51 protein-coding genes and 1 pseudogene are annotated in these 51,946 nt (G+C 62.9%); 21 read left to right on the top strand and 31 right to left on the bottom strand.

The annotated features are described in order from the left end of the window. Positions 1 to 178: 178 nt before the first annotated feature. From M2400_RS28405 to M2400_RS28380, 6 genes are all read right to left on the bottom strand, one after another. A complete protein-coding gene (locus tag M2400_RS28405) occupies positions 179 to 1,519 on the bottom strand; it encodes a sorbosone dehydrogenase family protein (RefSeq protein ID WP_259199468.1) in 1,341 nt (446 codons plus the stop codon). Between the two features lie 134 nt (positions 1,520 to 1,653). Then, complete coding sequence (locus M2400_RS28400; RefSeq protein WP_259199473.1) at positions 1,654 to 2,619, bottom strand: pyridoxamine 5'-phosphate oxidase family protein; 966 nt, start codon at positions 2,617 to 2,619, stop codon at positions 1,654 to 1,656. A gap of 2 nt (positions 2,620 to 2,621) precedes the next feature. Then, positions 2,622 to 3,521 carry a LysR family transcriptional regulator gene (locus M2400_RS28395; RefSeq protein WP_259199474.1) on the bottom strand — a complete coding sequence of 300 codons (900 nt, stop codon included), beginning with the start codon at positions 3,519 to 3,521 and terminating at the stop codon, positions 2,622 to 2,624. Continuing rightward, positions 3,521 to 4,441, bottom strand: coding sequence for a LysR family transcriptional regulator (locus M2400_RS28390; RefSeq protein WP_177115486.1), 921 nt, complete (start codon positions 4,439 to 4,441; stop codon positions 3,521 to 3,523). The genes M2400_RS28395 and M2400_RS28390 overlap by 1 nt, the downstream gene beginning before the upstream one ends. A 186-nt stretch (positions 4,442 to 4,627) precedes the next feature. After that, positions 4,628 to 5,248, bottom strand: a complete 621-nt coding sequence (locus M2400_RS28385; protein WP_259199476.1) for a glutathione S-transferase family protein — start codon at positions 5,246 to 5,248, stop codon at positions 4,628 to 4,630. Between the two features lie 125 nt (positions 5,249 to 5,373). Next, positions 5,374 to 6,246 carry a LysR family transcriptional regulator gene (locus tag M2400_RS28380; RefSeq protein ID WP_259199477.1) on the bottom strand — a complete coding sequence of 291 codons (873 nt, stop codon included), beginning with the start codon at positions 6,244 to 6,246 and terminating at the stop codon, positions 5,374 to 5,376. A 179-nt stretch (positions 6,247 to 6,425) separates the two neighbouring features. Here M2400_RS28380 and M2400_RS28375 point away from each other — a divergent pair, with 179 nt between their 5' ends. Further along, positions 6,426 to 7,199: a glucose 1-dehydrogenase gene (locus M2400_RS28375; protein WP_177047905.1), complete on the top strand. Its 774-nt coding sequence runs from the start codon at positions 6,426 to 6,428 to the stop codon at positions 7,197 to 7,199. A gap of 13 nt (positions 7,200 to 7,212) precedes the next feature. After that, positions 7,213 to 8,259: an L-idonate 5-dehydrogenase gene (locus M2400_RS28370; RefSeq protein WP_259199479.1), complete on the top strand. Its 1,047-nt coding sequence runs from the start codon at positions 7,213 to 7,215 to the stop codon at positions 8,257 to 8,259. Positions 8,260 to 8,933: 674 nt separating this feature from the next. On the opposite strand, the gene M2400_RS28365 is transcribed toward M2400_RS28370, so the two are convergent. The 3 genes from M2400_RS28365 to M2400_RS28355 form a co-directional block, all read right to left on the bottom strand. Further along, a complete protein-coding gene (locus tag M2400_RS28365) occupies positions 8,934 to 9,728 on the bottom strand; it encodes an ABC transporter permease (protein ID WP_259199482.1) in 795 nt (264 codons plus the stop codon). Then, a complete protein-coding gene (locus M2400_RS28360) occupies positions 9,725 to 10,402 on the bottom strand; it encodes an ATP-binding cassette domain-containing protein (protein WP_259199484.1) in 678 nt (225 codons plus the stop codon). The genes M2400_RS28365 and M2400_RS28360 overlap by 4 nt, the downstream gene beginning before the upstream one ends. A gap of 238 nt (positions 10,403 to 10,640) precedes the next feature. Continuing rightward, positions 10,641 to 11,105, bottom strand: a complete 465-nt coding sequence (locus M2400_RS28355) for a metallophosphoesterase family protein (RefSeq protein WP_177048849.1) — start codon at positions 11,103 to 11,105, stop codon at positions 10,641 to 10,643. A gap of 193 nt (positions 11,106 to 11,298) precedes the next feature. On the opposite strand from M2400_RS28355, the gene M2400_RS28350 reads away from it, so the two are divergent. The 12 genes from M2400_RS28350 (at position 11,299) to pnuC (ending at position 24,209) form a co-directional block, all read left to right on the top strand. Next, positions 11,299 to 12,504 (top strand): DUF1835 domain-containing protein, encoded by a 1,206-nt coding sequence (locus M2400_RS28350; RefSeq protein ID WP_259199488.1) that lies wholly within the window; start codon positions 11,299 to 11,301, stop codon positions 12,502 to 12,504. Positions 12,505 to 12,564: 60 nt separating this feature from the next. Next, positions 12,565 to 13,491 (top strand): LysR family transcriptional regulator, encoded by a 927-nt coding sequence (locus M2400_RS28345; RefSeq protein ID WP_177115511.1) that lies wholly within the window; start codon positions 12,565 to 12,567, stop codon positions 13,489 to 13,491. Positions 13,492 to 13,603: 112 nt separating this feature from the next. Beyond that, on the top strand, positions 13,604 to 14,887 hold the full coding sequence (locus tag M2400_RS28340) for an NAD(P)/FAD-dependent oxidoreductase (protein ID WP_259199500.1): 1,284 nt from the start codon (positions 13,604 to 13,606) through the stop codon (positions 14,885 to 14,887). Positions 14,888 to 14,900: 13 nt separating this feature from the next. Beyond that, a complete protein-coding gene (locus M2400_RS28335; RefSeq protein WP_177115513.1) occupies positions 14,901 to 15,614 on the top strand; it encodes an SDR family NAD(P)-dependent oxidoreductase in 714 nt (237 codons plus the stop codon). Positions 15,615 to 15,705: 91 nt separating this feature from the next. Continuing rightward, complete coding sequence (locus M2400_RS28330; protein WP_177115514.1) at positions 15,706 to 17,055, top strand: MFS transporter; 1,350 nt, start codon at positions 15,706 to 15,708, stop codon at positions 17,053 to 17,055. An 8-nt stretch (positions 17,056 to 17,063) separates the two neighbouring features. Then, positions 17,064 to 17,456: a Rid family hydrolase gene (locus tag M2400_RS28325; protein ID WP_177115515.1), complete on the top strand. Its 393-nt coding sequence runs from the start codon at positions 17,064 to 17,066 to the stop codon at positions 17,454 to 17,456. 147 nt (positions 17,457 to 17,603) lie between these two features. Beyond that, positions 17,604 to 18,524, top strand: a complete 921-nt coding sequence (locus M2400_RS28320; protein ID WP_259199526.1) for an ABC transporter substrate-binding protein — start codon at positions 17,604 to 17,606, stop codon at positions 18,522 to 18,524. Further along, positions 18,521 to 19,639 (top strand): phosphotransferase, encoded by a 1,119-nt coding sequence (locus M2400_RS28315; RefSeq protein WP_259199529.1) that lies wholly within the window; start codon positions 18,521 to 18,523, stop codon positions 19,637 to 19,639. The genes M2400_RS28320 and M2400_RS28315 overlap by 4 nt, the downstream gene beginning before the upstream one ends. Continuing rightward, positions 19,636 to 20,508, top strand: a complete 873-nt coding sequence (locus M2400_RS28310; RefSeq protein ID WP_259199531.1) for a sulfurtransferase — start codon at positions 19,636 to 19,638, stop codon at positions 20,506 to 20,508. The genes M2400_RS28315 and M2400_RS28310 overlap by 4 nt, the downstream gene beginning before the upstream one ends. A gap of 125 nt (positions 20,509 to 20,633) precedes the next feature. Next, positions 20,634 to 22,781 (top strand): TonB-dependent siderophore receptor, encoded by a 2,148-nt coding sequence (locus tag M2400_RS28305; RefSeq protein ID WP_259199535.1) that lies wholly within the window; start codon positions 20,634 to 20,636, stop codon positions 22,779 to 22,781. 12 nt (positions 22,782 to 22,793) lie between these two features. After that, complete coding sequence (locus M2400_RS28300; protein ID WP_259199538.1) at positions 22,794 to 23,627, top strand: 5'-nucleotidase, lipoprotein e(P4) family; 834 nt, start codon at positions 22,794 to 22,796, stop codon at positions 23,625 to 23,627. A 15-nt stretch (positions 23,628 to 23,642) separates the two neighbouring features. Then, on the top strand, positions 23,643 to 24,209 hold the full coding sequence (gene pnuC, locus M2400_RS28295) for a nicotinamide riboside transporter PnuC (RefSeq protein WP_259199552.1): 567 nt from the start codon (positions 23,643 to 23,645) through the stop codon (positions 24,207 to 24,209). A gap of 27 nt (positions 24,210 to 24,236) precedes the next feature. On the opposite strand, the pseudogene M2400_RS28290 reads toward pnuC, so the two are convergent. Further along, positions 24,237 to 24,359 (bottom strand): annotated as a pseudogene (locus M2400_RS28290) (type VI secretion system tube protein Hcp); the annotation flags it as partial. Between the two features lie 139 nt (positions 24,360 to 24,498). On the opposite strand from M2400_RS28290, the gene M2400_RS28285 reads away from it, so the two are divergent. From M2400_RS28285 to M2400_RS28270, 4 genes are all read left to right on the top strand, one after another. Then, on the top strand, positions 24,499 to 25,413 hold the full coding sequence (locus tag M2400_RS28285; protein ID WP_259199576.1) for an NAD synthetase: 915 nt from the start codon (positions 24,499 to 24,501) through the stop codon (positions 25,411 to 25,413). Between the two features lie 2 nt (positions 25,414 to 25,415). Beyond that, a complete protein-coding gene (locus M2400_RS28280; protein ID WP_218174967.1) occupies positions 25,416 to 25,970 on the top strand; it encodes a hypothetical protein in 555 nt (184 codons plus the stop codon). 59 nt (positions 25,971 to 26,029) lie between these two features. Next, on the top strand, positions 26,030 to 26,761 hold the full coding sequence (locus M2400_RS28275) for a UTRA domain-containing protein (RefSeq protein ID WP_177048837.1): 732 nt from the start codon (positions 26,030 to 26,032) through the stop codon (positions 26,759 to 26,761). 106 nt (positions 26,762 to 26,867) lie between these two features. Further along, entirely contained in the window at positions 26,868 to 30,338 is a 3,471-nt protein-coding gene (locus M2400_RS28270) for a hypothetical protein (RefSeq protein ID WP_259199590.1), read from the top strand. Between the two features lie 654 nt (positions 30,339 to 30,992). Here M2400_RS28270 and M2400_RS28265 read toward each other — a convergent pair. From M2400_RS28265 to M2400_RS28200, 14 genes are read right to left on the bottom strand one after another with little or no spacing between them, the layout of a single operon-like run. Then, entirely contained in the window at positions 30,993 to 32,039 is a 1,047-nt protein-coding gene (locus M2400_RS28265) for an EscU/YscU/HrcU family type III secretion system export apparatus switch protein (RefSeq protein WP_177049019.1), read from the bottom strand. A gap of 3 nt (positions 32,040 to 32,042) precedes the next feature. After that, positions 32,043 to 32,855 carry a type III secretion system export apparatus subunit SctT gene (sctT, locus tag M2400_RS28260; protein WP_003208312.1) on the bottom strand — a complete coding sequence of 271 codons (813 nt, stop codon included), beginning with the start codon at positions 32,853 to 32,855 and terminating at the stop codon, positions 32,043 to 32,045. A 6-nt stretch (positions 32,856 to 32,861) separates the two neighbouring features. After that, the gene (gene sctS, locus M2400_RS28255; RefSeq protein WP_003208314.1) at positions 32,862 to 33,131 is read right to left on the bottom strand and encodes a type III secretion system export apparatus subunit SctS; all 270 of its coding nucleotides are present in this window, start codon (positions 33,129 to 33,131) and stop codon (positions 32,862 to 32,864) included. 10 nt (positions 33,132 to 33,141) lie between these two features. After that, complete coding sequence (sctR, locus tag M2400_RS28250; protein ID WP_003208316.1) at positions 33,142 to 33,795, bottom strand: type III secretion system export apparatus subunit SctR; 654 nt, start codon at positions 33,793 to 33,795, stop codon at positions 33,142 to 33,144. Next, the gene (gene sctQ / locus M2400_RS28245) at positions 33,792 to 34,793 is read right to left on the bottom strand and encodes a type III secretion system cytoplasmic ring protein SctQ (protein ID WP_259199636.1); all 1,002 of its coding nucleotides are present in this window, start codon (positions 34,791 to 34,793) and stop codon (positions 33,792 to 33,794) included. The genes sctR and sctQ overlap by 4 nt, the downstream gene beginning before the upstream one ends. Continuing rightward, positions 34,790 to 35,239, bottom strand: a complete 450-nt coding sequence (locus M2400_RS28240; protein ID WP_177135184.1) for a hypothetical protein — start codon at positions 35,237 to 35,239, stop codon at positions 34,790 to 34,792. The genes sctQ and M2400_RS28240 overlap by 4 nt, the downstream gene beginning before the upstream one ends. Further along, entirely contained in the window at positions 35,236 to 35,946 is a 711-nt protein-coding gene (locus M2400_RS28235; RefSeq protein ID WP_259199653.1) for a hypothetical protein, read from the bottom strand. Before M2400_RS28235 ends, M2400_RS28240 begins: the two co-directional genes overlap by 4 nt. Beyond that, entirely contained in the window at positions 35,943 to 37,265 is a 1,323-nt protein-coding gene (locus tag M2400_RS28230; protein WP_259199654.1) for a FliI/YscN family ATPase, read from the bottom strand. Before M2400_RS28230 ends, M2400_RS28235 begins: the two co-directional genes overlap by 4 nt. After that, positions 37,262 to 37,840 carry a FliH/SctL family protein gene (locus tag M2400_RS28225; RefSeq protein WP_177116249.1) on the bottom strand — a complete coding sequence of 193 codons (579 nt, stop codon included), beginning with the start codon at positions 37,838 to 37,840 and terminating at the stop codon, positions 37,262 to 37,264. Before M2400_RS28225 ends, M2400_RS28230 begins: the two co-directional genes overlap by 4 nt. Then, positions 37,833 to 38,450, bottom strand: coding sequence for a type III secretion protein (locus tag M2400_RS28220; RefSeq protein ID WP_177048577.1), 618 nt, complete (start codon positions 38,448 to 38,450; stop codon positions 37,833 to 37,835). Before M2400_RS28220 ends, M2400_RS28225 begins: the two co-directional genes overlap by 8 nt. Beyond that, positions 38,447 to 39,229 carry a type III secretion system inner membrane ring lipoprotein SctJ gene (sctJ, locus tag M2400_RS28215; RefSeq protein ID WP_259199679.1) on the bottom strand — a complete coding sequence of 261 codons (783 nt, stop codon included), beginning with the start codon at positions 39,227 to 39,229 and terminating at the stop codon, positions 38,447 to 38,449. Before sctJ ends, M2400_RS28220 begins: the two co-directional genes overlap by 4 nt. 4 nt (positions 39,230 to 39,233) lie before the next feature. Then, positions 39,234 to 39,671 (bottom strand): hypothetical protein, encoded by a 438-nt coding sequence (locus M2400_RS28210; protein WP_177048581.1) that lies wholly within the window; start codon positions 39,669 to 39,671, stop codon positions 39,234 to 39,236. 9 nt (positions 39,672 to 39,680) lie between these two features. Continuing rightward, positions 39,681 to 39,911 (bottom strand): hypothetical protein, encoded by a 231-nt coding sequence (locus tag M2400_RS28205; RefSeq protein ID WP_177048583.1) that lies wholly within the window; start codon positions 39,909 to 39,911, stop codon positions 39,681 to 39,683. Between the two features lie 31 nt (positions 39,912 to 39,942). Further along, positions 39,943 to 40,509: a type III secretion protein gene (locus M2400_RS28200; RefSeq protein WP_177135075.1), complete on the bottom strand. Its 567-nt coding sequence runs from the start codon at positions 40,507 to 40,509 to the stop codon at positions 39,943 to 39,945. A 48-nt stretch (positions 40,510 to 40,557) separates the two neighbouring features. On the opposite strand from M2400_RS28200, the gene M2400_RS28195 reads away from it, so the two are divergent. Continuing rightward, positions 40,558 to 41,322: a tetratricopeptide repeat protein gene (locus tag M2400_RS28195; protein ID WP_259199684.1), complete on the top strand. Its 765-nt coding sequence runs from the start codon at positions 40,558 to 40,560 to the stop codon at positions 41,320 to 41,322. A gap of 473 nt (positions 41,323 to 41,795) precedes the next feature. Here M2400_RS28195 and M2400_RS28190 read toward each other — a convergent pair whose 3' ends face one another. From M2400_RS28190 to M2400_RS28160, 7 genes are all read right to left on the bottom strand, one after another. Then, positions 41,796 to 42,176, bottom strand: coding sequence for a hypothetical protein (locus M2400_RS28190; RefSeq protein ID WP_177134826.1), 381 nt, complete (start codon positions 42,174 to 42,176; stop codon positions 41,796 to 41,798). A 14-nt stretch (positions 42,177 to 42,190) separates the two neighbouring features. Continuing rightward, entirely contained in the window at positions 42,191 to 43,471 is a 1,281-nt protein-coding gene (locus tag M2400_RS28185; protein ID WP_259199697.1) for a type II and III secretion system protein family protein, read from the bottom strand. Further along, the gene (sctV, locus tag M2400_RS28180) at positions 43,468 to 45,606 is read right to left on the bottom strand and encodes a type III secretion system export apparatus subunit SctV (protein WP_259199699.1); all 2,139 of its coding nucleotides are present in this window, start codon (positions 45,604 to 45,606) and stop codon (positions 43,468 to 43,470) included. The genes M2400_RS28185 and sctV overlap by 4 nt, the downstream gene beginning before the upstream one ends. After that, on the bottom strand, positions 45,603 to 45,938 hold the full coding sequence (locus M2400_RS28175) for a tetratricopeptide repeat protein (RefSeq protein WP_371132102.1): 336 nt from the start codon (positions 45,936 to 45,938) through the stop codon (positions 45,603 to 45,605). The genes sctV and M2400_RS28175 overlap by 4 nt, the downstream gene beginning before the upstream one ends. Continuing rightward, entirely contained in the window at positions 45,938 to 46,294 is a 357-nt protein-coding gene (locus M2400_RS28170) for a hypothetical protein (protein ID WP_177080035.1), read from the bottom strand. The genes M2400_RS28175 and M2400_RS28170 overlap by 1 nt, the downstream gene beginning before the upstream one ends. Before the next feature lie 28 nt (positions 46,295 to 46,322). Then, positions 46,323 to 47,216 (bottom strand): FHA domain-containing protein, encoded by an 894-nt coding sequence (locus M2400_RS28165; RefSeq protein ID WP_259199702.1) that lies wholly within the window; start codon positions 47,214 to 47,216, stop codon positions 46,323 to 46,325. A gap of 115 nt (positions 47,217 to 47,331) precedes the next feature. After that, entirely contained in the window at positions 47,332 to 47,493 is a 162-nt protein-coding gene (locus M2400_RS28160) for a hypothetical protein (protein ID WP_003207273.1), read from the bottom strand. 563 nt (positions 47,494 to 48,056) lie between these two features. Here M2400_RS28160 and M2400_RS28155 point away from each other — a divergent pair. Continuing rightward, entirely contained in the window at positions 48,057 to 51,275 is a 3,219-nt protein-coding gene (locus M2400_RS28155) for a type III effector HrpK domain-containing protein (RefSeq protein ID WP_259199706.1), read from the top strand. 71 nt (positions 51,276 to 51,346) lie between these two features. After that, positions 51,347 to 51,802, top strand: coding sequence for a winged helix-turn-helix domain-containing protein (locus M2400_RS28150; RefSeq protein ID WP_177048598.1), 456 nt, complete (start codon positions 51,347 to 51,349; stop codon positions 51,800 to 51,802). The last annotated feature ends 144 nt before the right edge of the window (positions 51,803 to 51,946 follow it).

Genomic DNA, 51,946 nt, shown 5'->3' with positions numbered 1-51,946 from the left:
GCGGCGGCCCGCTTCGTGCTGCCTGCGTTCGGGCACACCGAGCCTAAGCGAGGTGCCGAGTGGTGGGGCAAGAGCGTTTTGCTTACTTTTGCGCTCTTCAAAAGTGAGCCGCTGTAAGAGCGGAACCATAGGCAGCCGTTACCTAAATAACGGATATACCCCCAACATCAGCAAAACCTCAAGGCCTCACCCGCGCCACCCGCCACACCTTGTTCCCCACATCATCCGCCACCAGCAAAGCCCCCTGCCCGTCCAGCGCAACGCCCACCGGACGCCCCTGAGCCTCCCCATCCCGATTCAAAAACCCGGTAAGAAAGTCAACCGGCGCCCCCGAAGGCTTGCCATCCTTGAAGGGAACAAACACCACCTTATACCCCGCCTGCGGATTACGATTCCACGACCCATGCTCCCCCACAAACACCCCATCAGCGAACGCAGCAGGCATCCCCCGAGCATCAGAAAAGGCCAACCCCAACGGCGCAACATGCGTCCCCAGCGCATAGTCCGGCGCAATCGCCCGGGCAACCTTGTCCGGCCGCGGCGGCTGCACCCGGCTATCAACGTGAGCCCCGTAATAACTCCAAGGCCAACCATAGAACGCGCCATCCTGCACCGACGTCAGATAATCCGGCACCAGGTCACTGCCAATCTCATCCCGCTCGTTGACCACCGTCCACAATTGCGTAGAGCCAGGCTTCCACGCCAGACCATTGGGGTTACGCAACCCACTGGCAAACAGCCGCTTCTGGCCACTGCCCAGGTCCACCTCCCAGATCGCCGCACGCCCGTCCTCGGCTTCCAGCCCGTTCTCCCCCACATTGCTATTGGACCCCACGGTCACGTAAAGCTGGGTGCCCTGAGGATTGGCGAGCACGTTTTTGGTCCAGTGATGATTGATCCCGGCCGGCAGATCGGTGACCTTCACCGGGACCGCGTCAATGTGAGTCTGCCCCCGCACATAAGGCACCTTGACCACCGCATCGGCATTCCCGATGTACAACTCATCCCCCACCAACGCCATGCCGAACGGCGAGGTCAGGCCATCGAGAAAGACACTCTTCACCTCGGCATGCCCATCTCCATCGGCGTCCCGCAGCAGCGTAATACGATCGGCACTCGGCGCGTCGGCACCCACCCGGCCCATCACAAACCCCATCGCGGTACGACGCGCCCAGGCGAGCAAACCCGTGCCGCCGTCGGTGGCGCCTTCAGGCATGGGCGGATGGTTACTCTCGGCCACCAGCACGTCACCGTTGGGCAAGGTGTACACCCAACGCGGATGATCAAGGTTTTCGGCCAACGCCGTTACCGTGAACCCTTCGGGTGCCGTGGGCTGGGCATTGCCGGGCCAACCGACGGCCTTGGACACCTTGAGCGTCGGGATCAGCGAGGTGGTGGGCTCGGGCAATTGCGGGCTTGGCCCAACACCGGCCTGAAACGGCAGTTTGGAAGACTCACCACAGGCGCTGAGAACAGCCGTGGTGGTGATCAGCAGCGCAAGGCGGCTTGGTACATTCATCGGAAAACCTCGGGACAGCCCAGCAGTGGGCAAACAAAATCCCGACGGAGTATTGCGTCATTCCCCGGCACCAAACACCGCCTTCCACGCAATTGAGTTTTAACCCTGTCGCACGAGTGGCCCTGCCGCATTCCTCAGGCGCGCCAAGGCCCCAACGCCAGGCTATAGGGAGAAAACCCCTCGAACTGCCAACGCAACGCCAGCGCCGCCTCCCGCCGAACCACATGCTCCACAGTCACGCGCCACAACCGCTCCGCCCCTTCGAACGTGGCCAACTCAGCCCCACCCAGAATCACCTCCGCCCGCCCGGCCACCTGCAACACATCACCGGACGCAAAATCCACAAACAACAACCCCGCAATCGGGTTGAGCTGCAAATTGCCCAAGGTGTTGAAAAACGTGTTGCCGGTAAAGTCCGGAATCGTCAGCACATTTGCGTCTACCCGCACAAACCCGCGGTTGCCGCCCCGGTGCGAAACATCCACCGAACGCTTGGCCGCATCACCCTCAAGCTCCACATAACTGGCGACGAAGAAGGTGTCGGCATTACGAATCGCTGCTCGATCCGCCTCTTCAAGGGAATGGGCACGCTGCACCAAACCTGCAGCAGAGCGCGGCCCCGAGCCCTCAGGATCCACCGCACGCAGTTGAATGTACTTCGGGCAATTACCAAAGGTATGCACCACATCCACGGCAAAACCGTCGACACCCGCCGTGCCCACAACCCCGTTCATGCGATTGCGCCGGCGTGTATTCAGATCTATGCCCAACAGCCCCACCGCCGCGCCTTTTTTCAAGCCGGCTGCGGCGGGATCACCCACGGCTGGCAGGCTGTCGATGCGCAACCGGTAAGGGTCCGGCGAATACACAAACCCCGGCGCGCCCTCCAGCAGCGTGGCCCAGGGAAGTCCCTGATCATCCACGGTACCCACCACCAGATAGGGCAATAATTCATAGAAGGCCCGATGCTGTTCCGGCAGGTGATCGCGTATGACCTTGGCGCCGATCACCTCCATGCGCTCGGCCACGCCGGCACTCTGCTGCAACTGCCGCTCGCCGGCATGCCATGGCGAGACGGGGGACGCGTCCTGGTGAATCATGATCAAGCCCTCGGTGGATGAAACGCCGGATGTTCACGCAACGCCGCCACGCTGAAATCGACAAAACTGCGCACCCGCATCGACGCATTTCGCCCTTCGCGGTAGACCACATGCACCGGCAGCGGCGGCTGTTCAAAGGCCTGTAATACCCGGCGCAATTGACCGCTCGCCAGGTGTTCGTGGAGCGGATAACTCAGGCACCGGACCAACCCGGCACCTTGCACCGCCGCATTGATCGCGCCCTGCACCGTGGTACACGCGAGGCGCGCACGGGCCTTGATGCTGGACCCTTGGAAATCCCACTGCACCCACTCCGAATACGCCTGGGTTGCGACCAGCCGATGCTGCTTGAGCGCCTCGGGTTGCCGCGGCTCGCCATGGTTCTGCAGATAGCCAGGGCTGGCACAGACGATGTTGCGCACATGGCCCACAGGCCGTGCAATCAGGGATGACTCGGGCAGTTCTCCCACCACAACCGCCACGTCCAGGCCCTCTTCATTCAGGTTCGGATAATGGTCGTGGTAGTGGGCAAACACCCTCACCCCGGGATATCGCTCCAGGTAGTCGGCCAACAAGGGCGCCATCACATAACGGCTGAACAGAAACGGGAAAAACACCCGCAGGTTGCCTTCTGCCTGCGCATGCGCGCCCTTGGCGGAGGCTTCGGCGGCGCTCACCCCGTCGAGGATCCGCGAACAGTCCGCCATGAACCTCACGCCCGCTTCGGTGAGGCGAATGCCCCGGGTGCTGCGCTGTACCAATGGCACCCGCAAGCGTGCCTCCAGCCGGGCAATTGCACGAATCACCGTAGGCCCCGAGATGCCCAGGAAACGACCAGCCGAGGCCAGGCTCGGCTGACGGGACAGCGCCTGGAATATCTGCATGTCGCGATAACGGTCCATCACGCAGGCCGCTTTATCGAGGAGTTGAGCGCCGCATCCTGCCCCAGCCGACTGACCAGGAAGTCCACGAAGGTGTTGATTTTCGCCGGCACCCGGGCGCTGTTCTGGAACACCACATGGATCGGCAAGGCCGGCGGTTCGAAGTCTTGCAGGATGATTTCCAGTGCGCCTGCACGCACATCGCTGGCCACCTGATAAGACAGCACCCGCGTGACGCCCCAGCCCAGGCGCGCCAGGTTGATCGCCGCGTTGTTGGCGGTGACCACCAGGCGTGGATCAACCGCCACATTCAATGGCTGGCCGCCTTCGATGAACTGCCATTCACTGACCAATTGGCTGGAAGACGACGTGACAATCTTCGCCTCCCGCAGTTGCCCCGGGTGCAGTGGCCGGCCATGCCGTTCAAGGTAGGCCGGCGCGGCGCAGACCACGCGGCGCACCTCGCCGACCTTGATCGCCTGCTGTCCGGTCTCCTGCAAGTGCCCGATGCGCACCGCTACATCCACGCCTTCATCGGTCATGTTGACCACGCGATCCACCAGCAGGGCGTTGATGTTGACTTGGGCAAACAGGTCCAGGTATTCACCGAGGACCGGCGCGACGAACAATTCGCCGAACAACACCGGCGCGGTAACCGTCAGGTGCCCCCACGGCACCGAGAAGCTGCCGGCCGCCGCCTCTTCTGCCTCCGTCAGCTCTGCCAGGATGCGCCGGCAATCGTCCAGGTAACGCTGGCCGGCCTCGCTCAAGTGCAGGCTGCGGGTAGTGCGCGAGAGCAACTGCGTGCCAATGCGCGCCTCCATCGCAGCAATGGCGCGGGTCACGCTGGGGGGCGAGATGTTCAGGCGCCGGGCCGCAGCGGCAAAGCCCTGTTCTTCGGCGACGGCGAGGAATATCTGCATTTCCTGGAAACGGTCCATGGGTCCCCTTTAATCGAATGTCATACGCCAACCCTGTGGTTTGGGGTCTTGGTGAAGAGCCTTATTGTGGTGAGGGAGCTTGCTGTGGCGAGGGAGCTTGCTCCCGCTGGAGTGCGCAGCGCTCCTATCTTTTTCTGGGGCTGCTTCGCAGCCCGGCGGGAGCAAGCTCCCTCGCCACAAAAACCTTTAATCCTTTGTTAAACCTACGGCCGTGCGCTGCATACCGACAAACCCCGGCAGCGCCTCGATGCTGCCCAGCCAGGCACGAACGTGCGGGTAGTCATCCAGCGCGACGTTACCTTCCGGGGCATGGGCGATGTAGGTGTAGTGCGCGATGTCGGCAATCGACGGCTGGTCACCGACAAGGAAGCGGCTCTGCGCCAACTGTTGCTCCACCACATTGAGGAAGGCATGGGAGCGGCTGATGGCTGCCTCGGCATCCAGCGCCGCGCCAAACACCGTGACCAATCGGGCGGCAGCCGGGCCGACGTGCAATGGCCCCGCCGCAGCCGAGAGCCAACGCTGCACCCGGGCCTGGGCCAAGGGCGCGGTCGGCAGCCACTGGGTGTTGCCATAGCGGCCGGCGAGGTACACCAGGATCGCGTTGGAGTCCGCCAGCACTACGCCGTCGTCATCGATCACCGGCACCTGGCCGAAGCTGTTGAGGGTGGCCAGGAACTCGGGAGTCTTGTGCGCGCCCTGCTTCAGGTCGACCAGCACCAATTCGGCGGGCACGCCCAGCAGCGACAGCATCAGCTCGACCCGGTGGGAATGGCCAGACAAGGGGTAACGGTACAGTTTGATCATGACAGGCTCCGCGGTGTGCCAGGGACTCGACCCGGTGATCGGGCCAATGACGCCTATCTTCCGCCGCTACGGCCCACAGCAGAATAGCCAGCTTTTGCAATCCAGCATTTCACCGGGTGAAACAATCACTCGCCAAACAACTCGCCGATCAGATTGAACACGGTGGTTTTCACCGCGCTGTCCAGTTCAGTCCACGCCAGCCCGGTACGGGCCTGGAATGTCCCCAGTTCAAGATGCCTGGATACGCAATTGGCCGGCAGCGCCCGGGCGGCCTGCTGCGGCAGCACACCGACGCCCAGGCCGGCGGAGACCAGCGCGAGCATGGTGGTGAACTCGCCAAGTTCGGAGGCGATCTCCAAAGGCACACCCACGGCCTGGACGAACTCGTCGTAGAACCCCGGGGCATAACGCCGGGCCAGGATGAACACCGGCACCTTGAGCAAGTCGTCTGGCTGAACGATGTGCTGGGCCGCCATCGGATGGTCGGCGGGCAACGCCACCACAAAGCTTTCCTGCAACACCGGGCGGGTCTGCACGCCGGGATAGGCCGCCGGCAAGCGCATCAGGCCAAAATCCAACTGGCCGTTTTTCAACGCGCCGGCCTGGTCCGGACCGGGCATGTCCTTGAGTTCCAGTTCGATTCGCGGATAACGCTGGTGCACCGCACGAATCAATTCAGGCAACAACTGCGGCAACACCGAGGAGACAAACCCCAGGCGCACCCGACCAATCTCCCCACGGTTCGACGCTCGGGCAGCATCGGCGGCGCGGGCGGCCTGGTGCAGGGTGGCCTGGGCTTCGGGCAGAAACACCCGCCCGGCATCCGTCAGCGTCACCGAGTGCCGGTTGCGGTCGAGCAGGCGCACGCCCAGGCCGCCTTCGAGCAGTTTGATCTGCATGCTCAACGCCGGTTGCACGATCGACAGCTGCGCGGCGGCCCGGCCGAAATGCAGTTCCTGGGCGAGCACGACAAAGGCGCGCAGGTGCTTGAGTTCCATCAGAAGGCTCCGGTTATCACGATTCTTGATCACCCGATCAAAAATGAAAATTGGACGCTGGGCCAAGGCTGCGGTGAAGTAAGGCTTGCCATACACGATATGACAGGCTCTGGCCTATCACAATGAGCACAGGCTCGGCCTGCCTGGATTGAGATTGCTGATCACCTGGAGATCCAGCCATGCAAAGCGTTTTAGACAGCTTCCGCCTCGACGGCCGCCTGGCCCTGGTTACCGGCTCCAGCGCCGGTATCGGCCTGGCCATCGCCCGAGGCCTGGCCCAGGCCGGCGCGCGGGTGGTGCTCAACGGGCGCAACCGCAGCACCTTGCGTGACAGTGCCGCACTGCTGGCGGCGGAAGGCCTGGAGGTGCACACCCAGGCGTTTGACGTCACAGACGGTGCCGCAGTGCTGGCCGCCGTGGCGGATATCGAAGAGCGCCTGGGTGCGCTGGACATCCTCGTCAACAACGCCGGCATGCAACGGCGCGGGCCGCTGGAGGACTACAGCGAAACCCACTGGCGCGAGTTGATGAGCACCAACCTGGACAGCGCCTTCCTCGTCGGCCAGGCCGTGGCCCGGGCGATGATCCCGCGCAAGCGGGGGCGCATCATCAATATCTGCTCGGTGCAAAGCGAGCTGGGCCGCCCGGGCATCGCCCCCTATGCTGCCAGCAAAGGCGCGCTGAAGATGCTCACCAAAGGCATGGCCATCGACTGGGGCCCCCACGGGTTGACCATCAACGGCATCGGCCCCGGCTATTTCAAGACCGAACTGAACGCCAATTTGGTGGCCAACCCCGAGTTCAGCGACTGGCTGGTGCAACGCACGCCGAGCCGGCGCTGGGGTGACGTGGCCGAACTGGCGGGCGCTGCCGTGTTCCTGGCCAGCGACGCGGCGAGTTTCGTCAACGGTCATATCCTGTACGTGGACGGTGGCATCACCGCCTCGCTGTAACCCGGAGAATTTCATGCACGCGATTGTCTGCCATGCCTCAAAAGATTTGCGGGTAGAACCTCAAGCCGAACCCCAGGCACTCGCCCCCGACCAGTTGCGGGTGCGCATTGCCCGGGGCGGCATCTGCGGCTCGGACCTGCATTACTACCAGCACGGCGGCTTCGGCACCGTGCGCCTGCGCGAGCCGATGGTGCTGGGCCATGAAGTGTCGGCGGTGATCGAGGCCGTGGGCCGGGAAGACGGACCCTTCACGATCGGCCAACGCTTGTCGGTCTCGCCGTCACGGCCTTGCGGCGGTTGCCGTTATTGCCATCAAGGGCTACCGAACCATTGCCTGAACATGCGTTTTTACGGCAGTGCGATGCCCTTCCCCCACGTGCAAGGCGCGTTTCAGCAAAGCCTGGTGATCGAGACGCATCAGGCGCACCTGCTGGCCGATCATGTGAGCCTTGCCGAAGGTGCGATGGCGGAACCGTTGTCCGTGGGTTTGCATGCCATCCAACGGGCCGGGGTGGTGTTCGGCAAACGGGTGCTGGTCACCGGCTGCGGGCCCATCGGCAACCTGTTGATCGGCAGCCTGCGGGCGGCGGGTGCGGGAGAGATTGTAGCGGTGGACCTGGCTGCAGGCCCCCTGGCCTGCGCGGAGAAAATGGGCGCCAGCCGCATCCATAATCTGGCGGAAGATGCCGACGCGCTGAAGCGCTACACCGCTGAAAAAGGCTACTTTGACGTGATGTTCGAAGTCTCCGGCAGCGCCCAGGCCTTGCGCAACGGCCTGGAATGCATGGCCCCGCGCAGCGTGTTGGTGACGGTGGGTTTAGGTGGCGAGGTCTCGCTGCCGTTGAATATGCTGGTGAGCCGGGAGATCGACTTGCGGGGCACCTTTCGCTTCCATTCGGAGTTTGCCCAGGCGGTGGATTTGCTCAACCGCCAGGTGATTGATGTGCGGCCGGTGATCTCTCATACCGTGCCGTTCAGCGAGGCGGTTAAGGCGTTTGAGCTGGCGGCGGATAAAAGCCAGGCGATGAAGGTGTTGCTGGATTTTGGCGTGGGTGATTGAAATCGCCATGGGGCAATAGCACTTCTGTTTTGGAGATGGACCGGGGGCATATCCGTTTTTTGGGTGATGGCTGATATTGGTTCCGCTCTTACAACGGCTCACTTTTGAACAGCGTAAAAGTAAGCATGGGCCTGTCCCGTGACAACGGACGCCAAGAAGCGGGCCGCCGCGACGGGGCGTACCTGCGTTCGGCCAGCGTGGTTTAACGGGGCGCCTAAGATCAAGATCAAAAGCACAGCGGCCTACAGGCCGGCTTGAGTGTGGTGAAGCAAAGGCAAAATCTAAAGCGAGCACGGTCCACTGTAGGAGCTGGCTTGCCGGCGATGGTTGTTAACGATGACGCTGGCATCCTGAATGAACGCGCCGTTCTCAGGTTCTTCGCCGGCAAGCCAGCTCCTACAGAAAAGCGGCTTTTGCTTTTGCTTTTGCTTTTAACACTCAGGTCGGCTTTCAGGCCGCCGTGCTGTTGATCTTGCTCTTGATCTGACTGCCCCATTCAGCCCTAGCGAGGCGCCGACAGGCGGGGCAGAGCCCTTTGCTTACTTTGGGCTGGGCCGGCATTCCGGCTTTTCCAAAGTGAGCCGCTGTAAGAGCGGAACCAATAGCAGCCGTTACCGCAGGAATGGATATGTACACAGTAAACCACCCAAAACCGCTACCCGCCCTCACCAGGATTACACCCGCTCTTCAAGCCGATACCGCAAAAACCGATGCCCCGGCGAAAACAACCGCCGGTAGGTAAGCAACACCGCACCCACCGTACCCAACGCCGAAGACGCGGCGATCAAAAACATGATCACAATCTGGTAACGCACCGCGTCCACCGGACTCTCTCCCGCCAGCACCTGGCCAGTCATCATGCCGGGCAGGCTGACAACCCCCACCACCGTCATCTGGTTCAGCGTCGGAATCATCCCCGCCCGCACCGCCTGGCGAATCGCGTCCTGCGCCGCTTCCCAGCGCGAACCACCCAACGCCAGGACCATCTCGATAGTATTGCGCCCCGAGGTCAGCTCCTGAGTCATGCGCTCAATCCCCAACGATACACCGGTGAGCGTATTCCCGAGAATCATCCCAAGAATCGGGATCGCATACTGCGGCTCGTACCACGGGTGAATCCGGATGATCGCGAACAGGCCAACCGCCGTCACCAGCCACGAACTGCCCCACACCGACACAATGCTGTCGGCCCGCTGCCCGGCATAGGTACGCTTGCCACGCCCGGCGGCCGAGAGTCCGGCGATCAGGGTCATCAGGCACATCAGCGGCAGCACCACGTACCAGTAGGCAAATTCAAAGACCCAGCCCAGCAAATACCCGATCGCCAGCAACTGCACCACCGTGCGCACAGCAGCCCAGAACAACTGGCGTTCCAGGCCCAGGCGCAACAACAGCGACAGCGCGCCATTGATCAGGATCAGCGAAGCGGCGATGGCCATGTCCAGTGCCGTAAGATCGTGATAGTTCATGGCTGCACGGCCCCCGTCAGCACACCGGCATCCATGTGCAGGTGAGTGGTGCTCATGCGTTGCGCCTGCTCAAGGTCGTGGGACACCCAGATGTAGGCATGGTCGTTATCCGCTGCGGCCCAGGCGTTGATCAGCGCCTCCACTTCCCGGGATGAGGCCGGGTCGAGGGCGGCGGTGGGCTCATCCAGCAACAGCACATCGGGATTGAGTTGCAGGGTGCGGATCAGTGAAACCACCTGGGATTCACCGCCGGACAAATCCCCGGCGGTCTTTGCCAGGAAGCCCGGCTCTTTTCCCGCGTGGGCCAGCAGTGCATTGACGGCCTGCGGGTCGAAACTGAGGTGGTGCAAGGCCTTGAGGCTGTACGGGAAACGCAGGTTGTCTTCCACGCTGCCCTCGATCAGCGCCGGGCGTTGGGCGAGGTAGCTGATATGGCTGCGGTACTGCGGGATTTGCACGTTGGCGATGGGTTGCCCATTCCAGAGGATATCCCCGGAGGACGGTGCATCGAGCAAGGCAAGTGCCCGCAGGAATACGCTTTTGCCGGAGCCGGATGAGCCGGTGATGGAGATCCGGTCGGCGCGGTGCAGTTGGAAGTTCGTCGGGTGCAACAGTTGGAGTTGGCGGCGCTCGTCCATCCGCGTGAGCGCCCGGGTTTCGACTAATACGCTCATGGAGTTGATGATCCTTGTTCCTGATTTAGGCGCAATGGTAAGACACGTGGCGAGGGAGCTTGCTCCCGCTGGGCTGCGCAGCAGACCCAAGAAATTGACGGGTTTTTTTCAGGTGTATCGCAGTGGCTTTATTGGGGCCGCTTCGCAGCCCAGCGGGAGCAAGCTCCCTCGCCACAGCAAGCTCCCTCGCCACAGCAAACTCCCTCACCACAACAAGCCCTCTCGCCACAGGTTTTATTCAGCGCTTGGGCTCCAGCGACACCAGGCGCGGCTTGATGGACTTCTCCCGCACCTCGAGCAGCGCCAGGGTCACCGGCAACTTGAAACGCCGCCGCCCTGCACTGCCGGGATTGAGAAACAATCGCTCGCCGCGCCACTCGATCAGCGGCTTGTGGGAGTGGCCGGTGATCACCAGCCTGATGTCCGGATCAAGCACCTTCGGCACATCGGCAATGTCATGCACCAGCAGCGACCGCCAGCCATTCAGGTCGAAATCCAGCCGGTCAGCCAGGTGTTCTGCCCAGGCGGCGTCGAGGTCGTTATTGCCGCGCACCACATGCAACGGCGCAATCGAGGCCAGCAGTTCGAGAATTTCCGGGCTGCCGATATCCCCGGCGTGAACAATCTGCTCGCACCCCTCCAGGGCCGCCAGGGCCTCGGCGCGGAGCAGGCCGTGGGTATCGGAAATCACACCAACTTTCATGAACGTCTCCTGTGCCAGACACCGGCACTCTGCGCCGGGCGGCTTGCAATCAACCATTGCACTGCCTATATTTCCCGCCTGGCGCCATCTACGCCACCATCCGCGGAAAGGGCTGCGCCCAAGACCTTGACTGAATATCACATTTCTACGACTCCCAACCTTAAAGCGGACAAGGTTTGTGCAAGGAGATCGTATGTCGCAATCATTATCGTCTACTAACGGCCGTATCAACCTTGAGCAGCAACGCAAGCGCGCCAAGGAGCTTTTGCAGCGCCTGAAAAACGCCGATACCGCCGCAACCCCGACCTTGTCCGAGGCTCAATGGCTGATCGCCAAGGATCTCGGCTTCCCCAGCTGGCCCAAGCTCAAGGCCCACGTCGATGCGGTGGATTTTGCCGCCCGCCATCCAGGTTTCGACGCCAGCGATGAAGCCCGCACCACCCACTGGCGCTGCGGCAACGACATCGCCCACAGCCTCGGCGTGGCGGGGTTCAAGGGCCACTTTCGGATGCTGATTGATCCATTGTGCATGGGCCCGGTGCAGGACCTGCCAGCCGAGCACTACCAGGCCGTTCGCAGCCGCTACATCAGCCAGGTGTTTGCCATGGATGAGGCCGAGGTGGCGCGCCGGCATGCCGACGAATACACCCATCTTGAACAGTTGGGCAGCAGCGGCCACAGCGTATTGTGGTGCGAGGCGGATGCGTACGATCAGTTGTTCCTGATGCGTGCGTTGGCGGGGCTTGAGCATCTGCCTGAAAAGCTTGAGCTGATCGAGGTCGACCGTATCCCCGGCGTGCAACGTTTTATCGGCATTGGCCAATTGGCGCCCGAAGTGTTGGCATGGCTCTGGCCCCAGCGCCGCCCGGTCGATGAGAGCATGCTGCAACTGGCGCGGCAGGCCTGGTCGGCGTATTGCGCCAGCTCGCCGCTCAAGCTGGCGGAACTGGGCCGGGCCCACCATCCATCCCTGCCCTTCCTGGCCCCGGCGTTGCGCCGGCAGTTGCAGGAGCTGCCGGGGACGCGGGACGGTTTGTCACTGACCGAGCGCCTGTCCCTGCACTACGTGGCCGAGGCCGGGCCGGTGCCGTTTGGCAGGGTGTTTGCCGAGTTGATGGGCAAGCGTGAACCGCTGCCGTACCTGGGAGACATGATGTTCCACGCGCTGATGCGGCCGTTGATTGATGGCGAGAATCCGCTGTTGATCGAGTCCGAGGCTCAGTTGCCATGGCCTCAACGGGTGCTGGCATTGACTGCGCTGGGTCGTCAGGTTTTAAACGAGAAGGCTTACTGGCCGGACCATACAACCGCAGAACGCTGGGTCGGTGGCGTCTGCCTGCGCCCGCGCCACTCCCACTGGACGATTGACGAACACGGCATGCCCCTGTGGCGTGATTGATTCTTCGCGAGCGCTTTGTTCTGTGTCATGTTGAACCGAAATAAGCTGCGGTTCAGCGCCATGACCTTACAACAGCTCAACTACTTTCTCGCCGCCATCGAGCACGGTACGTTCTCCAAGGCGGCGGAAAGCCTGCATATTTCCCAACCCTCATTGTCCGAGCAGATCCTGCGGCTGGAGGAGCATTTGGGCACCCAGGTGTTTATCCGCACCAATCGGCGGCTGATGCTCACCGAGGCCGGGCGACGCCTGCAGCCGTTTGCACAAGGCATGGTGACGTCAGCCCGCCAGGGTTATGAAGCAGTGCAGGCGGTGCGCGAGCTGTCCGGTGGCGTGGCCAGCTTTGGTACCTTCGGCACCGCCCACCACTATTTCCTCACGGACCTGATCGAGCAGTTCCGCACCCTGCATCCGGACATGCGGATCAAGATCGTCGGCTACAACTCCTCGGAAATCGCCGAGCTGGTGAGTCAGGGCGAGATTGAAGCGGGGTTGGTGATGCTGCCGATCAAGCAGCAGAACCTCACCGTCAGCGAGCCGGTATGGTCGGCCCAGGTCGGCTATATCAGCGCCGACCCCGAGCGCCTCAAGGGCCCGAAAACCATCAGTGACCTGGCGGTGGCGCCGTTGATTCTCACCGAAGCGCGCTGGCGCACCGCCGACCCGATTCGCCGGCTGCTGGCGCAACTGGCGTCCAAGGGTGGCGAGGTGCTGGACCCGATCATCGAGGTGGAGCACCAGATCACCGGCTTCGAACTCGCGGCACGCGGGCTCGGCGATGTGATCGCCACGCGCCCGATCCTGCATCAGCTGGGCTTCAACGATCGCCTGGGCTGGGTGCCGATCAGCCCGGCGATCTTCGAGGTGTTCGGCTTTATCCACCGTCATGACACGCCCATTTCGCCACCGACGCGGGTGCTGATCAACCTGATGCGCAGCCACTTGAGCCGCATCCAGAGCCTGTATGCGCACCTGGAGACGCTCTAGCCATAGGGATCACCTATGGGAAACACATGACTTAGCCCATTCATCCACCTCTTGCCGAGCGGGATACTCCAGCCACGGACGCCAACAACAGGCGCTTGAATGGGGAGTCAGCATGTCCAATCACTACTGCATCATTGGGGCCGGGGCCGCGGGGCTGGCAGCGCTGAAGACCATGACCGATGCCGGTTTCGAGGTGGACTGCTTCGAAAAGTCCGCCAACATCGGCGGCCACTGGAACACCGACTACGACGCCCTGCACCTGATCACGCCCAAGAGCAGCTCCTTCTTTGACGGGTTTCCAATGCCCGCTGACTATCCGGTGTACCCGAGCCGCGATCAGGTCAAGGCGTACATGAACGCCTACACCGACACTTTCGGCCTGCGGGAAAAGATCACCTTCAACACCGAAGTGCGCAGCCTCAAGCCCCTGGACGAAAACGGCGAAGCCGGCTGGCAAGTGACCCTGGCAGACGGCAACCACAAGCGCTACACCGGCGTGCTGGTAGCCAACGGTCACTTGTGGGATTGCAAGATCCCCGAGGTGGGCAAAGCGTTCACCGGCGTGTCGATTCACTCCGGCGAATACCGCAACGTGCAGCAGGTACAAGGCAAGGTGCTGGTGGTGGGTTTTGGCAACTCCGGTTGCGACCTTGCGGTGGATGCCGCCCAGGCTCGCCTGGACACCACCATTGCGATCCGCCGTGGCCAACTGTTCCAACCCAAGACCCTGTTCGGCCTGCCCCGGGGCGAGCTGCCGTTGCTGGGGCAGTTGCCGCCCGAGCAACAGAACATGGTGATGAACATGCTGATCATGGCCAGCGTCGGCACCCACAAAAACTACCCCGGCCTGCCGGCGCCAGACACCTATGACCTGGACGCCCAGCCGCCCGTGGTCAACACCCTGCTGCTGTACTGGATCCAGCACGGCCGGATCAAGGTCGCACCGGGTATCGAACGCATCGAAGGCAAGACGGTCACGTTCACCGATGGCAGCCAGGTGGATTACGACACCATCGTCTGGGCCACCGGCTTCAATACGCGCTTGCCGTTCCTCGATGAACGCCTGCTGCAATGGCGCGACGGTGTTCCGCTGCGCACCGCCGCGATGACCTTGCCGACCAACCTCGAAGGCCTGTTCTACATCGGCCTGGGCGCGCCACGCGGCCCGCAATGGCCGGTGTATTGCGAGCAGACCCGCTTGGTGATGCGCTTTCTCGGCCTGCGCGAGCGTGGCATGAAAAGCCTGGCGGCGAAGTTTGCCCAGTTGCAGCCGGCCGACTCGCGCATCGATATCGTCAAGCGCGAATGGCTGAGCAACTACCAGGACACCCAGCGCCAACTGGATGTGCTGGAACTGGCGCTGCAACCCGACACACCTCTTCCTCAATACGCCTGATCGGATAGCCCTTATGAACACTGCACCGCACTCCAGCGTTATCGTCACCGGGACGTCCTCGGGCATGGGCCTGGCCGTCGCACAGCGCTTTCAGGCTGAAGGCTGGCACGTCGTCGCCGTGGACGTGACGCCCAGCACACAGCCGGCAAGCCCTTTGTTTTCGCCGGTGGTCGGCGACATCACCCAGGAAGCGACACTGGCCCGTACGCTCGATGCCGCCCTGGACGGCAAGGCACCGCTGCGAGCCGTGGTGAATGCGGCGGGGATCTTCCCCACTTCATCCCTGGAAAGCTTCAGCGAGTCGCTGTACCGCAGGATTTTCGATATCAACGTACTGGGCTCATTGAACATCGCACGCATCGGCACCCGTCACCTGAAAGCCGCCGGTGGTGGCGCGATCGTGTTCTTCGCCTCGGTGGATGCGTTCACTGTGTCGAAAAACCAGCTGCTCTACAGCGCCTCCAAGGCCGCCGTAGTGTCGATGACTCGCTCCCTGGCCATCGAACTGGCCGGGGACAATATTGTGGTCAACGCCCTGGCCCCGGGCTGGGTGGACACCGAAGGCACCCGTGCCGGCGGCCGCATCGAAGCAGCCATCGAATCGATCCCTTTGAAACGCGCCGCGCGGGTCGAAGAAATCGCCGACTGGGTCTGGCAACTGAGCGCCAAACCCTCCTACATCACAGGCGAATCATTGTGCATCGCCGGGGGCGTATATATGCGTTGACCCCTGCGTCCGCAGGCCCCGCGCACCAGACGCGGGCCTGCCACTCCCTATTGACTGCTGCCTCACTACAATTATTCCAGAGGGCAATATCATGGGCGAAGTTCACGCTTCCTCGATTCATCCAGGTTTTCCGGCCGACCGTGCAACGGCTGAACCATCACGCAAACGGCTGACCAAAGCAGTCGTCGGCGTCACACTGGGCAACATGGTCGAATGGTTCGACTTTGCGCTTTACTCCTCTCTCGCCGGGATCATCGGCAAGACGTTTTTCCACAACGACAACCCGACCACCCAGTTGATGGCGATCTACGCCACCTTCGCGGCGGGGTTCCTGATTCGACCCTTGGGCAGCCTGGTGTTCGGCCCCATCGGCGACAAGTTTGGCCGCCGCACGGCGCTGTCGTTGAGCATCACGCTGATGGCCGTCGCCACGTTCGCCATTGCCTTCATCCCGAGTTACGCCAGCATCGGCCTGTTTGCGCCCGTTCTGTTGATTCTCATGCGCCTGCTGCAGGGCCTGTCGGCGGGTGGCGAATACGGCGGCTCCTGCACGTTCATCGCCGAACATTCACCGGACGAACGACGCAGCTTTTTCACCAGTTGGCTGGAGTTCGGCAATATCTCCGGGTTCCTGCTGGGCGGTGCGGTGGTCAGCCTGTTTACCCTGGGCCTGGGCGAACAAGCCATGCAGGACTGGGGCTGGCGCGTGCCCTTTGCAATTGGCGGCCTGCTCGGCCTGATCGCCCTCTACCTGCGCCTTGGCCTGGAAGAAACACCGGTGTTCAAAGAAATCCAGGCCAATGAAAAACAGCGCAAGGCCACGGGCGCCGAACCCAGCCTGTTCAACCTGCTGGTCAACGAGTGGCCGAAAATCCTGCAATGCATGGGCCTGGTCACCGTGTTCAACGTGACCTACTACATCATCCTCGGGTACATCCCGGGTTACCTGGAGAACGTACTCGGCTACAGCAATACCTTCGCCAGAAACCTGGGGATGGCCGCGACCCTGTTCATGCTGGTGTTGATCCCGGTTTCAGGCCTGCTGGCCGACCGCCTGGGCCGCAACCGGATGATCATTACCGGCTGCGTGCTGCTGATCGTCATGGCGTTCCCCTGCTTCATGCTGCTGCATACCCAGAGTGTCTGGTTGCTGCTGGCTGCGCTGCTGATCCTGACCCTGGCCCAATTGTTCTTTGAAGGGGCAATGCCGGCCACCATGACCTCGCTGTTCAAGGCCCGCGTGCGCTACAGCGCCCTGGCCTTGAGCTACAACGTGGCGGTCTCGCTGTTCGGTGGCACGGCCCCGTTGATCAATACCTGGCTGATATCGATCACCGGCAACCAGATGATTCCTGCCTGGTACCTGATCGGCGGTGCCGTGGTCGGCCTGATTTCGATCCTGTTCGTCAAGGATTCCACCGGTAAATCCCTCCCAACATGAGAACCACCATGACCAGTAAAACCACAGCGCGGCAAACCATTTCCTCGGGCGGTCAGTACGAAAACGTGTTCGGTTACTCCCGCGCCGTGCGCGTGGGCAACCACCTGCACATCTCCGGCACCTGCGCCTCGCCCGACTACGAACACAGCAATGCGTACGAGCAGGCCCAGGCCATTCTCGTCACCGTCAACAAGGTGTTGGCCGAGGCCGGGATGGCGCCTGGAGACGTAGTGCGCACCGTGGTCTACCTGCGGGATATCAACGACGCCGCCTCCGTCGCCAAGGCACACAGCGAGGTGTTCGATGCTATCCGCCCGGCCAGCAGCCTGATCCAGGTGGATTCGATGCTGCGTCCCTGGCAGAAGGTCGAAATCGAGACGTACGCCATCGTTGCCGATTGACCCTGGCGATGGCGTAAAAACCGCGGCTTGAGCCGCGGTTTTTTTTGGTCCCGGTTATATCCATAGCAATAAACGATATTGGTATATACCAGATTGCTCCCTTATAAATCGCCCCCATCACAAGACTGCAAGCTGGAGTAGCAAGCGATGGTGTCGGTAAAGGTAATGCTGGAGTACTTTCATCCCTGGCCGAATTCGGCGGGTTTGTATCTTGCGCGGGAACGCGGTTGGTACGCCGAGCTGGGGCTGGATGTGGAGTTGGTGGTGCACGATCCCTATCGGGGCGACACCCTTGAACACCTGCTGACCGGCGCGGCGGACTTCGGCATTTTCCCGAGCAACCGGCTGCTGGTCCGGCGCGGCCTGGGGCAAGCGCTGCAAGGCATCGCGGCGATCAATCATGCGGGCCTGGAATCAATTCAGACCCTGACCGACTCCGGTATCCAGCGCCCTCGGGACCTGGTGGGCAAGCGCCTGGCGCTCAATCCCACACCGCGGGGTTTGGCGATGGTGCGTCATCTGGTGAGCAACGACGGTGGCGATCCGGATGGCGTGATCCTGGTGGACAGCGGCGTGCGTGAGCTACGCCCCGAGCAGTTGGCCGAAGGGATCGCCGATGCCAGTTTCGGCGGCTACTGGGCCTGGGAAGCATTGATGCACAGTCCTATCAAGGCCGAGCGCCGGGTGGTGTTGCCGGTGGATGAGATTGGCGCACCGGCGTATCACAGCTACCTGTTGGGCGCCCACGAACGGACCCTGGCCGAGCAGCCCGGGCTGGTGCGTGATTTCCTCGCAGCCACGGCCCGCGGCTATCTCGCCGTGGCCGAGGAGCCGGCGATTGCGCTGGCGGCCTACGAACACACCACGCCGTATTTCCCGGCGGAATTGCTCAGCGCATCCCTGCACAAGATCGCCCCGACCTGGCTGCATGGCGGCCGCTGGGGCGAGCAACGCCAGGCGCTGCTCAAGCCTTACGCCGAGTGGCTGCACGAGCACGCGGTGCTCGACAATCCACAGGTATGGCAAGAGGCAACCAGTAACGCCTATCTGCCCGGGGCAGCGGCATGAATCCACAACGCACCGCCCATGGCCTGGGGCTTGACCCGGTAGCGGCCGACTGGCCCGCGCTGCACGAAGCGGATATCCAGCACCTGCTGCGCGAGTACCCGCACCTCGGGCAACTGCGCAGCCTGCATTGGCACAGCCCGCGACCGTTTTCCGCCGCAGGGCTGATCACCACCAGCAGCGCCACCCTGTTCGTCAAACGGCATCACCAGCAGGTGCGGCAAGCCACGTGGCTGGAGGAAGAACACCGCCTGATCGCTCACCTGCATCGGCACGGGGCACCAGTGGCGGCAGTGGTGCGCAACCGCCATGGCGCGACGGCCACGAAGCAGGGCGAATGGACCTATGAGATTCACCACGTCGCCAAGGGCCTGGACCTGTACCGCGACGCGCTGTCGTGGTCGCCGTTTCAAACGACCCAACACGCTTTGGCGGCAGGCGTCGCCCTGGCTCAGCTGCATCAAGCGGCTGAAGGCTACACCGCCCCACACCGCCAAACCGAAGTGCTGCTGGCCAACGCCCGACTGATCGAACAACCCGCGCCACTGGCAGCTATCGCCAACACCCCGGCGCTGGCCGACTACCTGGCCGACAAGGACTGGCACCCGCAACTCACCGAGCTGCTGTTGCCCTGGCACGCACCACTGCAACCCTTGCTGCAGCAGCAACCGCCACTCTGGACCCACAACGACTGGCACGCCTCGAACCTGCTGTGGAATGAAGACGGCACGGTGTCCAGCGTGCTGGATTTCGGCCTGGCAGACCGCACCTTCGCCCTCTACGACCTGGCCACCGCCATCGAACGCAACGCCGTGCCCTGGCTGGACCTGGACAGCGATGGCCCGGCGATCGCGGACCTCGATAGCGTCGACGCGCTGCTTGCCGGCTACCACCAAATCCGGCCACTGAGCGCCCAGGACCTGCACACCCTGAGCGCCCTGCTGCCGTTGGTGCATGTGGATTTCGCCCTGTCCGAAGTGGCGTACTACCAGGGCGTGGTGGGTTCTACCCGCAGCGCCGACGTGGCCTATCACGCTTATCTGCTGGGCCATTTGCAGTGGTTTGCCGGTGCCCAGGGGCAACGCTTGCTCGCTCATATCCGGCGCAAATCCGTATGAGCGTCCTGGTCGATACCGATTGGCTGCATGCCCGCCTCGGCGACCCAGGCTTGGTGATTCTGGACGCTACCGTGGTGCTGCCGTCGCCGCGTTTTGACGGAGATTACCGGGTCGCCAGCGGGCATGCCGGCTGGCTGCAGGCGCATATCCCCGGCGCACGGCATGCCGATTTGTTGAGCGACTTTGCGGACTCCCACGCCAGCTACAGCTTCGCCCTGCCAACCCCGCAAGCCCTGGTTCAGGCCCTGGCAAACCTGGGCTCAGGTGCCGGCAGCCAGGTCGTGATCTACGACCGCGCCGACGGTTTCTGGGCCGCACGCCTGTGGTGGATGTTGCGCGGGCTGGGTATTGCTGCGTCGGTGCTGGACGGTGGTTTCAACGCCTGGCAACGGGCGGGCTTAGCGCAGCACAGCGGGCAGCCGGCAATAACCAGCGCCGTCGAACCCTGGCCAATTCACGCCTATGCGCCACTGTGGATCGACCGTGCCGGCGTTGAAGCGGTGGTCGCAGGGGACTCACCCGGCGTACTGATCTGTGCATTGGGCGCCGCCTTGTTCGAAGGCACTGCAGCCACCCGCTACGCCCGGCGCGGGCACATTCCCGGCAGCCACAACCTGCCAGCACGCACGCTGTTTGATGCCCAGGGTCGCTACCTGCCCAAGGACGCCCTGGCCCTGGCCATCGGACCCACGCTGCTGCACAGCGACGGTCCACTGATTCTCTATTGCGGCGGCGGCATTTCGGCTGCGGCCAACGCCCTGGCCCTGACCCTGCTGGGTCGCCAGGACATCGCACTCTACGACGGCTCGCTCCAGGAATGGGCCGCCGACGCACGCTTACCAATGACTACCGGAGCAGCTCCGGCCTGACGCCTTCGCGGCGACCCCGGCTTTTTAATTTCGTACTGGCAACCCGTCCGTTGCGCAGCGCTGGGCCCCTTTGCGCCCAACAAAGCGCGAAGCGCCAGCGGGCAGGCCCTTGGAGCGCTCCTTTTATGGCAACACCGTACCGCCACACCCTGCTCGCCCTGAGCATCACCCTCGCCGCCACGGCCGCCCACGCCCAGGACGCAACCCTGGACACCGTCACCGTGGTCGGCGAACAGGCCACCGATTACCAGGCCAAAAAGGCCGCCGTCGCCGGCTTCGATAACGCCCCGTTGCTGGACACCCCGGCCTCGGTGGCGGTGATCACCGAGGCCCGCCTGAAAGACCAGCAAGCCCGCCTGCTGAGCGAGGTGTTGAAGAACGACGCCTCAGTGGGCGACAGCTACGCGCCGGTGGGGTACTACGAGAATTTCGTGGTGCGCGGCTTCTCGCTGAACCCCGCCAGCAGCTACAAGATCAACGGCCGTACCATCACCGGCGAACAGAACGTGGCGCTGGAGAACAAGCAGCAGGTGGAAGTGCTCAAGGGTCTGTCCGGGCTGCAAAGCGGCGTGTCCGAGCCCGGTGGCCTGGTGAACTACGTGAGCAAGCGCCCGGAGAATGTGCGCTCGGTGACCGTGTCCACCAACGAACACGGCGAGCGCTACCTGGCCACCGACGTCGGCGGCTGGCTCGGCGCCGAGCAGCAGGTGGGCGTGCGGGTCAACCTGGCCCACGAAGACATCCGCTCCTACGTCGACCACGCCGACGGCCAGCGGGATTTTGCGTCCCTGGCCCTCGACTGGAACATCAGCCCCAACGCCCTGCTGCAACTGAACGCCGAGTACCAGAACCGCGAGCAGCGCTCGGTGCCCGGTTATCAATTGCTCGGCGGCACCACCGTGCCCCACAACGCATCGCCACGGGATTTGCTGGGCTACCAGAGCTGGTCGAACCCGGTGGGCATCAAGTCGTTGAACCTCGATGGCCTATTCGAATACCGCTTCAACGAGGCCTGGAAAGCCAGCTTCAGCGCCTCCCGCAGCCGCGTGGTGATCGACGACTACAGCACCTTCGCCTGGGGCTGCTACGGCGCCGCCAGTTGCGCCAACACCGCAGTGCCCAACCACTTCAGCGCCGAGGGCGACTACGACATCTCGGACTACCGTAGCCCCGACGACACCCGCAGCAACGAAGAAGCCCAGGCCGCGCTTAACGGCCAGTTCGACACCGGGTTTCTCAAGCACGACCTGACCTTCGGCACCACCGCCTTCCGCCGCGTGGTGGACCGGCGCACGTCGATCAACGAATACATCGGCGAAGGCAATATCTACGAAAAACCGCCGGTGCTTGATCCTTACGAGGGCCCACTGGGCCACACCTACCGGCGCCTGGACAGCCGCCAATACGGGCTGTTCGCCAGCGACCGCATCAGCTTCAACGAGCAGTGGCAAACCATCCTCGGCGGGCGCCAGGTGCGCCTCGACGAAGAAACCTACGACCAGGCCGGCGACACCACCCGCCATACCCAGCGCAGTGTGTTTCTGCCCCAGGTGGCATTGATCTACAAGCCGCGCCCCGACACGACACTGTACGCCAGCTACAGCAAGGGCCTGTCCCTGGGCGGTACGGCAGCGTGGTTCAGCAGCAACGCCGATGAAGTACTGCCACCGACCACTTCGCGCCAGCTGGAAGTGGGGATCAAGCATGACTTGCAGCGCCTGAGCCTGACCGCCGCGCTGTTCCAGATCACCCAGGACCTGCAATACAACCGGCCCAACGATGACGGCACCATCACCTTTGTGCAGCAAGGCAAGCAGAAGAACGTGGGCCTGGAGCTCTCGGCCAACGGCCGGGTGACCGACAACCTGCAAGTCTCGGCCAGCGTGGCGGCGATTCGCGCCCGGGTGAGTGGCAGCGGCACCGACGACTATGACGGCCACCAGGCGATCAACGTGCCCAAGCTGCGTGCCAGCCTGCACGGCGACTACAGCATTCCCGGGATCAAGGGCCTGGCCCTGCTCGGCGGGGTGCAATACAGCGGCAGCAAGTACGCAAACCGCGAGGCCAGCGTGAAGGTCGACGACTATGCGGTGTTCGATGTGGGCGGACGCTACAGCACCAAAGTCGGTGATTACGATACTGTGCTGCGCCTGACCGTCGACAACCTGTTCGACAAACGCTACTGGCGCGACGTGGGTGAATCCGCGGGCGATGGCTACCTGTTCCTGGGCGCGCCACGCACCGCGCGGTTATCCGCCACCGTCAATTTTTGAGGCTGACTGTTCATGCGTAATCTGATTTTTTCCAGTGTGTGCCTGCTCTCCACCGCCCTCGTCGGCTGCCAGCAGCAACCACCCGCCAACGACCAGCTGGATGCGGTGCTGTGGACCCAAACGTCCATCGAGCACGAGCTGATCTACCGCCAGGTATTCGCCAACGCCACCCGGCAACTGGACGTGGCCCTCAACACTGCGGACTGGGACGCCCTGCCCTTGCCCCCGCGTAATCTGACCGGGTTGCCGCCGGCAGTGATCGTCGATATCGACGAAACCGTGCTCGACAACATCCCGCTGAACGCCCGGGACATCGTCAATAACCAGGTCTACTCCTACGACCGCTGGAACACCTGGGTCGACCAGGCCAAGGCCCAGGCGCTGCCCGGCGTCGCGTTCCTGCAGGCCGCCAAACACAAAGGCATCACGGTGTACTACATCACCAACCGTGAGCAAAGCCAGGTCCAGGCCACCGTCAACAACCTGCGCCTGCGAGGCTTTCCGGTAGACAGCGACCAGCAGGTACTGGCCGCCGGCACCCCGATTGGCGGCTGCGAACAGGCCGGCTACGGCAAGAACTGCCGCCGCCAATGGGTCGCCCAACATGCCCGCGTGCTGATCCTGGCCGGTGACTCCCTGGGGGATTTCGTGCAGGCCGAACACAACACCCTCGACGCCCAGCGCAAGGCCGCCGAACCCTACCTGGGCTGGCTCGGCCAACGCTGGTTCGTGCTGCCCAACCCGACCTACGGCAACTGGTACAGCGCGCCCTATGGCGACCAGGAAAAACTGCCCTTTGAACGCAAGCGCCAGCTCAAGCAACAGGCGCTGCACCTGCAAAATTGACCCTGAGGGGACCGTATGACGCCGCTGGAAATAGTCGCTGTGATTTTCAATATCGCCGGGGTGTGGCTCACCGCCCGACGAGTGCGCTGGTGCTGGCCGGTCAGTGTGGTCGCGGTGTTGCTGTACGGCTGGATCTTCTTCGAGGTGAAGCTGTATTCCGACATGCTCCTGCAACTGGTCTTCGCTGTGTTGCAGGGCTACGGCTGGTGGCGCTGGAGCACCGGGCGCATCGACGCGGGCAAGGTGCGGGTCGAGCGTTTGCCGGTGCAGGAAGCGTGGCGTCATTTATTCGCAGGTGTGATCGGCGCCCTGCTGCTGGGCGCCGCCATGCACCACTTCACCGATGCCGCACTGCCGTGGCTGGACTCGCTGCTCACCGCTTTCAGCCTGGTGGCCAGCCTGTGGGCGGCGCGCAAGTATGTGGTGAGTTGGTGGCTGTGGATCGTGCTGGATACGGTGTACGTCGGGCTGTTTGTGTACAAGGATTTGCAACTGACCGCCGCGTTGTATGCCGGGTTTGTGGTGCTGGCGGCGTATGGGTTGGTGTCGTGGCAGCGTGATTTGCGCCAACAGGAACAGTGAGTGAGCGGGCGATGCCCGCTTCACCCCTCAGATCTTGACGTTCTGCCGGATGTTCCAGCCAAACTTCACCGGGCCACCTTCCTTGCCACCGTCGGCCTTTTGCGCCTGGTAGCTGACTTCCACGCTGGCAAAATTCAGGGCGATGCTTTCCTGAAGTAGTTCACTGTTATCTTCAGTACGCCCAAGCAGGATCAGGAAGTGCCTGTCTTGAAAAGGCGAACGCTCCTACATTCATTTGCGCCATGCCCTCTCTACTCTCTCGGCTCTCGCAAACTCCAGGAGTTAAGGAATGGCTGCTTCCCTGCTGAAAGACGGATTCCCTTCAGCCCATCTCACCACCCGCCAACGGATTGAAAACAGCCTCGACCTGCATCGATTGTTCTTCGCCATCGACAGCGATCCAGCGCTGATCGGCGCTGGCGTGGTGTACATCGATGAGCAGTTCAACGTGGTGACCCTGCGCGACTTCCAGCCGATTTGCAGTGTGGTGCCCAAGAAGGTGGTGTTGCGCGAGGCGCCCAGGTATGTGGGGCCTTCTGAGTTCAAGCGGATGCTGACCCATGAGCCTCGGGAGTCGAAGCGGGTGGCCGAGGCACTGAATACGGCCGTGACGTGTACCGGGGCGATACTGAGCTGGGTGGTGATTTCGAGCGGGATTGCGCTGATGCCGTTTACGGCCGGGACCAGTGCGGTGATTACGTTTATTGGCCAAGCGGCTACCGCCGCCAGCACTGCCCAATGTCTTATAGGGTTGGGTCGAACGAGTGCTGAAGCGTTCGCACCGCAGGCTCTTGATCGCCTGGACAGCACCACGTGGTTTGAAGCGGTAACCGTTGCTCTGGATGGTGTTGCTTTGCTGGGAGTTGCTACTTCGACATTGACCACAGTAAAGGCCATCCAGGTCACCACGAAAGTAACCGGCAAATCCGTTCAACAGGTACTCAAAGGCCTCACCCGACAAGAGCGGGTCAAGCTGAATGATGAGTTACTCAAAATCCGGGACCCGCGCCTGACGTCAAAATTGCTCAAGTTGAAACAGGCTTCCGGTGCCGCCACCAAACGCATCAGTGCTACGCAAATGCAGCGAGCGACCACCAACCACATCAGAGACGCCTTGGCTGCAACGCTGGGTTTTACCAGCAGCGCCATGTCAGGAAACGTCAAGACACTGGCTATCGGAATCTATGAAGAGGTTAGCCAGTGAACATGCGCAAAAAGACAAAAAATCTGAGCAATGTGGCCGGAGACTTTAAAGACTGGAAAGCAATGAGCGGGAAAGACCTCTACTATTCGATTTTTTTCTTTGAAGACCCGCGACCACTGCTGAAGCGCTACATGCCTACCATCGCGAGCTGGATGCTTGCGGGGTGTTTTTCCATCGCAATGATGGGCATCTTGGTTCTAGTAACCTACCTTGATAATGCCCCCGAAGATCGCACGCTACGTAATTGGTTTTTTGGCGGATTGGCTGTAAGCATATTGTTTTCCCTGGCGCAGATTCAGGTTGTGTACGGCCGGCCCCACTGGGTCTGGATGAACGTAGGGGTCTATTTCGCTTGCCTGCTGATATCTCTCCCCGCCATCACCTACCGCCCCAACCCTTACCTCTACTCCATGGCGCTGCTTGGCCCGCTGGTGGGCTTGCTGATCCTCAACAGCAACCGCTGCCGGGAAATGCGCCAGAAAATGCTCGAGATCCGCCACAAACGCGAAGCGATCATTGCGACGCTGAAAGAACAGGGAAAATGGAAGTGGTGGTGACCTGCGCCAACAGGAACGGTAGAGTCACGCCCACGCCCGGCCTGCACACGGAACCCAGGATGCCTTTCGACCCGATTTCACCGCACTACCAGCGCATTCGCGAACAGATCGCCCACGATATCGCGGCGGGTGTGCCCCAGGCGGATGAGAAATTCCCGTCCGAACGGGAGATGATCGAGCGCTTCGGCTGCACCCGGGTCACCTTGCGCCAGGCCTTGCAGCAGCTGGAAGCCGAAGGCCTGGTGTATCGGGAAAACCGTCGTGGCTGGTTTGTAAGCCCCCGGCGCATCCGCTATGACCCAACACGCATCAGCGGCTTTATGGATTACGTAAGTGCCCAAGGCCGTACGCCGCGCACCGAATGCCTGCACGCAGAGCTGCGCCCCGCGGGCGACTGGCTGGCCAGGCGGATGGGCCTCGCGTCGGCGGATGAGCCGATGTTTTTCCTGCAACGGCGGCGCTGGATCGACCGGCGGCCAGTGTTGCTGGAGTTCAATGCGCTGCTGGCAAGCTGGTGCCCGGGGCTGCTGGACGCCGACTTGAATACCTCGCTGACCCAGCTGCTGCGGGAGCGGTTTTCCCGGGTGCAGTCGCGGTGTGAGCTGGAGATGCACATTGGCACCGTGAATGAAGAGCAGGCCGAGTTGCTGCAATTGTCCACCGGGTCCACCAGTGTTTATCTGGAACGCTTGAACTTCGGCGAAAACGACCAGCCGGTGGAGTTCGACCAGGAGTTCTGGCGCCCGGATGCATTGTCGATCGTGATGGAGACGCGCTATCCCGGGACCTGAATTTCACACCTGTGAAAGCTTGTGACTTGTTGCCAACAAACCCGTTTTCACTCGCTTGCAGCGCCTAATATCCAGTCCTCGTGCGCCCATCACATGGACTGAACCGATGATCACCCGCCCCGAAAAGTCTGCCTCCCCCCGCGTCGATCAACCCAACGCTCCCGAGCGCGTTTTCGACGCTGTCCTGAACAAAGCCAAAATCCTCGCCACCTCGGGAACAAGCGACAAAACCCTCAAGCCCGACGACTACAAGGAAGTCACCGCCCTCCCGGCCAAACTCGACATCGACAAGCTCAAGGTCATTTCCGAAGACAAAGACGCCGGGGTGATCTACTTCGAACAGGACGGCGCCAAATACAAGATCAGCGCCGAGGGTGCGGCCAACGCCCAGGACGGCTTCGACGTATTGAAGAACCTGCGCTTCGGCCATGCCGTGGCCCCGGTCAATCAGGGCGGGCCCGACGAAGGCACGCCGCTGTACACCTTCCTCCAGACCCTGGCCGAAACCCAGGGCACCCCGGCCGGCAAGGCCATTGTCGAAAGCCTGAAGAACCCCGACCAGCAGCTGCTGCGCGAAGACGGCGACGGCGTGCGCCTGGCCAACATCAAATCCGTGGGCAAGGCCGAAGACGGCATCCTCAAGGTCAGCCTGGAAAACGGCAAGACTCTGGTCATTTCCGAATTGCTCACGCCCCAGGCGTTCAGCACCTACACCCAGGCCGGGGTGACCAAGGAAGCCCTCAATGACGGCAAATCCAAAGGTTATGAAGAAGTCACCAGCCTGCCGGGCGACCTCGATTTCAGCCAGTTGAAAGTGGTGTCGGAAGACAGCAGCGCCGGGGTGATCCTGTTCGAGCACCAGGGCCACAAGTATGCGATCAGCAAGTCCGAAGCCGACCTGCCACAACCCGGTGCCGACCTGAGCAACCCCAACCCCAACGCCGGCGGCACCTTCTACAACTTCCTCCACGCCGTGCACGCCAGCGAAGGTTCCCAGGCCTTCGACTACATCAAGAACGCCCAGTCCCTGCCTGGCCAGGAACTGCTGCGCAAGGACGAGGCCAGCCTGAAGCTGGGTGACATCAGCAAGGTCGACGCGCCCATGGACGGCATCCTGGTGGTCAACCAGGCCGACGGCAAATTGCTGGTAGTGTCCAAGGACATCACCCCCGAAGCCTTCGCCGCCTACACCACCAAAGGCCAAACCCTGGCCGGTATCGAAAAGGCCAAGGGCGACGGCTACACCCTCGCCGGCCCGGACGCTTACCTGGGCTCCACCGAAGACATCATGAGCGTCGGCGGCGCCGGGGATTATGGCCCGGGGCTGATCGCCTTCACCCAGCACAAGCCGGGGGGCAGCGAAGAGAAAATCGTGGTCTCGGAAGACAGCAACCCACAGATGTTCGAACAGATTTCCGGCTACCGCAGCGACATCGCCGCGCAGACCACCGACGTCGACAAGCTGCGCACCGACAACGGCCTGCCGCCGCTCAAGGACGTGTCCGTCGACAACCTCACCACCACCGAAAAAGATGAAAGCGGCAACCCGCTGTCGGTGCAGGACCTGTCGATGAAAACCCTGGTGGACAGTTACCGCGCCGGGGTCAAGGACGGCAGCATTGGCAAGGACGACCCGCGCGCCAAGTTCCTGCGGGCGGTGGAAGCCCGGAGCATGGCCGACAACGGCATGTCGATCATTCCCGAGCACGGTTTCGGCAACCAGGGCATCGCCACCACGCCCATCGACGTGACCTCCCGGGACGTGCGCGACAACATCTTCGACACCAAGGCCATCGACCAGACCATCAACGACCTGCTCGGCGACTCGACCATCCAGCACGACATCAAGGCCAACCACGACGCGGCCCTGGGCAAGGTCGACGGCGGCCAGGCCAAGGTCGATGAAACCAAACAGAAACTGATCGACAGCACCTCCTCAGAGAATTTCACCAAGTACATCAAGTCACTGCAGGACAGTGGCAAGACCGAACTGGCCACCCAGGAAATCCAGACCGCCTACACCGCCCTGGCCGATATCGACCCGGCCAAGGCCGACAGCTTCCTGCAAAACCTGCAGATCGATGGCTACACTGATGCCGTCGAAAAGCTGATGGACGACCCGACCAAGATCTCTGACGACAACACTGCGTTGGCCACCACCGACAACACCATGGCGATCTTGTCGATGCTCAAGGGCAGCGCCGACGGCCTGCCGCGCCAGGCGCTGGGGGTGTATTCGAAATTTGTCGACCAACTGCTCAAGGACAAAAACGCCGCCGCCGACTTCGGCAAGGCGATGATTTCCCTCGGCGACACCTGGCAGAAAAACGGCGTGATCAGCTTCAGCGACATCGACAAGGCCGTGAGCAAGGAGATCATGCCGGGCCTCAGCGAAGAGAACCGCAGCGCGTTCGTGAAGAACCTCAACTTCCTCAAGGACAACGGCGTACTCGGCTCGGTGGGCGGTGCAATCGGCATGGGCCGGATCGTCTACCAACTGGCGGGCCAGGGCGGCAAGCTGGCGGATACGCCGATGAAACGCCTGGGCATCGCCAACGACTTCCTCGGCTTCCTGGGCACCGGCTCGCATTTCGCCACACTGGGCTTGAAGGTCTACGACAAATTGCGCGGCACCAACGCCTACAAACTGATGGGCTTCGATCGCTCCCTGCCCGACCTGTGGGCCAAGCCCGGCGAGGGTTACCACGCGCTGCCCAAGGACGCCGAAGCGGTGCAGAAGAAGTACTTCGAGATCGTCGACCAGGCCATGGACGACGGCAAGGACGTGGGCAAGGCCCTCAACAGCGGCGGCTGGAGCGACGAAGGCGCGAAGAAGGTCCAGGAAGGCATCGAAAAAGGCATCGCCAGCCGGGGCGGCGTGGCCGGGGCCGGGTTTGGCGCGAAGTTCGCCAGCAGCGCGATCAAGGTGATCGGCATGGCCACCGACGTGGCAGGCGGCGTGATCAGCGTGGTGCAGGCGGCGTTCACCCTGCGTGACGGTGTGCGCGAGAAAGACCCGGTGAAAATCGCCTCGGGCTCACTGTCCATGGCGGGCGGTGTCAGCAGCCTGGTGGGCGCGGCAGGCGGCGTGCTGGGAACGCTGGGGGTGACCGGGCGGATCATTCCATTCCTGGGGCCGGTGGGCTTCTTGATCTCCGGTGCGTTGTCGTTTGTCGGGGCGATTTTGAGCACGGTGCAGTCCCATAAGCTGCACAAGATCTCGATGCAGAACTGGGACCAGATCCAGGACTTCAAGCAGGACGGCTTGCTCAAGCCCAATGGCGATGAGGCGTATGTGTGGTTGCAGACGTACCTGTCCGACTGGGGCCAGCGGGATGCGCCGCAGGACCAGAGCATTTTTGATTTCCGCAAGGAAGAGTGGGATGCGCGGTCGAGTATTCGTGGCGGGGATCATCGGCGCGATCATCCGGACTTCATCGGGGACGGGAACAACCGTAATTCAGAGGACTACAAATACTCACTGAAACCGTCGGAATGGACCAATGAGAACCACGACATCATCTGGCGGGTGGGGGATGGGTATGGCGGTGAATACCATGATGTGGACAAGCCCTGAGCCAACTGGCACACCCTAAATCCAATGTGGGAGCTGGCTTGCCTGCGATGGCAATGTATCAGGCACCCACTTCAGTGCCTGACCCAACGCTATCGCAGGCAAGCCAGCTCCCACATTTTGTTCGGTGTTCGGCTCAAGAGTGGGATGCGCTCAAGCATTCGCTGAAACCGTCGGAATGGACCAAGGAGCACCACGACATTATCTGGCGGGTGGGGGATGGATATGGCGGTGAATATCACGATGTCGACAAGCCCTGATCCAACTGGCACACCCTGAATCCAATGTGGGAGCTGGCTTGCCTGCGATGGCAATGTATCAGGCACCATTTCAGTGCCTGACCCACCGCTATCGCAGGCAAGCCAGCTCCCACATTTTGTCCGGTGTTCGGCTCAAGAGTGGGATGCGCTCAAGTATTCGCTGAAACCGTCGGAATGGACCAATGAGAACCACGACATCATCTGGCGGGTGGGGGATGGGTATGGCGGTGAATATCACGATGTCGACAAGCCCTGATCCAACTGGCACACCTAAATCCAATGTGGGAGCTGGCTTGCCTGCGATGGCAATGTATCAGGCACCCACTTCGGTGCCTGACCCACCGCTATCGCAGGCAAGCCAGCTCCCACATTTTGTCCGGTGTTCGGCTCGGGATCGTCAGATCAACCGCGCCGCCACCAGCCAATCCGCCACCGCCTGGAACGAAGCATCCGGCACCGGATCTCCCGGCACGGTTTTCCTGGCAATCGCCTCCGCCAAAACCCTGTCCGGCGCCTGCGGTATCCCTAAGTCAAACGCCTCCTGCAACATCCCCAACGCCTCCTCCGGCGAGGCCCGGCATACCACCACCGGCACCGGGGTCTCGCCACGCACATAACGCACGCCAATCACCCAGCCATCGGTGGTGCCAATCATCATCGACGCGCGGCCCAACCCCAGCTTGGTGGCCAACGCCTGCATTTCCTGGCGCTGGCGCCGCCGCTCGCTCTTGATCAGCGGGTCGCCATCAATGTCCTTGCGTTCGCGCTTGGTCTCGCTGCGGGTCATTTTCATGTCGCGGCCGAACAGCCAGCGCTGCATCAACACGTCCACACCGCCCACCAGGATGAACGCCGCGAGCACGGTGAACACCAGAGGCTTGAGCACCAGGAAAAACGTCGATTCGATACACCCGGCGCCACACCGCGACGACTCCATCAATGCCTGCAACGCATGCCGCCCCACCACGTAGAACGCCACCGCCAGCACATGCACCTTGATCAGGCCCTTGATGAACTCCACAAAGTTGCGCAGGGCAAACAGCTTCTTGAAGCCTTCCGCCGGGTTGATGCGCTTGAACTCCGGCTTGATCGGCTCCACGGAAAACACAAAGCCACGCATGGTGATGATATTGGTCAGGATCACCACACCCGTAGTCACCGCCATCACCGGCAAGGTGATGCCGATCACCAGTTGCTCGGCATGGTCCAGCACCCGTGGCCACACCGTGGCGAACGGTTCGATGTAGATCTGCGCGGTGAGGTCGATCAGCGCCGTGACCTGGGCCTGGGCCCGTGGCGCAAGAATGGAAATGCACAGGGTGCAAAACAGGATGACCATGCCCGAGACCAGGTCCTGGCTCTTGGCGACCTGGCCCTTCTTGCGCGCGTCCTTGAGCTTTTTGTCCGTGGCCGGCTGGGATTTTTCTTCGCTGGTATCGCCCATACGCTACTCCATGCCCGCCAGGGTTTTCAGCAGTTCCACCGTGCCGCGAAATTCCGCCAACTGGTCCAGCATCAATGGAATCAGGAAGCCGATGTAGATCACCATCAGGATCGAGAAAAACAGGTTTTTCACCGGCAGCGACAGGTCGAAAATATGCAGGTTCGGCGCCATGCGTGACAGGTAAGCCAGCATCAAATCGGTGACCAGCAGCGAGATGATCAGCGGCGACACCATGAGCACCCCGACGCGCATGATCTGGTCGAGGATCGACAACACCGCCAGCAACGCCGAGCTGGCGAACACCGGGGTAAACGCGGTCACCGGCCACAGTTGGTAGCTGTGGTAATAGCCGTCGACCATCAGGATAAAACCGCCGGACATGAAGAACAGCGTGATCAGCATCACCGTCAGCAAGGTGGACATCACACTCGACTCCCCGGTGGACAGCGGGTCCACCAGTTGCGCCATGGTCGAGCCGCGCTGCAGGTCGATCAACTCCCCCGCCACTTCCGCCGCCCAGAACGGGATGCCGAACAACAGGCCGATCAGGATGCCGATCAGGAACTCCTTGATCAGCAACCCGGCGATAAACAGGCTGCCGTGGTTGGGCATCGAGGTCATGGCGTCGAACACCGGCATGAACATCGGGATCGAAATGGCCACGGCCACGCAGCCGCGAATCATCCCGGTGAGCCCGAGGCGGTTGAACGCCGGGGTGATCACCACCACGCCCATGGCCCGGCAGGCAGCCAGCGACGCCGAGCTGATCACCGGGTAGGCGACTTCCAGAAACTGTGCGGTAAGGCTGGCATCCATGGGCGGTCAGCGCGTCCACAAGGGGAAATTGTCCAGCACCTGGCTGCCGAGTTCCGCCACTTGCCCAGCCAGCACCGGGCCCAGGAACACGATGGTCAACAACACCGCCACCAGCTTCACCACCTGGGGCAAGGTCTGGTCCTGGATCTGGGTCAGCGCCTGGAACAGGCCCACGCTCAAGCCGACGATAATCGCCACCCCCAGCGCCGGCGCAGAGAGCATCAGCACGGTCATCAGTGCCTGTTTCATCAATGACAGGAAAACGTCCTGGCCCATGGGTCGTGCCTCAGCCGTAACTCAGAATCAAACCGTGCATCAGGCGCGACCAGCCGCTCAATGACACGAACAGGAAGATTTTCAGCGGGATCGAAATCAGGTTCGGCGAGACCATCGACATGCCCATCGCCATCAACACGTTGGACACCAGCAAATCCACCACCAGGAACGGGATGTACAGCAAAAACCCGATCTCAAAGGCCCGGGTCAGCTCCGAGCTGACGAACGCCGGGATCAGCACCACCAGGTCGTCATCGCGCAGGTCGGCACGGGCTTCCGGCGACCAGATGGTCTCGGTGGCCTGCACGAAAAACCCGCGCTCGGACTCGTTGGCGAAACGCGCCAGGTGCGCCTGCAACGGCGGGCGCAAGGCATCGCCGAGGTCCTTGAGTTGCTCGACGTGCTCGATGTTCAGGTCGCGCCCTTCCACCTGGCGGTACATGTCGCCAATCAACGGCGTGGTGACGTACACCGACAGAATCAGCGCAATGCCGTACAGCACCAGGTTCGGCGGGGTCTGCTGCACGCCCAGGGCGTTGCGGATCAGGAACAGCACCACCGAGATTTTCATGAAGCCGGTGAGGGTCACCACCGCCAACGGGATCAACCCGATGGTGGCAACCACCAGGATGATCTCGATCAGGTTCGGCTGATAACCGGTCATGGGGTGGCAAAACTCAGGAGGCGCACGCCCAGGCCGTCACCGATTTTCACCAGTTGGCCCTGGCCGACGCGGCGGCCGTTGACCATCAGGTCGACGCCATCCACGGTCGGGGTATTGAGTTGCAGCAGGCTGCCCGCGCCCAGTTCCCGCAACTGCGCAAGGGTCAGTTCCAGGCTGCCGACCTGGCACACCAGCTTGAGGGGCAAATCGTCCAGGGCCGCGGCGGTATCGACATCAGTCATTGTGTTCTCCATGTCCAAAAGGGGCGTTTTCAAAGCTTCCTGTAGCTGCAGCGACGCGCCGTCACGCTGGCAGCGGGCTTGCAAGCGGCCCTCGAGGTCCAGCAGCCAGCCGCTGCCGGGTTCGAGCATCAGCACATCGCCGGGCTGCAAGCTGCGCAACTCGCCAAGACTCAGCCATTGCCGCCCGGCCACCACCGACAGGGTCTGGCGCAGCGCGGGCAACGGGTCGGCCTCGATCTGGCCGTGCTGCTCCAGCAACTGCGCCACCAGCAGCGCGGCGCTTTCGCTCAAGTCCAGCTGGGCGGCCATGGGCGGGGTGTTGCCGAAGGTCAGGGTCAACGCCAGGTGCACGGCGTAAGGCCGTTGTTCTTCATGGGTTTCGAGTAACTGCACGGGGTGGCCGAGCAAGGGTTCGAGGCGCTCGATCAGATCCAGCACGGCCAGTTCCAGCAGCAGCGAGCGCGGCAATGACGGCAGCACTTGCGCGTCGAACTGCAACGCCAGCGGCACCAGCACCTGCTGCACCGCGTCGGCCGAAAGGCGCAGGCGCGCCGGGGATTGCCCGAGCAGCAGCAACACATCCCGAGGTGTTTTCAGCGGCTGGGGATCGGCGGCCCAGGCGACGCTCAAGTCCTGCCCGGCACAACGGCCCTGCCACGCATGGCGCCGGCGGTGCAGTTGGTTATGCAGCGGGAGCAGCGCCGGGTCGTAGTGTTCAAGCCAGGGCGCCAACGGGTCGGCAAGGGCCACGATCATGTGCCGAGCCCTTGTTCTTCGCGCAGTTCGCCGGCGACACGCTCACTGTTTTCGCGCCCGTCCAGCAGGCTTTGCCAGGCATCGGACTGACGCTGTCGGTTCAGGCGTTCCTGGCGGAACAGGTCGCGCTCACGCTCCTGGGTTTGCAGGGTGCTGGACACCTGGCTGATGTCGCCCTCAAGCAGTTGCTCAGCATCGGACAAGCCCCGCAGGCGATCCTGGGCCGCCTGCCAACTGGCCACCGACAGGCCTTCGGTCAGCGAGGCGTAGATCTCGCCGGCTTCACGGGCGACGGCTTCACGGTGCAGGCGCAGTTGTTCCTTGGCGTCGCTCAGGGCGCCGTGGGTTTGCGCGCAGCGTTGCTGTTGCGCCGCCAACTGGCTGGCCGCCCGTTGTTCACGCAGCACCCGTAGGGTTTGCAGGGTGCGCAGTTGTTCAGTCTTCATCGGTTCTTTTTCTCCATCGTCATACCAACACCGCACTCGCTGAGTGCATGAAGATTGAATATTGATGTCGGCTGCACTGACGCCATCGCAGCCTCGCTGAAGCTCGACAGCTCCCACACTGGATCTTCATGGCTGATTAAATCGCGCTGCGTTTTCGGGCTCATGCCAGCACCGCACTCGCTGAGTGCATGAAGATCGAATGTGGGAGCTGTCGAGCCCAAGCGAGGCTGCGAAAGCGGTGGGTCAGGCAACATCCATGTTGGCTGTACTGACGCCATCGCAGCCTCGCTGAAGCTCGACAGCTCCCACACTGGATCTTCATGGCCGGTTAAATCGCGCTGCGTTTTCGGGCTCATGCCAGCACGGCACTGGCTGGGTACATGAAGATCGAATGTGGGAGCTGTCGAGCCCCGGCGAGGCTGCGAAAGCGGTGGGTCAGGCAACATCGATGTCGGCTGCACTGACGCCATCGCAGCCTCGCTGAAGCTCGACAGCTCCCACACTGGATCTTCATGGCCGGTTAAATCCCGCTCCGCCTCCGAACTCATGCCAGCACGGCCCTCGCTGAGTGCATGAAGATCGAATGTGGGAGCTGTCGAGCCCCGGCGAGGCTGCGAAAGCGGTGGGTCAGGCAACATCCATGTCGGCTGCACTGACGCCATCGCAGCCTCGCTGAAGCTCGACAGCTCCCACACTTTCGGGCTCATGCCAGCACCTGGCGCATGCGGATCAAGGTGTGTTCGGAGCTGCTGGGCTCGTCGGCGTTCTGGCGCAGGAAGGCTTCGATTGCAGCGTGGCGGCTGATCGCTTCGTCGGCCAACGGGTCGCTGCCGGCGGAGTACTCGCCGACGCGGATCAGCATTTCAATTTCGCCGTAGCGCGCCATCAGCTCACGGATGCGCATCGCCAGGCGCTTGTGTTCGTCACCGGCGACCTGCTCCATCAAGCGGCTGCGACTGCGCAGCACGTCCACCGCCGGGAAGTAGTTGCGCTGGGCCAGTTCGGCGCTCAGGGCGATGTGCCCGTCGAGGATCGAGCGCGCTTCCTCGGCCACCGGGTCGCTGGCGGCATCGCCTTCGGTAAGCACGGTGTACAACGCAGTGATGCTGCCACCGGGGCCCGGGCCGGCGCGCTCCAGCAGCTTGGGCAAGGTGGCAAAAAACGACGGCGGGTAACCGCGACGGGTCGGCGGTTCACCCACCGCCAGGCCGATCTCGCGCTGGGCCCGGGCGAACCGTGTAAGGCTATCCATCAGCAGCAGCACGTTGCGACCCTGGTCGCGGTGGTACTCGGCCAAAGTGGTGGCGACAAATGCCGCCCGCACCCGCTCGGCGGCAGGACGATCAGAAGTGGCGACGACGGCGACGGTACGTGCACGGGCCTGGGCGTCCAGTTGCACGTCCAGCAGTTCGCGCACTTCCCTGCCCCGCTCGCCGATCAGGCCGATCACAATCACGTCGGCCTCGCTGTTGCGGATGATGCTCGCCAGCAACGAGGACTTGCCCACCCCGGGTTCGCCGAAGATGCCCATGCGCTGGCCCTGGGCAAGGGTCAGCAAGCCGTCGATGGAGCGAATGCCCAATGCCATGGAGCGCACGATCAGCTGCCGGGAGAACGGCGCCGGTGGCTCGGCGTGCAAAGGGTAAGTCTGCAAGTTCAGGGTCGGCGGTATGCCGTCGCCGTCGAGAAACTCGCCCATGGGGCTGATCACCCGCCCCAGTTGCGCGTCCCCCACCGCCACGCCGAGGCTTTCACCGGTGGCGATGATCTGGGTGCGGGTCGACAGGCCTTCCATGGAACCGATAGGCGACAGGATCGCTTCGTCACCATCGAAGCCGATCACCTCGGCACTCAGGCTGCGGCCGCTGACCGGGTCCCGCAGATGGCACAGCTCGCCGATGCTCGCGCCCGCAACACTGGCCCGCAACAACACCCCACGAATACTCAGTACGGTGCCTTGCATCGGGCGCAAGCGGGCCTGGGACAGCCGCTCGCTCAGGCGCGGCAGCAGATGATTGAGGTTCATGCCACGCCCTCTTCGGCAAAGGGCAACAGGCTGCGGCGCAGTGTTTGCAGTTGCGCCTCCAGCCCCAGCTCCACCGAACCCGCCGGGCTGCTCAGGCGGGCCTGGCCCGCGCTCAATTGCGCGTCGGCTTCTACCGCTATGCCGTCCTTGAGCAACTGTTGACGCAAGGCATTCACTTCCGCAGGCGGCACCCACAAGGTCAAGGCCTGGCCCTGGCGAAACGCACTCAAGGCCTGGCGCGTGCAACGCACCACGCGGTCGGTATCGTCCAGCTCGCCGAGCACTTCACGCACGATGCCCAGGGCCAGGTCCGCCAGCGACGCTTCAAGCCCGGCCAGGTAATGCTGGACCTGGGACTGGGTTTCCAGCAGCAACTGCGCGACCTGTTCGGCGCCTTCCCGGCGCGCGCTTTCAAACCCTTCGGCGCGGGCGGTGTGCAGCCACTGGTCGCTGTCAGCCTTGATCTGCTCGGCGTGGTCCCTGGCGGCTTGCACAAAGGCAAAACCATCGGTCCACAACGCCGCCTCCTCGGCACGCAGGATCCGCGCGGCGGGACGGCTGGGTAATTCACTCATGGGCAAGTTCCTCGGCGAGCAACCGGGCGGCGACGGTCTGGACAATTTCCAGGTCGCGGGGCAAGCGCCCGCTGTAACCCTTGGGCGCCGCAAACCGCAGTTGCAGCCAGCCTTGCAACTCGGCGGGCTGGGCTTGCAGCCAGGCGGCGACACAGGTGAGGCCATCACGGTCGATGGCATCGATCAATTCGGCGGGCTCGCGCAACAGGTCGGCCGCGCCGCCCAACTGCCGGTTCGCCAGGGCCAGGGCAAAGGCTTCCTGGCCGAGGCCTTCACGCAGTTCATTGACCACCTCGCGACGGATCTCCCGGCTCAGGGTCGAGCCATGCCAGATCGCCCCGCACAGCCTGGGCAGGCGTTCGAATTGCGCCGGGTTCAGCAACAGCACCGGCAAATCGGCGGCGGGCGGCGTGACCAGATGCGCCAGCGGCGCCAACTGATAATGACTCGCCAGCAACTGCTCAAGCCGCGAGCGAAAACGCGGTTGCACATGCAGGGCTTGCAGCACCTCGACCGGCAGGCCTTCGCCGAAACACTCGCCGAGGCTTTGCTCGCGCACAAACTGCAACGGCTGGGCGATCAGGCCCTGCCAACGCTCAAACAAGCTCATTCACCCTCCTTGAGCACATACAACGCCTGGGACTGGCGCCGCGCCCATTGCTGGCGGGCCAACACGCCACAGGCGCCGAGGGCCAGCAGCAGCAAGCCGCCAAACAGCAGCCGCGCCTGGTTGAGGTTGTCTTCCAGCAGCCACAAGCCCATGAAGCGCGCCAGCCGCGGTTGTGCCGAGTTCTGGCTGACGGACACCGCGGCCTTGATCGCCGTCACCGACACACCGTCGTAGCTCAGGCCGGAAATGCCGTTGGCCACCAGGGTCTTGATCTGCGGGATCAGCGTATTGATGTCGGTGCCCGGGTCGTAGCGCACCAGCACCGAGGCCGACGACGGCGAGATCACGCGCTTGAGCAGGTCATTGTCCGGCAGCACCACGTGCACCCGTGCCGAGACGATGCCGTCGATCTGCGACACCGAGTGGGACAGTTCTTCGCTCAAGGCGTAGATCATCTGTGCCCGCTCCTGCACCGGCGACGAGACCAGGCCGTTGCCCTTGAACACCTCGCCCATATTGGAAAAGCTCTGCTGGGGCAGGCCGGCGTTGTCCAGCAGGGTCATGGCTTCGGCGAAGCGCTGTTCGTCGACCACCACTTTCAACTGGCCGTTGTCCTGCACCTTGCGCGTGGCCGGGATGCCGTCGCGCAGCAGCACGGCGACCATGGCGTTGGCGTCGCGCTCGCTGAGGTTGGTGTAGAGGTCCATGTCGCAGGCCTGCAACAGGCTGGCGAGCACGCCGATCAGCAGCAGGCGCAGGGCACGATTCGGGCTTGGCATGGCGTTATTGACCCTTGAGCAGCGTGTTGGCGGAACCGGAAATCTGCGTCGCACCACGCACCACCATCTGGGTTTCGATGGAGTAGTCGAACATCTTGCCCAGTGAATGGACGATCTGGTCGACCTGCTGCTCGGCGACTTTCTTGCCCGGCTCTGCCGTGGGTGAGGCACCCGAGGTGCGGATGTCCGCAGCGGCCACTTGCGGTGGCGCCGACGGGTTATTGGTGAGCACATCGGCGCGCTCGGAAAAGGTCCGGGAGCGGTCGATAAAACTGTTCAGGCGCTCCATCAGGCCCGAGCCGATCTGATGGGGGCTGGCGCCCTCGGGCATACCCTTGGCCGTATTGGCCATGTGCTCGAACAGATTCTGCGAGGCCCCCGCGGGCCCCGCGCCGGCGGACGGCGGCAAGGCCGCGGCGCCGGCTGCGAGACTGATGGTCATGGCTGCGCCCTACTCTTCGTCGTCATCGGACAGGGCGTCATTCAGCATTTCCTGCGCCTTGGGCATGATGATGAATTGACCGCCGATGGTGACCGCCTGGGTGATCAGGGCATCGGTGAATTCGGCGTCGGTCATCTCCGGTTTGTCGGCGCTCTTGGCGTTATCCACCGCGGCGTTGAACTTGGCTTCAGGGCTCGCGCCACCGGGGGCGAGGTTGCTGTCTACGGCGGTTACGGACATGGTCATGCTCCTTTGCTGGGGTTGGGGTGAATCAAGGGGTTTCGGTGCTCACCTGGGCACCGCGAAATACCCGCACGCCGTGCTCGCGTGCAACAACGGGCGCGGCGGCCTTGGGTTGCAGGTGATCCACATGCTGCTGGACCAGCGCCAGGTACGGCGGCGGCCCGGAGACGAAGACTTCATCGCCCTCGGGGCCGTTGCGCATCGACAACTGCTGGCCGAACACATCGAGGTTGTTCAAATAGGCTTGCAACTGGTCCAGGTTCAGGGCGCTGGCCTTGAACAGCCTGGTGCTGATTTCGTCGCTGGCATTGAGGTACAGCAAGTTGCCGTCGAAGTACCAGGTCAGGCCGTTGGTGCTGCACAGCGTCTGCAGGAACTCCCCGGCGGTGGCCGCGCGCACGGTGCTGCGGGCCTTGCCGCGAACCTTGTCGGAGAGCACCAGCGGGATGTCGAGGTTGTGGCCGAACTCTTCGAGGGCGGCGCGCACGTCCTGGTCCACCAGCACGTAGGCGTAGGGTTTGGCGAACCACTCGGGCTCTTCGTCGGCGTGGGCGACGGAGGTGCCAAACAGCACCGACAGACATAGGAGCGCCATGGAAAATATGCTTACATGGCGTCCGCCTTCGCCCAACGAGTTGTGACGATGACCAAACACTTTTTGCTTGCCGGCAGCCTGTTGCTGGCCGCCTGTTCCAGCCCTGCCCCGAGCGATTCCGACCGTTCGGTAAAGCTGGCCAACGACCTGAACAAACGTGGCGACTACGCCAGCGCGGCGGCGCTGTATGAACGTGCGGCCCAGCAACCGGGCGCCGGCATCGACCTGTGGCTCAAACTCGGCCAGGCACGGCTCGACGGCAACGATGCGGCCGGTGCCGAGCGCGCCTTCCAGCAAGCCCTCGGCCTTCAGGCCCACGACGCCGACGCCTTGCTGGGACTGGGCACCGCACAACTGCGACTGGGCAAAACCCAACGCGCCGTGACGGCCCTGGGGCAAGCTGCAGAGGCCAGCCAAACGCCGGTCGCCTACACCCGGTTGGGCATCGCTCAAGTGCTGAATGGCCAGGCCGTCGCGGCACAAACCGCCTTCGCCAAAAGCCTGAGCCTGCAACCCGACGACCTCGACAGCCGCTGCAACCTGGCGCTGGCCTATGCCCTTGGCGGCCAGGCGCAGCAGGCGCTGGACACCATCGCCCCGATCACCCAATCCCCCCGCGCGTTGCCACGGCATCAGCGTAATGAGTTGTTGGTGCTGGTGTTGGCGGGCTACGAACAACGAGTCGCCAGCTTGCCGCTGGACGACATTCCGGCGGCTGAGCGAGTACGGCTGGTTGCCGAAGCCAATCGCATCAAAGCCATCAGCGACCCGGTTGCCCAGGCGCGGGAGTTGGGGTTGGTGGATACGCACTAAACCCAACAGCTTTTGATCTTGCTGTTGCACTGCTTTTGACGTTGCTTTTGATCTATCAGGCCCCGTTAACCACGATGGCCGCAAGCAGGCACGGTGTAGCGGGTAAATCGGCAAGGATGCCGATTTAGCCGCGACGGGCCAGGGACGGGCCGTCGCGGCGGCCCGCGGAATCGGGTCTGATTGCGGGCATGCCGAGCCTGGGCGAGGCACCGAGTGGTGGGGCAAAGACCTTTTGGTTACTTTTGGGGCGTTTGCCAAAAGTGACCCGCTGTAAGAGCGGAACCCTAAGTGGCCGTTACCGCAGGAATGGATATGTACTCGGTCTGCCTCAAGAAACTCACCGACCGTTAAGCCGCCATCGCAGGCAAGCCAGCTCCCACATTTGGATTGTGGGGTGGCAGGCAGAACTGCTGGGGCTGGAAGGCCGCCATCGCTGGCAAGCCAGCTCCTACAGGGGGAATGCGCACGCAGGGTCATTGCTCTGCTCCCGGTGCGCCAGCCTTGGCCTCTTGCTGAGCCTGCCGCCGCTGCAACTGCTCCCGATCAAACCCCTCGATATACACCTGCGCCGCCCGCCCAACCGGCGCGGCCATCGCAGGCCCCGTCGCCCGCCCCTGATTCAAATCCTGACGCTGCTCCACCATCTGCATCAAATTCAAATTGTTCGCACAACCCAACGGCAAGGTCGCCTTGAAATCCTCATCCAGCCCAATCTCATCCTTGGCCGGCGGCTGCTGGCACTGGCTCGGCAACCCGTCCGCCTGATACTGCGGCGAGTAATACACCGGCGCCAAATGCGTCTTGCAACCCATCACCAACAGGGGCAAACACATCAACAAACGCGAAACTTTCATGCCATGCCCCCTCATCAATTCATGTAGAAACCAAACGCCCCACCACTGCGCGGCCCCGCCGCTGCGGCGGTGGCAGGCTGTGCATCCAGCGGCGTGGCCAGGGTGCGACTGCGCACCGGTTCCACCAGGTACGGCGTGATCAAAATCACCAACTCGGTTTCGTTACGCTGAAAACGCTTGGAGCGAAACAGGTTGCCCAGGATCGGCAAGTCGCCCAGCAACGGCAGCTTCTCGATGTCCTGGCTGCTCTCGCGCTGGAACAAGCCGGCAATCGCAAACGTCTGCCCGCTGCCCACTTCCACCCGTGTATCGGCGCGGCGCACGCTGAACGACGGCACATGGAAATTGCCGAAATCCACCGTGCCGCCACTCACCACACTGCTGACCTCGGGGCGCACTTGCAGGGCGATCCGGCCGTTGGGCAGCAGGGTCGGGTTGAACAGCAGCGACACGCCGAACGACTTGTATTCGATCCCCACCAGGTCCCGGTTCACCGGCACCGGAATCGCCACTTCGCCGCCCGCCAGGAAGCTCGCGGTCTGCCCGGTCATGGCGGTGATGTTCGGCTCGGCCAGGATTTGCAGGATGCCGTTGGCCTGCAACGCGTCGAGCATGCCGTCGATATTGGTATTGCCCGACCCGCTGCCCGCTGCCGCCAGGCCACCGGCAGTCGCGGCTGCCAGCGGCCCGCCGGTAATCAGGCCGAAGGAGAAGGTGCCGTTGCTGAACATGGCGTTCCAGTTCACGCCGTAGTGCAGCAGTTCCGAGCGCGACACTTCAGCGAAGCGCACCCGCAGATTGACCTGGGCCGCACCGGCATATTCGGTGGTGTTGACCGCGCTCTGAAAACCCTGGCCTTGAGGGTTGAGCAACGCATTCAAGTCCGTCGCTTCGCCCACCGAACGCACCGTGCCCCTGGCGATCAAGCGGTTACCGGCACCGCTGATCTGCGCGCCATTGCCGGGATGCAATTCCTGCATCGGCGCGGTCACCGCCTGGGTCGCGCTGCTGACCGCCAGGCTCAGGCTGGCGAGCTGTTTGCCGTCGTTGCCAAGGGCAATCAGGCTGGTATTGCCCGGCGCCTTGCCGAAGATATAGATCACCCCCGGCGACACCACTTGCAGGTCGGCAATCCCCGGCTCGGCCACCAGCACCGACTCCACCGGCGCCACAAAATGCAGGATCCGGCCTTCACCGGAGGCTAGGCTGATGGAGCCCTGGGCACCGTTGGCGATGTCCTGGGCGTTGCAAAAAAACGAGACCAACGTCAGCAACAACAGACAAAAACGGATCATGAGGCAGACGCCAGGGAAGTGACGGAAGCCGCGGCAGGTGCACGGCGGTTGGAGATATCGGTGAGGCTGATGGTCACCAGGGCTTGCAGGTTGTATTCAGTGGCCAGCTCGCGAAACGACAACACCGCCAGCTCCAGTTCACCGCGCAGCACCAGGCGCCGCAGGCTGCGGCGCAGCTCCGGGTGCACCAGCAACACGGCGCTGTTGGCGTCGGTGGTTTTGTCGCAGGCCTGGCGCAACTGCGCGAGCAAGGCGCGGTTGACCTCCTCGGGGATCACTTCGCGGCTGGGTTCCTGGCGACGCAGGGACGCACGCAACTGGTCTTCCAGACCGGGCGCCAATACCAACGCGCCAATCACCCGATTACGATCGGCGTATTGATGGCTGATCTGCCGTGCCAACGCGGCCCGCAGGTGTTCGGCCAGGCGGCTGGCGTCGGTTTCGCGGGCGCCCCACTCCACCATGGCTTCCAGCAGGGCCCGCTGATTGCGGATCGACACGCCCTCGCCCACCAGCAGGCGCAGGGTCTCGGCCACCCGCTGCAACGGCACCAGGCGCAGGGCTTCCTTGACCAGTTCGCCGTAGGTGGCTTCGGTGCGTTCGAGCAGCAGGCGGGTTTCCTGGATCCCGAGAAAGTCCGCGGCATAGCGGCGCAGGCTGCGTTCCAGCACGCCGCGCAGCACTTCGTCCGGCAGCAGGAAACCGATGCCGGCGTTGCGCAAGGCGTCTTCGTGCTGGCGTTCGATCCAGTGCGCGGCACGGCCATTAAGCGGTGAATCGGCTTGCAGGGTAGCGATGTCCAGCAGTTGCACGTGCACCGGATCGTCCTGCAACAGCAGGCAGTTGACCGGCATCTCGCCCTCGCTCACCGGCACGCCTTCCAGGGACACCCGGAAACTGCCCGGCGTGGCCTTGGCGTCCATGTGCACGCCCGGCACCGGCACGTCGACGCCGAGGTCGCTGCGAATGTCGTGGCACAGCGCTTCAATGCGCTGGCCGAGCAACTGGCGCGGTGCGCTGAGGGCCAGGGCGCTGCCGAGGGTCAGCAATACGCGGGTGTCGGGGGCCACGCCGTACTCCTGCTCGGCCGGCGCTTCTACTACCGGCTCAAGCGTTTCGATCAGCACTTCAGGCTCCACCTGGTTTTCCCGGGTATGGCGGCGGTACATCACGAACGCCGCGCCACCAAACACCAGCGACAAACCGAGGAACACCCAGGTCGGAAAGCCCGGGATCACACTGACGCCAACCATGATCAACGCCGTCAAACCGAGGGCCCGGTAGCTGGCGCCCAACTGTTTGAGAATCTCGCTGCCAAGGTCGCCCGCCTCACCGTCGCTGTTGACCCGCGTCACCACGGTGCCCGCCGCCACGGAGATCAACAACGCAGGGATCTGTGCGATCAAACCGTCGCCCACGGTCAGCAGCGAATAGGTGTGCACCGCCGCGCCGAAGGCCATGTCGCGCTCGATCATGCCGATCAGCATGCCGCCCAGCAGGTTGACCGCGAGGATCACCAACCCGGCAATCGCATCGCCCTTGACGAACTTCATCGCCCCGTCCATCGCGCCGAACATCTGGCTCTCACGCTCCAGGCGCGAACGCCGGCGGCGGGCTTCGGCCTGGTCGATATCGCCGTTGCGCAGGTCGTTGTCGATGCTCATCTGTTTGCCGGGCATCGCATCCAGGGTGAACCGCGCCGCCACTTCCGCGACCCGTTCGGCGCCCTTGGTGATCACCACGAATTGCGCCACGGTGATGATCAGGAACACCACCATGCCCACCACCACCTGGCCGGCAATCACGAAGTCGCCGAAGGCCTTGACGATATGCCCGGCGTCGCCGTGCAGCAGAATCAAGCGGGTGGTGGTGATGGACAGCGACAGGCGAAACAGGGTGCTGAGCAGGATCAGTGGCGGCAGCGCCGAGAACTCCACCGAGTGACCGATGTAGAAGGCCACGATCAGGATCAGGATGCTCAGGGCAATGTTCAGTCCGATCAGCATGTCCACCAGGTAGGTGGGCAACGGGATGATCATCATCACGATCGCCATCAGCATGAACGCGACGATGATCACGTCGGTGCGCTGGGCGGCCATGCGCGCGATGCCGTTCAGGCGATTGAGCAGGTTCATGGCGCCACTCTCCGTGCGGCCAGGTAGCGTTTGAAGCACTGGCGTGCCTCGTCCTTGCGTTCGCCGTACCACAGCGCTCGGGCGCGCAGCAGCAACAGGCTGGCGGACTCGCCTTCCAGCGCCACCAGGCGGTCCAGGGCCGAAAGTGCGCGGGTGGCGTCACCGCTGTCGGTGAACGCCAGCACCAGCGAACGCAGCAACAGGCCGTCGTCGGGCGCCACGCTCACGGCGATCAGCAGCATCACCAGAGCACGCTGTGACTGCCCGTTGCGCCGGTACAGCTCGCCAATGCCCTTGAGCAATTGCACCGCATCGTTGTTATCCCGGGACATCAGGCCTGGACCTCCGAGCGTTGTTGTTCGAGGGTGCGGCGCATCTCGATTTCCTCGCTGATCAGGTCGTGGGCCAGTGCCTTGATTTCCGGCTCGGCATCGAGGTTCGGCAACAGGTGCTGCATCACGTGTTCCAGCAGCTCCAGGGAGCGCGCGCTGCCGAACAGCAATGAGTCGACGCCGGCGGCGCTGGTGAGTTCTTCCAGGTCGCTGCGCAGGGAGCGCCGGGACTGGACCTTGCGGGTTTTCAGCACTGCTTCGAAGGCAGTGGCCTGGCGCGAGTTGACCGGGCGAATCGCCTCGACCGGTGCGCTGCGCACATCACTGGGAATCAACGGACGCGGTTCGACTTTCATCCCGGGGCCTTAGCTGAAAAAAGCAGCGTCATAAGGTGAAGGTGAAGCGCTCTTCGCCACGGGCGAGGATCACCTGATTGTTCTCGATGCGGTCCAGCACCCAGTTGTCGGCCAGGGCCGCGCCGGGGTACAGGCGCTTGCCGCTGTCGTTGATCACGTAGGGATTGGCGCCGAACCACACCGCTTGAAAACGCACCCGTGGCCGGGCCGCATCCGCGCGCACCGCGACCCGTGGGTTGAGCACGATCTGCTGGCCGTAACGCTGGTCGAAGGCTTGTTGCAGGGCGACCCACTGGGGCTTTTGCGCCCGTTCGAAGGAGCCGCTGGCATTGAGTTGGCCGTCGGTATCACTGACCTTCACCGCGTCCAGGTGGGCGGCCTGCAGTTGCCCTTCGAACCAGGCCTTGGCCTCGGCGCGGGATGGCTTGGCCACGGTTTTTTCGGCGACGGGCATTGCAGCCTGGGCCTGAGGCGGGTCGTTGCGAAAAGCCAGGGCGCCGGCGCAGACAAACAGCAAGGCGGTGGCGATGATCCAAGGGGTAAAAGTGCGTGTCGCCGCAGGTGGTTTTTCCGGGCTGCCCGGCAGCGCCAGGCTCACACCCGCCGTGCCGATACGCAGTTGCAGCGGCAGCCGCGCGCGATGGCCGCTGCCCTGGGGAATGCGGATATCACCGGCAGTGCCGGTGATCAGTACCTCACCGCCGAGGGCTTCGACGGCCACCTGCGCACCTTCAAAACGCAGGCGCAGGTGCAACTCGGCAATCCCGGGATCGCTGAGCTGAAGGTCGGCAGCCAGCGCGGCGCCAAGGGTGTAGACCGGCTGGTCGAGCATCAGGGAACTGCCCTGGTGCAAACCGTGGGTCACAAGCAGGGTCGGCGCGCCGTTCACGGCGGGCAGGCCCAGGGAAATCAAGGCTGTCATGGTTGGGTTTGCCCCCTTGAGAATCACAGGCCGCAACGGCACCTGTGCCGATCAACAACGGTGCAACGGGGTAAGGCAGGTATGCGGGCAGCGCCGGCGCTGCCCGCAAGGCGAATCAGTTCTGCGGACGCTGTTTGGTGGCGTCGAGCTCTGCTTTTTTCGCGGTGCTGATCTCGGTGATCTTGGCCGACTTCTCAATAGCCATGTTGAAAGTTGCTTCCATCTTCGCGATAGCGTCGTCGGCGCCGCCTGCACTTACTGGTGGAGTAGTAGCCATGTTCAATCTCCTTGCATCGATAGGGAAGTTAAGCCGCATGCAAACCGAACCGAACTCCCAGCGTCAGACAGTGAGTTGGCAATGCAGCTGTCGGTTTGCATGGGACCCATACTACTCACGAATAAAACGCCTTCGCTGTGAAAGCTTGTGAAACGTTCACCGCAGGCGCTGTGAAAAATCCGGCTCAACACGCCGTTGAGCCAATCTCATCGCCGCGCAGGTGCGGAACTTTTATTGAAAAACCGATACACACCACACCCCAATGATTACGGGGCTTGCGCCATCTAAAATGAACGTTATTGAACAATTCGATGCCGTTAAGCGCCACGCAAATCCGTTGATCGCCCATTATTATTCGGAAAATAAGCCGACAACTTCACACTTTTAACTAATAGCCATTTGCCCAACTTTGCAGATATTGCCATTTGTAACAAAAGCGACTTGATCATCGCGTTTGATAGCTCGGCGCGGGCTCGTTCAATAACACTTCGTAACTTTCGCCCGCCCAAGTTAGTGCACTTGCACTAAATGCCGACTTATATAAAACAACTTTCAGGTGATCTATGACTGCGATCCCGAATGGCCTTGATCCTGCCGATAACAAGGGCCCGGATGGTTCCCGGAGCACGTTTGAAAAAGCCCTGTTCACCGCCGTCGACAAGCCCGTATTCGACCCTTCGAAAATCCGCGGCCCCTCGATCCCGCTGCCGTACCAGAACGTGCAGGCACCGGTGAACAACAGCATCACCTACACCCCGCTGGGCAGCGACAAGCCAGTGACCCTCAAGCAAATCGACAACCCCCGGCTGTTTGAGCAACTGGTGAACCAGTACAACGCCCAGCAAAGCGACGCGACCCTTGAAAAGAACCTGGCCGACAGCAAAAGCGCCGGCTACAAGGAGGCCGACGCCAGCACCGTGGCGCCGGGGCTGGGCAACTACAAGGCGATCGGCAGCACCACCGAACTGGGCCCGGGGCTGATCCGCTACGAGACCAGTGCCGGCGACAAAATCGTGGTCAGCCAGAAGGAGACGCCTGCGCTGTTTGCCCAGGTCAGCGGCGACTCGGCCAAGCTGTTCGCGATCAACGCCAGCCAGGCCGAGGGCTATCGCCTGGCCGGCCCCACCGAAACCATGGACCCGGCGGCTAATATCGGCCCGCCCGAGGAAGTCGGGCCGGGGTTGATTCGCTACACCACCGCCTCCGGCGACAAGGTGATCGTGTCCCAGGACATCACCCCGGCGCTGTACGACCAGGTGGCCAAGCTGTACGCCGGCAGTACTGGTGCGGCCGGCGCCTCGGACACCTCCTGGATCGACACCTCGTCGTTCGGCGTATCCGGCGCCAAGGACTGGGACACCATCACCGGCAACACCAGCGGCACTCCGACCAAGGAAGAATTGGACCTGAACCGGCCCAAGGCGGCCGCCCAATTACTCTCGCAAAACTGGGACGCCTGGGGTCTGCACGGCGCGCCGATCGACTTCGCCAACCCGCCCACCACCCTGCCGCCGGAAGCCCAGGCCGTGCTCAAGTACGTGGCCAGCAGCCCGAGCCTGATGGCCGCGCTGGACACCGGCGGGCGCGGCAAGGCCGACAATGTGATCACCCATTCGGATGTCGACCACTTCATCGACAACGCCGGCAAGGACCTCGGCGCCGCGTCGAAATCCTATGGCAGTTTCCTCGGCAGCCACCCGGGCGACCTGGCCAAGGCCAACGCCAAGTCGGCGGCGATCCTGATGGCCAACGAGAGCCTGGCCGCTGGCGCAGGCTCGGCAATGCGCCCCGGTGACGCCAACCAGCGCAGCAACGACGGCATGCTGCGCAGCGACAACCTGGAAGCGTTGGGCAGCGATTCGGCCCTGAGTACCGAGCTGACCGGCGCGGCGGCGATGTGGTCCAAACCCGGGATGTTCCACGCCCTGGAAACCGGTGGCGACAACCCGGCCACCGGCAAGTCGGACGGCATCGGCACCCGCGACAACATCGGCGCCTGGCTGGAAAAACAGGCACCGAAAACCGACAGCGACACCCTGACCTTCCTCGACGGCGCCGCCACCCGTGACGCCGTCGCCGGCGTCGACACCTCGGGCCTGACCGCTGACATCCTGGCCAACCCGCAGAACTACAGTGGCGAGCAAAAAGCCGCGGTGCTGGTGCAACTGACCGATGCGCAAACCCGCCTGCTGGTGAGCGACTACGTGCCCCACGCCGGCCTGATGGACAAGTACACCTCGCCCAACTACGGCCTCAACCCCAACGAGGACAAGATCAAGGCGCAGCTGCAAAGCGGCATCGAAACCCTCTCGGCCGACCCGGACGTGCAAGGCTTCCTGCAAAACAACCGCGGCCCGGCCCTGGCCGACATCGTCGACAGCAACCCGAGCCTGAAAGTCGCGATGCAGGACTACTACACCAATAGCATCGAGACCGGCAAAAATCTCAACGATAACCTCAACGCCAAGGACCAGAACGGCAAGCAGATCGACATGGGCATAGGCCTGCAAAACGCCGCCAACGATACGACCATCGCCAACCTGGCGCTGGGGGGCAACGGCCATGTGGACCTGACCGGCATCGCGGACAAGGCCGGGCAAAGCGACAACATCCAGCAGTACTACAAGAACGAACTGGTGACCGGCAAAGCCTTCACCGACGCGGTGGCCGGCGGCATGGACCCGACCGTTGCCGCCAGCAGCTTTGCCGCCAGCACCGCCTCGGCCCAGGCCTTCCTGGGAGGCAAGGCATCGGCGGAAGACGCCGCCACCTTGCAGGTGAATTTCAACGAAGCCCTCGGCGATGCGCTGCTCGGCGGCGCGACCACCGACACCCTGAACATCACCCTGGGGGATGGCAAGGGCAACTTCGACGAAGCCAAGGTGACTGCTGCGATCAACGACGCCCAGCAGAAAGACCCCGAGATGTTCGTCACCTCCGACGGCGGCAAGATCGACCCGGCGCAAGTGGTGTCGATGCTGCGCTCGGTTTGGGACATCGGGCGCCAGGGCAACAAGATTGCCGATGCACTGCCCAAGGCTATCGAAGGCATGAAGTTCGGCGACGTCAGCCCGGCGTTCAAGCAAGGCCTGTTGCACATCGGCAGCGCCGTACTGATGAGCGGCGTGCTGATGGCCCGCTCGTCCAGCGGCAGCAACACGCCCATCGCCGATGCCAACCGGGTATCCGCCGGGCTGCAATTTGCCGGGTTGTTGATGGAAGGCGGCACCAAATACGCCAAGGAAGCCGGATATGGCATCACCTGGGTCAACCGCCCGGACGGCGGCACGATTGGCGATTTCCCCGGCAAGGTGCCGGTGGGCAAGGGCCCGCTCAGCCCGCAGCAAATCGCCAACCTCGGCGCGGCCGGCAAGATCATCGGCTCGGCGGGCGGGATTATCGGCGGCGTGATCGGGGTGATTGGCGGTGTCGACTCGCTGAAAAAAGGTGACTACCTGAGCGGCAGTTTTTCCGTTGCCACGGGCGTGCTCGGCACGGGTGCGGCGGTGGCCGGGCTGGTGGAAGCCGGGGCCGGGTTGTACGGCGCCACGGAAATCGGCGCGGTGGCGGGGACGATCAGCGGCATCCTCGGCGGAGCTACGGCGATCCTGGGCGGGATCGGCAGCGCCTTCCTGCCCTTTGCCCTGGCGGATGCCCATGGCAAGGCGCAGGACGCGTTCTACGGTCAGCTTGCACCGGTGCTCAAGCAATACGGTTTGACCGGCGGCCCGACAGAACCCGGGGACTACCCGGAAGACCCGATCCCGGCGATCAACACCTGACTTCCCGTGCAGCCCTGCGCGAAAGGGAGGTGCGTGGGGCTGTGTCTTGAACATGTACAAAGGTTAATCACATGACGTATTCACAACGCAGACACCAGGAAGACAGCGGCGCTTTTGAAATTCACTTCGGCCCTTATCAACTGCTGCCCAAACGTCATCTGCTGCTGAAGAACGGTGAGCCGGTGAGTTTGGGCAACCGCGCCCTGACCTTGCTGATTGCCCTCGCCTCACGGCCTGGGGAGTTGCTGGAGAAAACCCAATTGCTGGACATTGCCTGGCCACGGCTGGTGGTGGAGGAATGCAACCTGCGGGCGCAGATCAAGGCGATCCGCCGGGCGTTGGGGGATGAAGATTCGGCGTATATCGCCACGGCGACGGGCCAGGGGTATCGGTTTGTCGCGACTACCTGGGTGGAGCGTGGGGCGGTGAAAAAGCCTGTGGTGTTGGGGGTTTATAGCTGTCGCCGGTGTTTGGGTGGTGAGGTGGCGCCGGTGCGCGGGGGGTTGCTGGAGAGGCTTAATAGCTGAGCCTTGGTGATTTGGATCGGGGGGCATATCCGTTTCTTCGGTCAGGGCCGCTATTGGTTCCGCTCTTACAGCGGCTCACTTTTGAAGAGCGCAAAAGTAAGCAAAACGCTCTTGCCCCACCACTCGGCACCTCGCCTAGGCTCG

The organism is Pseudomonas sp. BIGb0558 (genome assembly GCF_024807515.1).
Taxonomy (GTDB): Bacteria; Pseudomonadota; Gammaproteobacteria; order Pseudomonadales; family Pseudomonadaceae; genus Aquipseudomonas; species Aquipseudomonas yamanorum_A.
This window is presented reverse-complemented; position numbering and strand designations above follow the sequence as displayed.

Coding starts and splice junctions, on each gene's coding strand:
- M2400_RS28405 (WP_259199468.1), bottom strand. CDS start 1,519: ATGAATGTACCAAGCCGCCTTGCGCTGCTGATCACCACCACGGCTGTT.
- M2400_RS28400 (WP_259199473.1), bottom strand. CDS start 2,619: ATGATTCACCAGGACGCGTCCCCCGTCTCGCCATGGCATGCCGGCGAG.
- M2400_RS28395 (WP_259199474.1), bottom strand. CDS start 3,521: ATGGACCGTTATCGCGACATGCAGATATTCCAGGCGCTGTCCCGTCAG.
- M2400_RS28390 (WP_177115486.1), bottom strand. CDS start 4,441: ATGGACCGTTTCCAGGAAATGCAGATATTCCTCGCCGTCGCCGAAGAA.
- M2400_RS28385 (WP_259199476.1), bottom strand. CDS start 5,248: ATGATCAAACTGTACCGTTACCCCTTGTCTGGCCATTCCCACCGGGTC.
- M2400_RS28380 (WP_259199477.1), bottom strand. CDS start 6,246: ATGGAACTCAAGCACCTGCGCGCCTTTGTCGTGCTCGCCCAGGAACTG.
- M2400_RS28375 (WP_177047905.1), top strand. CDS start 6,426: ATGCAAAGCGTTTTAGACAGCTTCCGCCTCGACGGCCGCCTGGCCCTG.
- M2400_RS28370 (WP_259199479.1), top strand. CDS start 7,213: ATGCACGCGATTGTCTGCCATGCCTCAAAAGATTTGCGGGTAGAACCT.
- M2400_RS28365 (WP_259199482.1), bottom strand. CDS start 9,728: ATGAACTATCACGATCTTACGGCACTGGACATGGCCATCGCCGCTTCG.
- M2400_RS28360 (WP_259199484.1), bottom strand. CDS start 10,402: ATGAGCGTATTAGTCGAAACCCGGGCGCTCACGCGGATGGACGAGCGC.
- M2400_RS28355 (WP_177048849.1), bottom strand. CDS start 11,105: ATGAAAGTTGGTGTGATTTCCGATACCCACGGCCTGCTCCGCGCCGAG.
- M2400_RS28350 (WP_259199488.1), top strand. CDS start 11,299: ATGTCGCAATCATTATCGTCTACTAACGGCCGTATCAACCTTGAGCAG.
- M2400_RS28345 (WP_177115511.1), top strand. CDS start 12,565: ATGACCTTACAACAGCTCAACTACTTTCTCGCCGCCATCGAGCACGGT.
- M2400_RS28340 (WP_259199500.1), top strand. CDS start 13,604: ATGTCCAATCACTACTGCATCATTGGGGCCGGGGCCGCGGGGCTGGCA.
- M2400_RS28335 (WP_177115513.1), top strand. CDS start 14,901: ATGAACACTGCACCGCACTCCAGCGTTATCGTCACCGGGACGTCCTCG.
- M2400_RS28330 (WP_177115514.1), top strand. CDS start 15,706: ATGGGCGAAGTTCACGCTTCCTCGATTCATCCAGGTTTTCCGGCCGAC.
- M2400_RS28325 (WP_177115515.1), top strand. CDS start 17,064: ATGACCAGTAAAACCACAGCGCGGCAAACCATTTCCTCGGGCGGTCAG.
- M2400_RS28320 (WP_259199526.1), top strand. CDS start 17,604: ATGGTGTCGGTAAAGGTAATGCTGGAGTACTTTCATCCCTGGCCGAAT.
- M2400_RS28315 (WP_259199529.1), top strand. CDS start 18,521: ATGAATCCACAACGCACCGCCCATGGCCTGGGGCTTGACCCGGTAGCG.
- M2400_RS28310 (WP_259199531.1), top strand. CDS start 19,636: ATGAGCGTCCTGGTCGATACCGATTGGCTGCATGCCCGCCTCGGCGAC.
- M2400_RS28305 (WP_259199535.1), top strand. CDS start 20,634: ATGGCAACACCGTACCGCCACACCCTGCTCGCCCTGAGCATCACCCTC.
- M2400_RS28300 (WP_259199538.1), top strand. CDS start 22,794: ATGCGTAATCTGATTTTTTCCAGTGTGTGCCTGCTCTCCACCGCCCTC.
- pnuC (WP_259199552.1), top strand. CDS start 23,643: ATGACGCCGCTGGAAATAGTCGCTGTGATTTTCAATATCGCCGGGGTG.
- M2400_RS28285 (WP_259199576.1), top strand. CDS start 24,499: ATGGCTGCTTCCCTGCTGAAAGACGGATTCCCTTCAGCCCATCTCACC.
- M2400_RS28280 (WP_218174967.1), top strand. CDS start 25,416: ATGCGCAAAAAGACAAAAAATCTGAGCAATGTGGCCGGAGACTTTAAA.
- M2400_RS28275 (WP_177048837.1), top strand. CDS start 26,030: ATGCCTTTCGACCCGATTTCACCGCACTACCAGCGCATTCGCGAACAG.
- M2400_RS28270 (WP_259199590.1), top strand. CDS start 26,868: ATGATCACCCGCCCCGAAAAGTCTGCCTCCCCCCGCGTCGATCAACCC.
- M2400_RS28265 (WP_177049019.1), bottom strand. CDS start 32,039: ATGGGCGATACCAGCGAAGAAAAATCCCAGCCGGCCACGGACAAAAAG.
- sctT (WP_003208312.1), bottom strand. CDS start 32,855: ATGGATGCCAGCCTTACCGCACAGTTTCTGGAAGTCGCCTACCCGGTG.
- sctS (WP_003208314.1), bottom strand. CDS start 33,131: ATGGGCCAGGACGTTTTCCTGTCATTGATGAAACAGGCACTGATGACC.
- sctR (WP_003208316.1), bottom strand. CDS start 33,795: ATGACCGGTTATCAGCCGAACCTGATCGAGATCATCCTGGTGGTTGCC.
- sctQ (WP_259199636.1), bottom strand. CDS start 34,793: ATGATCGTGGCCCTTGCCGACCCGTTGGCGCCCTGGCTTGAACACTAC.
- M2400_RS28240 (WP_177135184.1), bottom strand. CDS start 35,239: ATGAAGACTGAACAACTGCGCACCCTGCAAACCCTACGGGTGCTGCGT.
- M2400_RS28235 (WP_259199653.1), bottom strand. CDS start 35,946: ATGAGCCCGAAAGTGTGGGAGCTGTCGAGCTTCAGCGAGGCTGCGATG.
- M2400_RS28230 (WP_259199654.1), bottom strand. CDS start 37,265: ATGAACCTCAATCATCTGCTGCCGCGCCTGAGCGAGCGGCTGTCCCAG.
- M2400_RS28225 (WP_177116249.1), bottom strand. CDS start 37,840: ATGAGTGAATTACCCAGCCGTCCCGCCGCGCGGATCCTGCGTGCCGAG.
- M2400_RS28220 (WP_177048577.1), bottom strand. CDS start 38,450: ATGAGCTTGTTTGAGCGTTGGCAGGGCCTGATCGCCCAGCCGTTGCAG.
- sctJ (WP_259199679.1), bottom strand. CDS start 39,229: ATGCCAAGCCCGAATCGTGCCCTGCGCCTGCTGCTGATCGGCGTGCTC.
- M2400_RS28210 (WP_177048581.1), bottom strand. CDS start 39,671: ATGACCATCAGTCTCGCAGCCGGCGCCGCGGCCTTGCCGCCGTCCGCC.
- M2400_RS28205 (WP_177048583.1), bottom strand. CDS start 39,911: ATGTCCGTAACCGCCGTAGACAGCAACCTCGCCCCCGGTGGCGCGAGC.
- M2400_RS28200 (WP_177135075.1), bottom strand. CDS start 40,509: ATGGCGCTCCTATGTCTGTCGGTGCTGTTTGGCACCTCCGTCGCCCAC.
- M2400_RS28195 (WP_259199684.1), top strand. CDS start 40,558: ATGACCAAACACTTTTTGCTTGCCGGCAGCCTGTTGCTGGCCGCCTGT.
- M2400_RS28190 (WP_177134826.1), bottom strand. CDS start 42,176: ATGAAAGTTTCGCGTTTGTTGATGTGTTTGCCCCTGTTGGTGATGGGT.
- M2400_RS28185 (WP_259199697.1), bottom strand. CDS start 43,471: ATGATCCGTTTTTGTCTGTTGTTGCTGACGTTGGTCTCGTTTTTTTGC.
- sctV (WP_259199699.1), bottom strand. CDS start 45,606: ATGAACCTGCTCAATCGCCTGAACGGCATCGCGCGCATGGCCGCCCAG.
- M2400_RS28175 (WP_371132102.1), bottom strand. CDS start 45,938: ATGTCCCGGGATAACAACGATGCGGTGCAATTGCTCAAGGGCATTGGC.
- M2400_RS28170 (WP_177080035.1), bottom strand. CDS start 46,294: ATGAAAGTCGAACCGCGTCCGTTGATTCCCAGTGATGTGCGCAGCGCA.
- M2400_RS28165 (WP_259199702.1), bottom strand. CDS start 47,216: ATGACAGCCTTGATTTCCCTGGGCCTGCCCGCCGTGAACGGCGCGCCG.
- M2400_RS28160 (WP_003207273.1), bottom strand. CDS start 47,493: ATGGCTACTACTCCACCAGTAAGTGCAGGCGGCGCCGACGACGCTATC.
- M2400_RS28155 (WP_259199706.1), top strand. CDS start 48,057: ATGACTGCGATCCCGAATGGCCTTGATCCTGCCGATAACAAGGGCCCG.
- M2400_RS28150 (WP_177048598.1), top strand. CDS start 51,347: ATGACGTATTCACAACGCAGACACCAGGAAGACAGCGGCGCTTTTGAA.